The following is a 57671-nucleotide window of genomic DNA, read 5'->3' on the forward strand; positions in this document are numbered from 1 at the left end:
TGTGGATAAATAACGGTAAACAGATAAGATTGCAACAAGAATAAAGCGTGGCTTATTTTGTACGGTTAATTCGTCATCTTATGGATAAAAAATGATCATGCGTTAGCCCTGGAGGACGTGAAGGCGGACGTTCTTTTAAACTCACAAAATCTCAGGTTCGCTTGGCACAAGCTTCCATGAAGAGTAGAGATTGTAGCGTATCTGAATTATGTGAAGAGCTTGGGATTAGCAGACAGACTCTTTATAAGTATGTAGGGCCAGATGGGGAACTCAGGGAACAATAGACGACCAAATCGATATTCTCACTCTGAAAGCGACTGGCGATTTGCGATAAGTAATCCACTGAACGCGCGAGTCTGTCTAACTTTGTCACGATTAACGTATCTGATGTGGCACACAATAAAGGGGCAGAAAATGCCCCTTTATTGTGTCAGATATATTTGACGATAAGGAAATATGGCGTATACTTTAATTATCGAAGTATAAGGGGCAAAGGAATGATAACTGTATTAAGTACAGAAACATTTGATAACTGGATTGATGCCCTGAAAGACATCAGGGTAAAAACAAAGATTCAGGCACGAATTCGCAGACTGAAAAACGGTAATTCTGGCGATATAGAGCCAGTAGGGGAAGGGTTTTCAGAAATGCGGATTCATGAAGGTAAAGGCTACAGGGTTTATCTAAAAAATCACGGAAAAGTAATCGTTGTTTTGTTGTGTGGGGGAGATAAAAGTACACAGCAAAAAGATATAGCCAGAGCAAAAGCCATTTACAAAGAGATTGAGGGGGAGCTATGAAACTGAAAGAATATGATATTGCAGAACACTTAAACAGTGAAGAAGAAATGCAAATGTATCTTAATGAAATTATGGAAGATGGTGATCCGGCATTGGTACTGTCTGCGCTGGGTGATATTGCCAGAGCCAGAAACATGAGCCAGCTTTCAAGAGAGGTCGGTATGTCCAGAGAAGGGCTATATCATGCTCTTTCAGGAAAAGGTAATCCAACATTCAGCGCTATGATGAAAATAACAAAAGCGTTAGGGCTGAAACTTCACTTCACAGGGGCTTAATTGATCTGCCCCCCAAAAGTTGGACGCTATACTTCAACTTTTGGGGCTCTTTAGCCAACGGGTAAGTTCCCCGGTCTTAAACCCTTTCACAACGCTGAAACGCATGAACATAGGGTGGCCCTTTTCATTCATTGAAACCGCCGCAACGAAAGGGCATTTCCCTTTTGCCCCTCGCCCTCGGGGGCCGTGCTGAGCCCCGCCCCAGTATGGCTGTGGCTCAGCGGTGTGCCCGGTTGCATGTTCCAGATCCATGCTCAGAGCGTGATGCACTTATTGAAAATAAAATCAAAACAAAATAATATTTATTCTAATCATTGTCATCTATTTTTATCCTGTTTTTACTTCCATTATTTTATTAGGATAGAAAAATTTTCATATTTTAACTTTATTATTTTATAGGTTTTATTTTCAGAGAAATAGACAGGTAATAACTCACGAAAATTAATCCGCTTACTCCCCATTTATATAAAAATAATTAACCATGTAAGTTATAAAAACAGTCCATTATTATTTTTTTGAACTAGACTATGATTGGCGCAAATGGATAGAGTTATCTATACGATAATTTAATACATTGATTACATAAGAAAACAATTTAATTAAAGAGGGGAATATGAGCCAAAAAAATGATTTTAAAGCTTTTTCCATTAGTAATAATGCTAATGTAGTGAGTCAAGAAAAATATGAAGAAAATCAGAGTTTACAGGTGGGGTTTCCGCCAGATAATATTTCTACTCACGTATTAAATAAGGCGTTACGCCAATCATCAACAATAGCTACTGTTATCGCTAACTTTATTGCAACACAATCTGGCGATGATGTTTTGGATGATGGTGATATCGCTAAACTCACCTCAAAATTAAATCAAGCGTTAAAACAAAAAGTCACAGCAGAAATTCCTGATGCCTCATTGACACAAAAAGGCGTTGTCCAACTGACCAATGAAATTGGCAACAATGACACACTGGCAGTGACACAAAAGCTGGTGCAGGAAATCATCAATTCATTGCGTGGAAATATTGATGGTAAAGTCTCCAATAGCCGGAAAATAAATGGTAAGGCGTTGATTGAGGATATTAATCTGAATGCGAGTGATGTAGGGGCATATACTCAAACAGAAGTTTACACCCGAGCAGAAGTGGACAGATTGATTAAGACAACCAGTGAAATTCCTGTTGGTGCTCCTATTCCTTGGCCGTTAGCGCATCCACCTATCGGTTATTTCGCTTGTAATGGTTCCGCTTTTAATAAATTACAGTACCCAAAGTTAGCAGAAGCTTATCCTGATGGCAGATTGCCCGATTTAAGAGGCGAGTTCATTCGTGGTTGGGATGATGGTCGTGGAGTAGATAGCGGGCGCATAATTTTAACATCACAGAATGATGCGATTAGGAACATCACAGGCATAATCGACAGCATAGCTCATGGAGGTTCTCGTTATTCGTCAGCATCAGGGGCTTTTGTGAGAGAAAATGGGAACGATATAGGTAACGCGAAAGGGGGAGGCCATACTGGAAAATTCACGTTGGATGCATCACGTGTTGTCCCAACAGCAAACGAAAACCGCCCTCGGAATATCGCATTTAACTACATCGTAAAGGCGGAATAATAATAACACAAGAATATATTTTAGATACTGAAATATAATAGCGTTAAAATTTTACCGTTTTTAAATGTTGATAAAAATATTTTTTAAATCAGCATATTGACTTAATAAAAGCTCGTATAAAACGAGCTTATCACTATGTTATGAACAATGAATATAAATTCATGTGGAATTATGTCTAATAATTTAATGTATTAATTATAAAATTTAGGATAAGTATATGAGTCAAAAAAATGATTTTAAAGCTTTTTCTATTAGTAATAATGCTAATGTATTGAGTCAAGAAAAATATGAAGAAAATCAGAGTTTACAGGTGGGATTTCCGCCAGAAAATATCTCTACACATGTATTAAATAAGGCGTTACGCCAATCATCAACAATAGCTTCTGTTATCGCTAACTTTATTGCGACACAATCTGGCGATGATGTTTTGGATGATGGTGATATCGCTAAACTCACCTCAAAATTAAATCAAGCGTTAAAACAAATAGCCACTGATGGCAAAGTACCTAATAGCCGGAAAATAAATGGTAAAGCGTTGACTGAGGATATTAACCTGAATGCAAATGATGTGGGGGCATATACTCGAACAGAAGTAGATAAACTGATTAAGACAACCAGTGAAATTCCTGTTGGTGCTCCTATTCCTTGGCCGTTAGCGCATCCACCTATAGGCTATTTCACTTGTAATGGTTCAACTTTTAATAAATTACAGTACCCAAAGTTAGCAGAAGCTTATCCTAATGGTAGATTGCCCGATTTAAGAGGCGAGTTTATTCGTGGCTGGGATGATGGTAGAGGGGTAGATCCCGGTAGAATACTTCTAACAAACCAGAGTGATGCACTACAAGATTTAAAAGGCTCATTTAAAGGAGATGGTGAAATAGCAGTCACCACTGAAGGTGTTTTTGCTAATGGCGGCGCTGTAAGTGGTAAATATGGAGCCCAGAACGATAACGTTAGTTATAAAACCCTATTTGATGCGTCACGAGTAGCCAGAACGAGCCATGAAACCCGCCCTCGAAATATTGCATTCAACTACATCGTAAAGGCTGAATAATGATGACCTAAAAATAATCTTAGATATTGAAATTGCCATAGCCATAATTTGTTATGAAGAATATCAGCGTTTATCATGACATTTGGCTCTGGCAAAATCATTTTCACGGATAATAAAAGCTCATCAGATAAGATGAGCTTACTTGTGTTATTGATGAGCAAGTTCATCATCAGAACGAGGCGCTTCTCCACCTGTCCGGAATAGGATATCCCGGAATGCTTTCATATCAGCAGCTTTGTAAAGCGCTGTTTTTTAGTCAGCGCTTTTATCTAATAAAAATTCTTAAATTATTTCACCTCCCTTCTAAAATTAACCACAGATTAAATCAAACTCTAACTCCACCTATATTTCAATTTTTCTGACTCGTCAGATTCTGATTATTAAAAACGGCGATATAAAAAATAAGACAAGTATGAAAATGCATTTTGACCATAATGCGATTTATCGATTTTTCACCATAAATACAATTAGTTATAAAATAATATAAATTTCCTGATATTATATTTCATTCTAAGGCTATTGCATTAAGTTAATATCCATGAGAATTTATTCCCCGCCGAAATACGGTGGGTTTTGAATATCATTAAATGTGTCACAACATATTAACTTGCTATCAATAGCGTTAATTGATCTCTTCATCTATTTCTCATCTTATTCGGTTATTTACTGTCTATCTCATAATGCTTACTGAAATAGACCATTAATCAGGTTTGGTGCGGTTTAACGTAAGTTTGCACTTCCTGTCATATATAAAAGGTAAAAGGTGCCATGAATACTCAACGTAAGCTTGATAAAGTCAGACCGCCCCGAGTTCAGATTACTTATGATGTTGAATTAGGTGGCGCGGTCGAGAAAAAAGAATTGCCTTTGGTTATTGGCGTTATTGGGCAATTTGCTGAGCAATCTATTCCCATGCGTGAACGTCGTTTCATGCATGTTGATAAAGATAATTTTAATGCAGTGATGGAAGGTTTATCACCTTCATTGGAATTACAGGTTGAAAGCGCACTGCCGGGTCAGAGCGGATTTATTAATGTCGATTTGCAATTTAAATCAATGGCTGACTTTAACCCTGAGAATTTAGCGAAACAAATAGAACCGCTTCATCATTTGTTAGAGGTACGCAGCAAACTCAGTGATCTGAAAGGCCGTGCATTGAGCAATGAAAAATTGCGAGACCGTCTGACGGAAATTCTGGCTGAACATGTGGATAAATTACCGCCGGTAAATGAAGAAGCGGAAACCGCCGCCACAGAAAATACAGCAGATGACGTCACCCCGGAAAATAGCAATATCCCGGAAAATAACAATGCACAGTGAGGACAGTATGGAACAGAGCGTTGTTGAACAACAAGAATTGAAAACGACAGAAACCAGTGGTGATTTTCTTGATCAGATTATTGATAACACGCAGGCCATTCGTCGGGAAGCCGATCGTGATCGGGTAAAAAGCCAGCTCGACCAATTTCTGGCCGAAGTCACCTCCGGTTCACTGGTTATTTCTGGCGATTTGGTAAACAGCATTGAGGAACGCATCGCAGCGATTGATGCGCTGATGTCCGCTCAACTGAGTCTGGTCTTACATCACCCGGAATTTCAGCGTCTGGAATCTTCTTGGGTAGGGCTTAAAGGATTACTTGACCAAAGCGAAACGGATAATACTCAGATCCGCATGTTGAACGCGACGAAAACCGATTTGATTAAAGACTTTAAATCGGCATCGGATTTCGATCAGTCAATGCTGTTTAAAAATGTGTATGAATATGAATACGGTACCTTCGGTGGTGAACCTTATTCAGCGTTTGTCGGTGATTTTGACTTTGATAACAGCCCGGAAGATCTTTACTTACTGGAACAGATTTCTCATGTGGCAGCAGCAGCCCATGCGCCGTTTATCAGTTCAGTCAATGCGGGCATGTTAGGGTTGAATGATTTTGGTGAACTACCACGTCCACGTGATTTATCCAAACTGCTTGAAACATCTGACTATCTGCGCTGGAAACGCTTCCGGGAATCTGATGATTCTCGCTATGTCGGCCTGACGTTGCCGCGAGTGATTGGCCGTTTGCCTTACGGGGCAAAAACCATCCCGGTCGAACAATTCTGCTTCGAAGAGCAGGTAAAGGAAGGAAACAGCAACAGTTATCTGTGGATTAACGCCGCTTATGCACTGGCAGGACGTATGGTAGCTGCATTTGAACAGTATGGTTGGTGTGCGGCGATCCGCGGTGTGGAAGGTGGAGGATTGGTTGAGGCATTGCCAGCGTATCATTATACCTCTGTATCCGGGGAAAATGTGCTGCAATGCCCGACTGAGGTGGCTATTTCTGATCGCCGTGAAAAAGAGTTAGCAGAATTAGGGTTCATTCCTCTGGTTTATTATAAAGGAACTGACTATGCCGCATTTTTCTCGGTGCAGTCACCGAATAAGCCGAGAAAATATAATTCTGACCTAGCGAACGCTAACGCGAAATTATCGACCCAATTGCAATATATTATGACAACTTCTCGTTTTGCCCATTATCTGAAAATGATTGTACGTGACAAAGTGGGTAGTTTTATGTCTCGCGGAGAATGTCAATCTTATCTGCAAAACTGGATCAACCAATATATTGTTGGCTCTGATACCGTCGGCGCAGAAATTAAAGCGAGTCACCCATTACGGGAAGCAAGAGTTGATGTCGTTGAAGTCCCCGGCTCACCGGGAACATATCGGGCTGTGGCTTATTTAAGGCCGCATTTCCAATTAGAAGGATTAAGTATGTCTTTACGGTTGGTGGCTGATTTACCACCGTCATCGGCTGCCTGATTTTTCTATTTATTAATATTTATCCTATTTATTACAACTAACTGGAGTAGTTAATTATGAGTTCTTCAATTTTTTTACAAATTGATAGTATTAAAGGTGAGAGTACCGACAGCAAACATAAAGAGTGGATTGAACTGGAACATGTCAATTTTGGCGCATTCAACCATGCACGTATTGCAGACAGCGGTAAACGTAAAATTACCGTTGGCGCAGCGGATTTCCGCACCATTGATTGTGTGAAGGTGATGGATTCCAGCTCGATTAAATTACTGTCTGCCGTGGTGCAAGGTACCGCGATTAAGAAAGTGAAATTGGAAATCTGTACGATTTTCAAAGGCGAAATGCACCCTTACGCGGAAGTGGAAATGGATGAGTGTGTCATCTCCGATGTTCATGAAACGTGTTCACGTGGTGGTGAATTCCCACAAGAACAGATTTCTATCACCTATTCCAAAATTAAATGGACATTTACGCCACTCAAAGAAGATGGCACGAAAGGAGATAAGGTTGGGCCGGAAGGTTGGGATCTTATCGAGAATAAAAAACAGTAACAATTACCCTTTACTGCCGGTTGAAGGCCGGCAGTTTTTACCGGAAATATATGATGATTCAGCCTTCATTTCTCCATCGTCTGAAAGATGATTATCCACAAGATGAAAATCGGGGCGTCACACTGGTTTGGTCACGTCAGGAAGTTATACAAAGCCTAATCGCCGATTTGAGTATGTTATTTTCATCAAGACCGATTTCTGAAGTTTTCCCTTTATTTGGTGAGTTATCGAAATCCGTTTTAAATTATGGCGTTTCTGATGTCATTAATGTGGATATTTCGGATGATGAGCGTATTGATGCACTGAGCAATAATATTTATCAAGCTATTTCCCGATTCGAGCCTCGTTTGCAAGATGTCGTTATTACATTACAGAAAAATACGCCGGAGAATATTACCTTCTGGGTGAAGGGAATTTTCTTCAACGAACAAGTGGTGTTTTCTATCTCATGGAACAGTACCGCATATACCTATTCAATTTCATGGGATAAATAACAAGATGATGTTATTACCACAAAAAATACTGACTTATTATAACCGGGAATTGGGTTATTTAAGGCAATATGGCGCTGCTTTCTCTCAGCGTTTTCCTAAAATTGCTAAACGTCTTGGGTTCGCAGAAGGTGTTTCAGAAGATCCGCATGTAGAACGCCTGGTGGAATCTTTTGCATTCCTGACGGCAAAAATCCATCAGCGGATTGATGAAGATATGCCGGAACTCAGTAATGCCATGTTAGAGGTATTAGCGCCCCAGTTTCTACGTCAAGTACCGTCGGTATCGTTGGTGCAGTTTCAACAGGACCCATTAGCATCCGGTGTGACCGGAATGATGACGGTGGCGCGGCATACGCCATTGTTTTCTCAGCCGGTGGGCGATGTGACCTGTCATTTCCGCACGGTATATCCGCTGGAGATGTTGCCATTGGATTTAACGCACGCGGAACTGACGCCAGACCCTTATGATCGGGATTTTATCTTAACGCTGAATTTCACTTTGTGGCCGGGTGCCAGCTTTCAGGCGCAACATATCCGGTTGTATTTACATGGCGCACCAGTGCTGACCCATAGTTTGTATGAATTGTTGTCAGCGCAAGTTAAGCAACTGGAATGTCGGTTAGGCGAGCGTACATTCAACCTGAATAGCCGGGGTGTTCAGGTAGTGGGTTTTGATCCGCAAGATAGCTTATGTGCCGATGATTCATTAATAAACCCGATTCATCACTTATTTCGTGATTATTTCAGTTTCCCAGAAAAGTTTTTATTTCTGGATATTCCGTTACCGGATGCCGGTTTGATCACCCGTTCATCAGGCAAGCTGCAATACCGTTTCCAACTTAAGGATTGTGTTGCATTGCGCCGCATTGAACGTATGAGTGATAAAGTCAGCAACGAAACCTTCCGGCTAAATTGCGTGCCGATAATTAATCTGTTTTCTCATCAGGCGGAACCCATTATTCCACTGGAAACAGAGCATGAATATCTGGTTCAACCGGATGCTCGTCGCCCACAAAGTATGGAAGTCTATACCATCGATCAGGTCGAGATTGTCAGCCGTCAACAGGAACAATTAAGTTCCAAACCGGTGCCGTCGTTATTTGGTATTGAACATACACAGTCTGACGAACAGCTCCCATTATTTTGGCAGGCAACGTCACGTCCCTCACTCAGACATAACGATCTGGGAATGAATATGTTCATCGGTTTTTCTGATAGCAGTGGTGAACATCTGAAACCCGAAACCGATGTGGTGAGCCTGAGTTTGACCTGTACTAACCGCGATATCCCGCGACAGTTGAGTAACGGTCATCCTGATGGCGATTTCGAATCAGAAAGCGCACTGCCGGGGGTAAAAATTCTGGGATTGATCCGTCCCCGATTGCCGGTGCGTCCACAACCCAATAGTGCATTGAACTGGCGATTGGTATCGCAACTCAATTTAAACCAAATGTTACTGAGTGGTCCGCAGGGTGTTCAGCACTTAAAAGAGGCGCTAGAACTCTACAACTTGCTTGGCGATCCCGCCATATCGCGGTTGATTGCACAACTACAGCAGATTGCTATTGTGCCGGTGAGCGCACGCCTGAATCCCGCCGATCCCCATTCTCTGGCGCGTGGGCTGGAGGTGACATTGACATTTCAGGCGCAAGCAGGCGAGTTTATTGATTTTTATCTGTTTTGCAGCCTGCTAGAACGTTTTATTGCCATGTATGCGCCGATTAACAGCTTCACGCAGACCGTAACACAGTTAGAGACGCTTAATAACAGCACTCACCGTTGGCCGCGTCGCAGTGGGAGAGTGACATGGCTTTAGAAAATAAGATGCGTTTAGCTGGCGGCCGTTTTTATCAAAATGTACGTCGTTTGCTTAAACATTGTCGCCAACGTGAAGACGCGATAATCATCCCTGATGATGTGGTGCAATTCAGCTCTGCACTGACATTAGATGCGCCGACAAGGGAAATCGAGTCGCTATTACCACCGCAAGAGGGGGATGAGCAGTATCGCATGGCGGTACATCACTTTGGTCTGTTAGGAACCCTTGGCGCATTACCGTTGCGTTATACCGAGTGGCTGATTGACAGACGTTACCGCTATGGCGACGAATCGGCTCAGGCATTTATTGATATTTTTACTCACCGTCTACTTAGCCTGCGTTTTCAGGCATGGCAGAAATATCGGTTATATATCAATGCCGAATTGCAAAACCATGCAGAGTTACAAACCCATCGGGCTTTACCGGCAGTCATTCCGGCAGTTGTCGGCCAATTGATGGATAACAAAATAGAGCGCTCTCATCCCGCTTGTGTCGGATTGCTGGCAACACCGGTCCGTTCAATGGTGAATTTGCAACACCTGTTGCAGCGGGAATTTGGTATGGCGGTCAACATCCAGCCCTTTAAAGGGCGCTGGCAATATGTTGAACAGGCGCACTGTTGCTATTTAGGTCGCAGTTTGCTAAGCGATAACCCGATGTTGGGTCGCGCTTATTGGGATATTCAATCAGGATTTCATATTCAGTTAGGGCCGTTTGCCGCTCGGCAACGAGCCGCCTTTATGCCGGGAAATGAACAATATCGCAAACTGACACAATGGGTATGGCAATTTGCCGGGCCGTTGCTCTCCTTTTCACTGGAATTGTTGGTACAGCATAGTGGGCAAGACAATATATTAAATGGCAGCCGTCAATTGGGGTGGGATGGTTGTTTGGGTGATACCGGCAAGAACAATATTCAGCATATCTATCTGGCTGAATGTACAGGTCCCTACGCGGATTAAACAAAAATACAGGTAATAAAAAAATGCTGTTAGGGCAAAAGAATCGTTTTTTACAGGTTATCGGTAGCCTGTCTGACATTGTGGCACTGAGCAAAATAGAGGGTGAAGAGCACCTGTCACGGCCTTATTCATTTTCTGCTCAGCTCTATTCCAACGCGGATTGGGATAAGCTGGAGTCTCATATCGGTAAGCCTTTGGCATTTCGTCTCGGTGAAGCACCGAATCACCGCATTGTGCATGGCATATTGACTGAATTGCAGCAACAAGGTTTCAGCGACGGCCAGTTTTGTTATCAGGCACGTATTGAACCCTGGCTGAAAATGCTGACATTAACCCATAATCTGCGCGTCTATCAGCGCATCAGCGTGCCGGATATGGTATGTGATATCTTCCGTAAACGTGGGTTTAACGACGTTGAACTGGCGCTAAAAAGCCGTTATCCGAAGCTTGAATATTGTATGCAATACAAGGAATCAGATTTTGACTTTGTGACACGCCAACTGGAACAAGCAGGAATTTTCTATTTCTTTCGCCATGAAGAGGGGCGTCATGTGCTGGTATTGGCAGATCATCCTTCTACGTTTATTAACGCGCCTTTAGCGGTATTGCCATATCAATCGAACGTGGGTGATCAGCAGGGCTATGGGCTACGCGCTTGGCATATTCATCGCACACTGATTCCAGGTACGGCGGAAATGAATGGTTATAACGTTAAAAGTGCCGCGGCAATCAGTGCCAGTGCTAAAGCGAACAGCGGCTATTCTACCAATCCCAAGCTTTCTATCTATGATGATCGACGTCAGGAGGAGCGTAATCAACTGGAAGTACAGGCAACGCTGTGCATGGAACAATGGGAATCACAGTCTTATTACGCACGTGCCGTTAACAGTTATCCCGGTTTGCAAGTAGGGCATCAGTTTACCCTGAAAGGGCACGCCAGTGCCGATGGCCGTTATGCCGTGGGCCACCAGCGATTAAAAGCGGAAAACAACCTGGAGGAAGGCGAATTACTGTTTTCGTCTCAAGTGACCTTATTCCCGGCGAATAAAGCATTTCGCCCGCGTCCTTCTGTTACGCGGCCCTACATTTCCGGCGTATTGTCCGCGCTAGTAGTAGGGCCGACGTCAGAGGAGATCCATACTGATGCACAGGGACGCATCAAAATCCAGTTTCACTGGGATAAAGAACATAAAAAAAATGATGACAGCTCTTGCTGGATACGTGTCAGTCAGTTTTGGAATGGCGCAAAGTTTGGTGCGCAATTTGTGCCACGTGTGGGCAGTGAAGTGTTGGTGAGTTTTATTGATGGCGACCCGGATAGCCCGCTGGTGACCGGAACGGTTTATAACGGGGTGAAGATGCCCCCATTCGCGCTACCGGGGCAGAAAACCCAAAGCGGGATTACGACGCGCAGTAGTGCAAAAGGCACAGTGGAACAAGGACATCAGTTCTGTTTTGAAGATAAGAAAGGTGAAGAATTCATTTTGCTTCACTCACAAAAAGATATGCGCCTGAAAGTGAAAAATGATTTTTCGGCGCAGATCGATCGCAACGTGTTATGGGAAATCCAAGAAAAGCGCGATACCCAAATTAAAAAGGGCAATGACACGTTAATTTTGAGCGAGGGCAACGCCTTAACTGAGGTGAAAAAAGGTGACAAAAAACAAACGCTGGATCGTGGCAATTTTACCACCACCGTCAGTGCAGGCAGTTATGAGCTGGAGGTATCCAGAGGTAACGCCAAAATCAATGTAGGTCAACAATGCACAATTACGGCAAATCAGGGCATTGAACTGAAAGTCGGTGCCAGCACATTATCGATTACCCCGGCCGGGATCACCATCAAAGCGCCATCTGTTACCGTAGAAGGATCAGGAAAACTGGCGTTGAAGAGCGGTGGCATGGCGGAACTAGCCGCAACCACGGTAAAAGTAGAAGGCAGTGCAATGGCACAATTAAAAGGCGGCATTGTTCAGGTGGATGCGACCGGCATTGCTATGGTGAAAGGCACTCTGACCAAGATTGGTTAATAGCAGGATCAACGAATAATAAGAGTTTGCAATCATGGTTAAATTACGACACTACCCACTTTCGCCACAGGCGGAATTGGCACTACAACAACACGCAGCACATGAACAGAATCTATCGGCGCTTAATAAGGAAATGTTGTGGCAAGACGCAGTGTGCTACACCATTTTTATGTTGCCTTACACTCAGGCTCTGGAACTGGTACTGACATTTATCTCCTGCGTTTACGAACGCGATCTGATGCAAGGACAACGGTCGTTATTGCAACAAGTGCGACGCTGGCGGGTTGATGGCGGTGATCCGTTGCGTCATGAACTGTTCGAACAGGCGCAAACAGTCGGGTTCGATAACCCGATTTCATGTCTGGCGCTTTCCGTTTTTTGGAGTGAAGGCAGCATGACCACCCCGGATTTGGAAGCGGTCTATCCACAACCGTGGCAATCACTGGCGGCATTAGCCGATACGTTGTGCCTGATATTGCATATTTATGGCGAACAACCGGAACGACAAATGCAGTACGTTGAGCAATTTTTTCAACTGGCACATGGTCAACTGAGGCAATTGTCACCGTCACAAGATCAGGGACGCAAAAACTATCTGTACTATGAAGCCACATTATCAGGAGAGCAATGATGCCAATGCCAGCCGCCCGTGTGGGTGATATGCATATTTGTCCAATGGTCTCGCCTGCGGTACCGCCGGTGCCACATGTAGGCGGACCGATTATGCCGCCAGGTGTACCGACAGTGCTGATTGGTGGATTACCGGCGGCGACAATGGGTTCAATGCTGGTGTGCGTCGGGCCGCCGGATACCGTTGTCATGGGCAGCCCAACGGTATTGATTGGCGGACGGCCTGCGGCCAGACTCGGCGATTTATGTGCACATGGCGGCACAATTACTACTGGTTACCCATTAGTGATTATTGCTTGAAATGGAGGCCACTGTGAACTTAGCCCAAATGAACTTAGCCAAAATAGATATCGCGCGTTTTTTACAGCCCATTACTGCTGACAAACCCGCAGGGTGCGATATCGAATACGAACCTATTTTCGAGCAGATAAACGCAGCGCGCGAAACCGACGACGATTTTCTCCAGGACGACGCATGGGGTTATGAAACCCGTCAGGCTGATTGGCTGCGAGTTTCAACGTTGTGCCAAGAAGTGCTGGAAAAACAGAGTAAAGACTTGCAGATAGCTTGCTGGTTAACCCAAGCGCAAGGGGAACTGTATGGCCTGGCAGGGATTAACGGTGGTATCACATTACTTGCCCGTTTACTGGAAACTTTTTGGCCGGTGCTTTATCCACCACTGGATGATACAGAGATAAACAGTGCGGATGCCCGTCTTGGTCGGTTGAACTGGTTGGATAAGCAATTGGTGAAACAATTGGACAATCTGACATTGACCGATGATGGCAAATTAAGCCTGAGCGTCTGGCAACGGGTGCAATATTTTGAACAACGCGTTGCCGTTAATAATGAATTACGCAGTGCCTTGATCAGTGATGGCTATTTCGGTATCGCTGAGTGCGACAGCAGTATTCGCACTACGCCAACCGAACAATTTAACCAACTGCTGATGCAAGCTGAGCAGGTCAGTAAGGCGTTGGCAGAACTGCAACACATCATGGCGAGTCTGTTGCCGGATACTGGTAATAGCATGAGTGCCAGTACGCAGCGCTTGCAAGATCTGCTGGCCTTAATTGAACGGTTTCGTGAAACGGTGACACCGGAATTCATTCAGGAATATCGCAATGAAGAAATAACGGCAGGAGAAAATGCACCAAATGATATAAATACGGCTTTTTTAACAGAGGGTCGGACGCACCATGAAATGCGCGCTAGCGCTATTAAACAATTGATCAATATAGCCAATTACTTTCGTCAAAATGAACCTACCAGTCCAGTGCCCTATTTAATTGAACGTGCAGCGCGTTGGGCAAATATGGGCATGGCCGAATGGCTGGAAGAAATGATGTCAGAAAATACCTCCGCGCTACAGGAAATTATGCGCGTGATAAAAGGACCAGAAATAAATAGAGAATAAGATGAATAACATGAATCTTTATAGCGTCATTAAACGCCGTTTTTTAATATTGACGGTAATTCTTGTAATAAGTGGTTGCAGTCACTCTATTTCCAACGATGAAAAACGCTTGCAGGCAATTGAACAAGCCAAACCAGTTTATGCCAGCAATGCCATTCGTTTAAGAATAACTGCGGTTCCGCAACTGAATGTTTTTAATAATATGTCAAATAGTTGCACAATATTAATTGCTCAAGCGGAGAAACGTGAACAATTAGATAAATTACTGGCTAATCCGGTGTTATTACGCAATTTATTTGCCGGCACCGGTGCAACAGAGCAAATATTACAGTTGGATAATTACGTGATGATGCCGGGGCAATCGGTATCTTTACACATCGATAGAGCGGAACAGGCGCGTTATATCGCATTAATTGCCGGTTACTACCCGGCGCCAGATAATACTCATACGCGAGTATTATCACTGCCGCTGCGCCTTGAGCAACACGGTTGGTGGAATAGCGCCTGGAGCGCTGAATTTGTTCCCATGCGCATTAATCTGACGCTAGGACGTTACGCCATTACCCGCAGTGATTTCTCCGCAGGTAACACTGGCGATGAGGTGGTTTTTCCTGGACAAATAGTTTTTCCCGGACAAACGGCAGAATCCGGCAGTGACGAAAGTGTGTTAAGGAAGTAACCCATGTTTGAACATAAACCGATATATTGGTATTCAGGATTATATTTACAACCACAGCACTTTCAAACCCATGAATTGCAAAATGAATACTGGCAAGGACGTTATCAGTTACTGACACAGCCTTATGCTTTTGGTGTGGTGAAACTCGCATTCAATCTGGCCGCGTTAAGTGATGAAATACTGAGTGTTCATCACGCCGCGTTTATTTTTCCCGATGGTTGTTACGTGGATTGTGATGTCAATGGCGTACTCAGTGCCCGATCATTGCGGGATTGCTGGCCGGTACGTGATAAACCGCAGCGCATCTATGTTGGCCTGCGTATGTTCAGCCACAATCAGAGTAACGTCACCGGTATCACGGATGCCAACGGTGTCGGTAATATCACCAGCCGTTGGGTAACATGGCCGCAAGAACAGCGTATGCGGGATGCTTTTGGCGAGGGACCGGAAGCAGAAGTGCAACAACTGACCTATAATTTGCGTTTTTTCTTACACGATGAGATTGATCAGGCAACGGATTATGCATTATTACCGGTGGGTCAACTGCATTGCACCAGTGACGGTATTGCACTGGATAACCGCTATCTACCGCCATGTTTGACGCTCTATGCTGTGCCACAACTGGGCCAGCGCATTGATCAACTGTGTCAGGAGTTAACCGGGCGCGTCCATCAATTGGAAGAGTTGAAACGCCCGCAAACACTGGAAGGGGAAATTTATACCCAAGAAAAAAGCACATTATTGCTGACACTACGGACTCTGGCGCGTTATGTCGTACAGTTGCACCATTTTCAGGAAGCGCGAGATGTTCATCCCTTACAGATTTTTGGGCTATTGCGTCAACTCATCAGCGAGCTTTCCTGTTTTACCGATCGTTGCTCCTTTTTAGGCGAGTGGAATGGGCAAGAAGAGGTACTGGAGAAATATCAGCATCGGGATCTGGCGCTAACTCTTGATAGTTGTGAACGGACAATTGCCGATTTGCTTAATGCACTGGTGCTGGAACCCAACACCGTGATCCCTCTGCAACAGGAAAGCCGTGGTTATTATCATGCAACCTTCAATACAACAGGGAACAATGAACAGCAACGGCTCTATTTGGTGCTGCGTTCTGACAGCTTTACCCATCGCGAGCGTGAAATTCCTGATGATCGCTTAATTAAACTGGCGGCGGCAGAACAGATCGACAATATTATTAACCGCGCTTTGCCCGGTGTACGTCTGTACTACCAGGAAATTGCGCCACATGGTTTACCTAACCGAGCAAATACCTGCTATTTCCGGGTAGAAAACCGCGGTGCATTGTGGCGGCAAGTAGAAGAGAGCAAACGTGTGGCAGTGCACTGGGCAGATGCGCCAGACGATTTACAAACAGAAATCGTTATAGTGAGAGCATCATGATGCAGTTATTGGATTGTTATATTCCAGTATTCACTTGCGTATTGCGCATGATCCAGCAGCAGGTGAATCAAGCGGAAATAGTGCGGCAAACCGTGTTAGCTGAGTTGACACAAGCGCAGAATAGGGCGCGTTTGCAGGGTTATGGGGCACAAGATATCGAAGAGGCAAATTTCGCCGTGGTCGTTTGGGCAGACGAAGCCATTTTGTGTGCAGGCCAAAAAGAACTGAGTATTTGGCGCCAATCATCGTTGCAGGCTGAGCTTTATGATGCCGAACTGGGTGGAAATACGTTTTTTGATCGCCTTGCCGCGTTAGTACCGGATAATTATCCGGTTCGATTGGTCTATGTTTTTTGTCTGCTTGCTGGATTTTATGGCCGTTATGGCAAACATGATAATTTAGAATTACACAATATTATCCAGCAAGAATTAAATAATCTTCCTGATACTTTACGTGGTTATCTCTCTTTAGAAAATAACCAATTAATGAACGGCTGCGATAATAATCCAAAAAATAAGCACTCCAATCATAAATGGCGTAGAAAATTAATATTATTCATGTCATCTATTACATTAATTTATATTTTTATTACCGTCTATTTATTAAATATTGGTCGGTAAACTCGGAAATTAAACATGAAAAAATTATTTTATGCCATTGGCTGGCTTAGCGTGATGGTTATCCTTTTATTACTCAGTTTAACTATTGCGGTGGCATTTGCATGGCCGACAATAGGTGGCCTGTTACTATTTATTTGCCTATTGCTGTTGTTATTATTGCTGCGTGGGGCAATGGTATTCATGCCGGAAATAATGAATAAACTACGCTGGATAAATAAATTCTGGCGGAAAGGAAATAACCGGCTGGAATATTTACTCTATCAACACTGGTGGCAAGGAGGATATTTACAAAGCTGGCGTCGATTCCGTTCATTGTTACACCGTAACGGCCACGTTCCACCGTGGTTTCTGGTGGTAGGCGAACGCGGCAATGGTAAACAGAAGCTGTTAACGCACTGCAATGTGGCGCCCATGACGGGGAAAAATCTACCGTCGCTGACAGAAAACACCTTTACTTGCCGCTGGTGGTTTTTCCGCCGAGCAATGTACATGGTCGTTTCCGGTCGTTATACCGAAGGTCAATCCTTGTACCGGCAAGCCTGGTTGCGTCTAATAAGCTGGATCGCCCAGGTCCGAAAACCTGCTGGTGTACTCGTTTGCTTATCGGTGGAACAGTTGCTAAACAGCGACAATCGAGCGCTCTATATCGCCGCACGTCAGGTACGTGCTCAGTTGGAACCATTGCAGATACGTCTGGAACGCCGCTTACCCATCTGGTTGATCCTTACCCACAGCGAAACATTACCGGGGTTTGACCATTGGTGCACCCAACTGTCAATAGAACAACATACTGAATTGCTAGGCGATTTTATCGAGCACCACACGGTGGGTAATGTCACCGACGTGCTGGACAAGAGCATGAACACCATTGTCAACACGTTGAAAATGATGCGCCTTAAGTTACTCAATCAACAACGGCAGCAACCCAATGCGGAAATCTTAGCGTTACCAGAAACGGTAGCTCAACTGCAACCTGCACTGGGTTGTTACTTGAATGCACTGTTCGACCAAGACCATTATCTGGAGCATGGTCTGTTGCGTGGCCTGTTTTTTACCGCCGAGCATCAAACTGCTGGCATTTTCAGCCACCGTTTGTTGGGAGAATATCTGCCTGACCAAGTTCAACATAGCCAAGATCAACGTAGTAATAGCGTATTGCTGACCGGCTGGCGGACATTGACCAAACGCGTATTCGTTAGCCTACTGGGTTTGATGCTGGTGTACAGTGCCGGCAGTGCATTGATGACGACCTGGCGTGGCGTTATGCAGCTTGAGAATATCCATAAGGTAAACCTCCTTGAGCGGAGTTACTTGCGCTATCGACAAGTTGAGTATTGGTCACAGGAAACCTTGCCATCTCTGCTTTTCTATCCGGTCATCCATACAATGGAACAAAGGATGGCGCAGCAATACCAGCAACAAGCTCCTGTTAATGCATTCGACCCGGCATCGTTAGCAACACATTTGCTAACACGTTTCCGTAACGCGGAAGCACCACAAAAACAGCTGTTGGCTTTACACTGGGCACGTTTTATTAACATTGAACAGGCAATGGCGCATGGCGCTACGCTAGAAACTTTACAGCGTATGCCTGCTTATTCAGCTTCACTATTAAGTGGTGAAAACGATCCTTTATCAGCGGAACAACGCGTCGCACTTCGTCTGGCGCAATATCGCCAAGGCAATGCACAGCAAGAATTTGAACAATGGCGAAATGTATTGCAGACATTACTGGAAGATAGCAATAACTGGCAGTGGCTATTAGCTGACGAACAACCGGCTGGAACGCATTCCCTGACACTGGCTGATTTCTGGCCGCTAACCAGAGAAGATGCCGCCACCATTAACGCTCGTATCCGTGGTGTCTATACTCAAGCCGGTGAACAAGATATTCAGGCAACCTTGGGCGAATTGGCACAAGCCCTTAACAGACCGGAATTTTTTACTCCTTTACAGCGTTCATTTTATCAACAGTATCAAAGTCAGCGCCAATCAGAGTGGTTAGCATTCGCCCAGATCATGCCGCAAGGAGAAACGTTAGTACGAGGCAAGAAAAACTGGCAGGCGTTGATATTAGCAACGAGTCAATATGACAGCCCCTATATCACCTTTATGACACAGTTAGAACGTGATTTAGCCACGATAGAGCCGGCGGAGCAGCAGCCTTGGTTACAGACACAACATCGTTTATGGCAACTGCATGGTTATGCACAAAAAAGTAGCGTGATGCAACGGGTCTCGCTAGGGAACCTCTCTTTACGCCAGCGCATCATGTCATGGTTTGGTATTTCACCGCAGATCTCTGTACGGCTAGATGACAACGTACTGACACGCTATCGCGTCTACCGACAAGCGGTGCAGTTAAATAGCCAACGCGAATTGCTCAGTGATATAGAAACCGAAGTGTTGGTTAAGAATGCGTTAAACAACGAGAAAGGGGAACTGGACGATAGCGGTCTGCGCGCATTGTTCAACCGTTTCACCCTGTGGCGCCACGAGGCCGAAAGCAAACAGAATACCGAGGTAACCGGGTTGAATGAATCCCTATGGCGACTCTATCAGGGTGATGCGCATCTGGTACTACGTTACGCCTTCTTAAGTGCCGCCAGCCGCTTGCAAACCCAGTGGGAAAGCAAAGTGATTTGGCCGATGGAAAAATTGAGCAGACAGGAACTGTTTGATGGTCGGGAATTAAACGCACGTCTGTATGAATACAGTAACGCATTTGTACGGGATACCGCAGAATATGCGTTGGATATTCGTCCTGAAGGGATTAAACGCCAGGAAATGGAAGATGTGCTCTTTCCGTTTAGCGATGATTTTATTTTCTATATTAATAACCTCATCCAGCCAAATGACTTACTTTCAGCGACATCGGATATTCGCCGTCGCCTGCAAGAGAAACTCGCCTTACTGGAAAGCGGGCAACAACTGGCGACAGCACAACAGGAACCGGAACAAGAACAGAAACCATCGGCGGAAGTGACGATTGTCAGCCAACCGGCGACCGCTAACCAAGGGGCAAAGGTATTGCCAATTGGAAGTTCAGTGACGTTGAGTTGTGATGATGGCGTACAGCAGCTTAAAAGTATGAATTTCAATGACAGCATGACGCTGCATTGGAGCCCAGGAACATGCGGTAAAGTCCAAATTGATGTCTATTTTCCTCGCTTTACATTAAGCAAAAGTTACGTTGGTCCCGATGGTTTGCTGCAATTTATGCACGCTTTTTCCCGCGGTGAACTGACTCTGGCAGCACAAACGTTCCCACAGCGGCGCGATGAATTAAGTGCTCTGGGCATCAATAACATCACTGTGCGTTATCAAGTCAGCGGAAGCAAAGCTGTTTCAACACTGTATCAGCAATGGCAGCAACATCAGCAGCAGCAAACGGCGTTGTTGGAACAACGCAACCGACTGGATAGCCAATTATTAAATTTAAGTGAACCAACAGTGGCAAAAGGGACCCTTTCTACTTTGCCATCACAGATCACCACCCATTGGAACGAATTAAGGAAACCTAAAAGTGAGTAATTATCTTAAACAGATCGTAAGTAAATTAACGATAGAAGCGCGTCAGTGCCTTGATGAGGCCGCTAATCTGGCAGTACGGCGCACCCATCATGAAGTGGAAATTGAACACCTGCTATTGGCTTTGTTTGAAAAACAGCTTCCGACGATGGAACAGGTGTGTCGCCACGGCGGGATTGATGCCATGACGTTGCTGAATGCCTGCCAGAGATCACTGACACTATTACGCAGTGGTAATCACCGTCCGCCGGTACTGGCGACCAGCCTAACTGAATGGATGGAACAGACTTGGATGTACGCCAGTACCCATTGGGGCGCATCACAGATTACCGCTCAGGCGCTGATTGTGGCACTGATCATGAATCCGTCACTGCACCATTCGCTGACCTCAGAACTACAACAAGCGTTACAGGGTAACACTGATGGGATAGAACAGTGGTTGCGTACACAAGCACATCCGAAACCGCAACAAACTATATCACCTCCTGTCGGAGATAATACCCAATCTGCGCTGGCACAATACACGCATCACCTGACACAGGCAGCACGTGATAACAAACTCGATCCGGTTTTAGGGCGTGAACGGGAAATTCGTCAGTTGATTGACGTGCTGTTACGCCGTCGCCAAAACAACCCGTTGTTAACCGGTGAAGCGGGTGTCGGCAAAACCGCACTGATCGAGGGGCTTGCTCAGCGGATTGTTGATGGCCGTGTACCGAAAGTTTTGGCACAGGCTGAACTATTTACGCTGGATATGGGGCTGTTACAAGCGGGCGCCAGCGTGAAAGGTGAATTTGAAAGCCGTCTGCAAAAATTATTGGATGAGGTGAAAGGGTATCCTACACCAGTAATTCTGTTTATCGATGAAGCGCATACGCTGATTGGCGCAGGCGGCCAAGCTGGGCAAAATGATGCAGCCAATCTGTTGAAGCCCGCGCTGGCACGGGGTGAGTTACGGGCGATTGCGGCAACCACCTGGTCTGAATATAAGAAGTACTTTGAAAAAGATGCAGCGTTAGCACGTCGTTTCCAGTTGATCAAAGTCGAAGAACCTTCGCTAGAACTGGCAATCGCCATGTTACGCGCCATGACACCCGCGATGGAAAAACATCATGGTGTCAAAGTATTCGCAGAAGCGGTAACGGAAGCGGTTACGTTAGCCAGCCGTTATATCACCGGACGTCAGTTGCCGGATAAATCGGTTAGCCTGTTGGACAGCGCCTGTGCCCGCGTTGCCGTTTCACAGACTGACGAACCAGCGCCGATTGAAGATCTGCGTGCCATGCTGACAAACATCGCTAGCGAACAGGAAGCATTGTTACGTGAAGGCGGCCATGAAACTCAGCTACAGAAATTGGCGCAACGTCAGACTGAATTGCAAGCATCACTGGAAGCAATTTTGCCGGAATATCATGCTCAACGTCAGTTGGTCAATGACATCCTCGCCTGTGAAGAACACGATGAACGGCTACCTGTGTTACGTGCAGAACTGCATCAGCGCCATCATCAGCACGCTTATGTCTTTGATTGTGTTGATGCTACCTGTGTGGCGGATATTATTGCCGGTTGGACAGGAATACCCCTTGGCCGGATGGTAGAAAATGAGCGTGATGTGTTGCGTCAGCTAGAAACCCGCCTCGGCCAACGGGTCATGGGGCAAGATCATGCGCTCAGCCAGATAGCGCGTCAAATTCGGATTGCTAAGGCACAACTGGCCGATCCGGTCAAACCCACCGGAGTCTTTATGCTTACAGGGCCTTCGGGTGTAGGGAAAACCGAGACCGCCTTAGCGCTAGCTCATGAGTTGTATGGCGGTGAACATCATCTGATCACGATTAACATGTCGGAATATCAGGAAGCTCATTCGGTTTCTGGCCTGAAAGGTTCTCCTCCCGGCTACGTCGGTTATGGACAAGGTGGTGTATTGACCGAAGCGGTTCGGCGTCAACCTTACAGCGTGGTGCTACTTGATGAAGTGGAGAAAGCTCACCCCGATGTGCTGGAGTTGTTCTTTCAAGTGTTCGATAAAGGCATGATGGAAGATGCTGAGGGACAACAGATTAACTTTCGTAATACGTTGATTATCCTGACCACGAATGCGGCATCAGATTTGGTAATGCGTGCAGCAATGCACGGAGTAAAAGAGCAGGGGGAAAATCGCCCGGCAACTCTGGAAGATATTCAGGAGATTATCCGGCCAGAGCTGCAACGTATATTTACGCCAGCATTTTTAGGCCGTTTGCAGGTTATTCCTTATCTGCCGGTACATGGCGAAGTTCTGCATGCCATTGTCCGCCATAAATTGAACAAAGTTGTCGTGCGCTATCGTCAATCAACCCAATGTGAATTGCACTATAGCGATACGCTGGTGGATTTTATCGCTGAAGGGTGTCGAATCGCGGAAAGTGGGGCACGTGAAATTGACAACCTGTTAACACAGTTTGTCCTGCCGTTGTTATCAGATCAATTGCTATTAGGTGATGTGCCAGTCAATCAGGATGTCTGGATAGATGTTATAGACGGTCAAATACAGTTACGATCAGACCAAAAGAAATTATAACTATATAATATTATCAACTAAGGGTAGTAAGAGCTTATCTCTGCTATTATTATCTTACAATGTAACATCAGTGTTACGAAATGAGATCCCGATGAAAATGAAAAAGATAGTGATCTTCTGGTTTATCTTTACATTGGTCAATTTCGCGCTGGCACTGTTAAACCTACAGGTACGGGATGTGTGGAGTCTGTCATCACTAGTGTGGTTTCCGGCAGGCTTGTTACAAGGCATTTTTTGCTCCAGGGCACCACGGTACTGGCCTGTCTGGTTAATCACGGGTGCCTTGATTTCGCTGACTGCCAGTCAGTGGTATGGAAGGCCAGTCAATGTATCGCTGACCTTTTCCAGCATCAATATGATCATGCTAGTAGCAACAGCGCTGATCTGGCAGTTTTTTTACGGTGTCATGTGGGCGCCGAAACGGACAAGGGACATCATTAACCTGACCGTACTCTGTTCGTTAAGTGGCATCATTGAGCGATTTATCACGAAATGGATACTTCATCTATTTGGTTATCCTACCGACATATCAGTTTCATTACCGATTGTCGTAGGCTCAGTGTTGAGTTATCTACCACTGACATTGTTTGTTATCTATTACATCACCCACGAGAAAAATGGGGTTGGGAACTGGAAAATCCATGGCTTATGGCTGGTGGCCCTATTTGCCATGACAGTATTGTTCATCAGTCCACCACCGGAAGCCGGGAAAATACACTGGCAAGGAATCGCACTGCTGTTTTCCTTCAGTTTGCCGATGCTGCTGGCACTCAGCGGTAATCTGCTGGTATTAAGCAGCTTTTTATCCCTATGTACGGTGGGGATCGTGAGTGCCACCATTTTTGGTCTTGGTCCATTCTCATCCCCGTTAACCAATCTTCAACAAAATGTGCAGATAGCCGCTTGGTACAGTACAGCGTTCACTTTACCCGCGTTGTTATGCTGTAGCTATTTATCTAACATAATCAACGCATTACATCGGCGTAAAGCGCATTTTCTGTTAATGAGAGCGATGCTGGATCAAGAACAGGTTAATTGCTTTCGGTTAAGCGCCGACGGACATTTGTACTGGCATCATAATGGTGCTGCCTGGATGCGGTGCGGAAAAGCACCCGTCTCCTGGTCGCAATTGATGTCTTGGGTACATCAGGAAGATCGGCATAAAATCGAACAGCTTAAAAATTCAGTCTCGCCAATACCACAGACATTAAAAGTTCGGATTGCGGATGGTAAAGGCGAATTTAACCCCATCATTATCGCCTTAATCATCCATGTGGGAGAAGATGCCGGTTTTATTGAAGGAACGATACGTGAAATAAATAGTAAATAAAAAATAGTCAATAATCTGGAGAAATAACCTATGCCCAGACGAGTCATTATTGCCGACGATCATCCGGTATTTTTATTAGGACTACGTACGATACTGGCAACATTGCCGGAGAATTACCAGATTGTGGGGGAAGCCCATGATGTTACTTCACTTTTTTCTCTGCTGGAGGAAAAAGAAGCGGATATGCTGATCACGGATTTCATTATGCCGGGTAATAACCAGATCGACGGTCTGAGGATGATTAGCCGAATACGGGAACAGTATCCGAATTTGCCGATTGTGGTGATTACAATGATCAGCGACCGAAAAATAATAGCTTCATTGATTGACTACAAAGTGAAAGCGATTTTGAACAAAAACAGCTTATCCCATGAACTGGTAAAAGGGCTGTACAGTACAACCGGACGTTATGAACCCTATCTAAGTGAGCAATTTCTCGAATCACCGGACGAAGAAGTTGTAAAAACGCTAACCAGCAAAGAGTTGGAAGTGATTAAACTGTTGGGACAAGGATTGAGTGTGAATGATATTGCTGCGCGTTTATACCGTACTAAGCAGACGATCAGCGCCCAAAAAATTAGCGCAATGAAAAAGCTCGGGTTAGATAACGAAGCAGCGCTTTATAATTATTTGCATCAGATTGGATTGGGGCTGTAAGCAATGAAGTGCCGGTGCAAAGCATGGCGATGGTTTGCCATATTGGTATTGCTGTTACCGCTATCTGGCTGGAGCCTCAACCTGTTTGAATACCGCAATGCGCAAAAGCTACCTGCAAATGGGCTACCGGTGGAGTTTTATTCAAACATCACTCAAGAATCACAAGAATTTCTGCCTTTTCCCGTTAAAGAATACGGGAGGGTGCTTCCCCCGCGTTTTCCAGCATTAAAAGTTGGCATTCTCTGCTGTATCGGCGCGCCATTGGTGATCCATCGTTGGGACGGCAAGTTGGAAGGGATTTATGCTGATTATCTGCGCTTGATCGAAACTGTGTTGAAAAGACCGGTGGAGGTACGGCTGTTTGGCAACTGGGAATCAGCTTATAAAGCGCTGCAACGTGGAGATATCCAACTGTTATCAAATTCCGCCTCATCACAATCAGGAAATGAAGCAAATGACACTTACCCGATTCTGGTACAACCCCTCGCCCTCATTATGCGCAAAGAACAAGTGAATATGCCATTTGCCAAAATGAATATTATGGCGGCACCAAGCAGTGATCCGAATGTCATTAAGCAATTACGTAAACATTACCATAGCATTTTGGTGGCGAAGGATCAGCAGGAGGGGATACAGGCAGTCGTGGATGGCGAAATGGATGCCTATCTGGACGGGCAAAGTCAGATTGCCTATTTGCTGGCTTTTCGTCCATTTACCGGGTTGACCTACCGCCGGGATATCTCGTTGGGGGAACGGTATGACTTTCTCGGTCACAACGGTGATGGCATGGTTGAAGCAGTAAATCTGATTCTGACATCCATTCCTCATGCTATCAGAAATAAAGTTTACGAACGTTGGATTTCTGGGCTGGCATTGGGCAGTAATAATGACGCTACAATCTTTTCAGCTCAGGAAAAAGCTTGGATTAAAAAAAATCCTGTCGTCAATGTGGCACTGACTCGTACTGCGCCACCTTATTCCTTTCTGGATAAAAACGGTCAAATCACTGGGCTGGATGTGGACATTTTGCGTCTACTGGGAGAAAAAAGTGGCATCACCTTTAATTTTATGCCAACAGATGGCGCAATCGGCATTAAAAAGTTGCTAGAAAATGGCGAAGCGCAAATGACCTCTATGATCAACACCCCCGAACGTAGCCGTTGGCTCTCTTTCAGCCATCCCTATGGTACCGTGGAATGGGTGATGATCACCCGCAATGAGCGCAATGCCCCCAATGAGTTTGAACAACTTAAACACCATCGGGTGGCGATTCAGCGTGGTCATGCACTTTCGTCGCTATTGAAGCAGTATCCAGAGATTTTCGTCGTGGAAGTTGACAGCGTGACACAAGGTATCGATATGGTGCTGGCCGGGGCGGCAGATGCCACTTTTGATAGCCTGATCAGTGCGGATTATCTACAAGCAAGCCGTTATGGTGCCAATATTTCTATTCAGTCCTTTAAGGGCTCATTACAACCGGAACAATACGCCATCATACCGGCCTATCCTCAACTGGTGGACATATTAAATAAAAGCATTGATGCACTGCCACCAAATGAACTGCGGGTATTACGGTTGAAGTGGTTATCCATGGGGAATGTCGCTTCCTATGACGATAATAACATTTCGCCTTGGGTAAAGTTGTGGGGAGGGGCGTTATTTGTAATTGCGCTAAGTTCAATTTTTTGGGGCAGTTATCTTGCTCATCAGATCAGACGACGTAAGACCGCAGAAAGCAACTTACAAAATTTGCTAGCGTACTGGGAAACACTCTTTAATAACATGCCTACGCCCATGTTTGTCTGCGATCCGACCATGTGCATCACGGCGGCTAACCTCTATTTCCGGCATGAAATGGGCTCTGTTGGATCTGAGGTGATTGGCCGTAGTCTTTTTTCCCTATGCTTTTTAAAACCGGTCGATGAGCAAGAGATCAGTCTAATTTTTCTACGCTGTTTGGAAGGTGCTCCTGTACATTTTTCTGATCGCAACATTGTTATTCAAGGACAGGATAAAGACGTTTATTTGTGGCTCGAAAGTTATAGCAATACCGAAGGCGTTGTTCAGGGAATCATTGGTGGCTGGTTTGATGTGACCGAACGTAAATTGTTGGCGCAAGAACTACGCCAGGAACGTGATAAGGCGGAACTCGCCAGCCTTGAGAAATCAGATTTTCTAGCCCACATGAGCCATGAGATCCGCACTCCGCTACAAGCCATTATCGGTATTCTTGATCTGGAGGTAAAAAAGCAAACTCAGCCATCCACGCCATTACATATCGCCTGGCAGGCTGCCATATCCTTGCAAGGAATCATCGGTGATGTGCTGGATTTCTCCAAAATAGAATCAGGGCGGATGGTGCTGAATCTCAAGCCGGAATCATTGCAGACGATTCTGGAAAATTGCGTGGCAACTTTTAGCCATCGGGCAAAGGAAAAAGAATTATTTTTCACCTATCAGTTTGATTTACCGTCTGAATATTACCACCTCCTCGACGCAACACGCGTAACCCAAGTCATCAATAACCTGTTGGGCAATGCTATTAAATTTACCGAACAGGGTGGTGTACAGATCAGCGCCAGCTATCAGTCTATTCCAGAGAGCCACCAAGATGAAATTACGCTGGTGGTTGCTGATACTGGTTGCGGTATTCCAGAAACCATGTATGAGGCGGTTTTACTGCCCTATGTACAGGTGACACAAAATAATGGTGGTAAAACCGGTACGGGGTTGGGATTACCTATCTCTGTACAGTTAGTTGAATTAATGGGCGGCAGCTTGAAAATCATGGGTGCGCCCAGTGGTGGCGCACAGGTTACCGTGATATTACCGCTTACGCGTAGTGTTATTGAAAAGGAGGCGATAAGTGAAAAAACCGAAAATATTGAGATGGAACTTCATGAATCTTTGAATATTTTAGTGGTTGATGATCTACCTGCCAATTTACAGGTACTGTCATTACAGTTAGCGTCATCGGGCCATCGTATTGCGCTCGCTGAAAGCGGTGAACAGGCCATGAATCTGGTAGAAGAGGGCTATTTCGATATCGTGCTGACAGATTGCCAAATGCCGGTGATGAACGGTTACGTACTGGCTCAATTGCTGAGAAAACATGAACGATTACGGCAATTACCGCCATTTATTATTCTGGGATGCACTGCGAACGCATTTTCTACCGAACAGGCTCGTTGTTTGGAAGCGGGAATGAATGGTGTATTAATTAAGCCGTTGGTGCAAAGCAAATTGCTGGCAGCAATTACCCGTTATTACCGGCAAGTTAATGACAAATCAACGTTAACATTCGATGAGATTCAAGCGTTGGCTCAACAAGATATGGCTGTAGAACGCCAATTACTCAGCGCAATACAGCAAGGGATGTCGGAAGATATTGCAGAATTGCAACAACAAGAAAACCAGAAATGTCATGAAAAAGTTGTACGTCACGCCCATCGTATGAAAGGCGCTTTTGCGCTGATGCAATATCAGCAAGGAATACGTGTCTGTCTGCGTATTGAAAAAAGCGAGCTGTGTGATGTGAAAACAATAACCGTTTTATTAACTCGTGCGGAATATTTTCAACAACAGATTGAACAGAAATTGGGAGAGTTGCAGGGTTAGAAACTAAGTGAAACTATCCAAAAGAAACCTTGAAAAGGTGAGTGCAATTTATATCATCGCAGAATTAGCGATGTACTCTCCATCCGAGACCAGTCGAGGAATTGCATCGAATTGATTTCGCAACACTTGCGTACTTATATTTGTACAGGTACAGTAGCAGGTACAATGAAGCGAGGAGGATTAACGATGGACACAATAAGCTATTCAGCATTTAGGACTCACTTGGCCAGCACTTTAGATAAAGTGAACGACGATCACAAGCCAATTTTAATTACTCGTCAGAATGGAAAACCAGCAGTCGTCCTAAGTTTGGAAGATTTTCAAGCCTACGAAGAAACAGTCTATTTAATGGCTAGCCCGAAAAATGCTGCACGTTTAAGTCAGGCAATTGCTGAAGTGGAAGCAGGAAGAATGATTGAAAAAGGGCTATTGGAAGAATGATTTTATCTTGGGCAGAAATGGCATGGGAGGACTATCTTTATTGGCAACAAACCGATAAAAAAGTCCTAAAGCGTGTTAATACACTCATCAAAGACATTAAAAGGCAATCCTTCAATGGGTTAGGGGACCCAGAACCTTTAAAACATAATTGGTCGGGTTATTGGTCTAGACGTATTAATCGAGAGCATCGTTTAGTTTATAAGGTAACAGATGATGCAATCATTATTGTACAGTGCCGCTACCACTATTAAATGACTACCTTTCAGAGGACTTCACAAACGAAGTCCTCTAGTCGTTATTTTAAGAAATCATGATAGCGACCTCCCTAATCCAAAGGACATACCCGAATAATATGACCATCGGGATCTTCAATCAGGAAAGTACGACCAAAGACCTCAGTGTGAGGTTCCTTCACAATCTTAATATCGGGTTTCTTTCGCCATTCCTCAAATAAACGATCTACATCTTCGCCAGATGGCAACATAATACCGATCTCAGAAAACCGTGGAGTAGAGGCATCTGGCGTTGTTCCACCTGACCAAATAGCGAATAGTGCTTCACCATCGGCGGCAAATGCCACATAACGAGGACTCGAAAACACTGGCTTAATATTGAAAAGTGTTTCGTAGAAGGCTGTCGAACGCTCGATATCAGATACGTAGACAAGTTGAAGGTTAGGCTTGCAAGATACTGTCATCATGTCATTCTCATCTAAGTTAAATTCAATAAAATCGTTATATAACTCAACAAGTAACATTTATTACTGTATTACGCTTATCATTATAAGGTAATGTTAATTATATGTATATACATACATATGTAAAGTGATGTGAAAATTCTGGACGGTGAAGATGAGCCTAATTACCAAAAAGCGCTTCCATCCTACGTTTGGTATGTTCAATCAATCCTTCAATTTCTGGGGGAGGTGTTGAACCACAATGAATATCACAGAACAATATCGGATCAGAGCCTCTTGACAAATAAAAACCTTGAGGATCTCTTAATTTTGATTCCCGGGCTGCACATAAAGCTCGTAAAATTCTTTTTAACCTTTCTTTATCACTCTCTATATTAATAAAGTTCCTAAGATTCGCCTCCCCACCATGAGAAATTTGAAAGAAATGATTATTTCTCATATCGATCCGTTTCATCTTAATAAAAGTGGCTTCCTCACTACGAGTCATACCATTGGCAGTTTGAAATGAAAATGTAGCATCAAAAACATCTAAGTATACGTTTGGCAATCCATAATTAACATCAGCATTTCTAAAACAATGTTCAACAGAACTGCCTAGATTCATTGGCTTATAAACTATATTATTAAGCATATACAAATATCCGCCCTTCGCCTCACGAGAACGTACTCTCTCTGCTTCATCAAGAGAAATAATTTTACCATTTTTTAATTTTATTTCAGCCATCTTATAATACCTATTTAATTGTTGAGAAATACATATTCACATATCAACAATAAAACAGATTATTATTTATATAAAGATAAAATATTAATTTTATGACAAATCAGAAAATAATTAGGATTTATTTAATGGCCTATATCTTTTTCCTAAGTTATTCTTTTATTATAAACTACCAACCACTTTTGCTACCATAAAAAGGAAATTTTATGTCTCTCGTACCATTTAAGCAGGTTGATGTATTCACTCACCGGCCTTTTAAAGGAAATCCCGTTGCCGTTGTCATGGATGCCAAGGGACTCACACCAATACAGATGCAGGCTATTGCTAACTGGACCAATCTTTCCGAGACCACTTTTGTTCTTCCCGTAGAAAACCCTCTAGCAGATTACCGTGTACGGATTTTCACACCCGGTAGTGAACTTCCTTTTGCCGGTCATCCCACGATCGGTACCGCACATGCTCTGCTTGAAGCCGGATTAATTCAGGCGAGAGAAGGGCGTATTGTGCAAGAATGTGGAGCAGGGCTGATTACATTGAACATTACTGAAATGGAAAGTGGTCAGCAATCAATCACCTTCGAACTGCCGGAACCCGCCATCACATTGCTTAGTGCCGAACAGATAGATCGCCTCGAAAGCATTCTGAGTTGCCCATTAGATCGCGCGTTAACACCGGCACTTATTGACGTGGGAGCTCGCTGGATTGTCGCTCATACTACGGGAGCAGAAGCCGTGCTGGCAGCAGAACCTGATTATGCCAAATTGTGCGAGCATGACACGCAAATAAACGTCACCGGAGTTTGTCTCTATGGTGCCTATTGTGAGGGGGTAGAAGCTGATATTGAAGTACGCTCTTTCGCCCCATCATGCGGTGTCAATGAAGACCCTGTTTGCGGTAGTGGAAATGGTAGCGTTGCCGCATTTATGCGCCACCACAAAGTAGCAATGATTGACGATAAAATCGTTCATTCATCACAAGGAAAAAAACTTGGCCGTCAGGGAAGCGTATGGCTCAGCCATTCTGACGGTAAGATTTTTGTCGGCGGTGGTGCTGTGACTTGTATCAATGGCACCATTACGATATAAATTCCGAAAGAGCACTTGCAATGTCGGAAAACATCTGTTTTCCGACAGTATCAAATCATGAACTTATATCCTTCTAATGCCTTAACTGTCATAGGTAAACCCAGTTTCAGCAACATTGCCAAAAATTCATCACTTGTCATTGGTGGCTTCTTTAAGACTGTTCGTTGTGTTTGAACAGCAGCCAACGCTTTTGCATGATTAAGATCAAAAAGGTCAGAAATAAATTCATCAGGATGTATTGCTTCAATGTTTAAATTTGGCTTGATATAGACCGGCTATCCCCAAATGCATTAATAAGTCACGCAACCTAGCGGGATACAACACACATGCATCAAGCAAAACAGGGTACGGTGAATGGGTCATTAGTAGATCCCTAATTCTTGAGCCTGATTAGCTAATGCCTTCATAGCCTCCATACTCTCAGCATTACGCTGCTTTTTATATTCCATCAGATCAGCAAAACGAATACGCCGATGTCGGCCTGTTTTATGGAAAGGAAGACAACCATCTTCCAGAAGTTTAACCATATGAGGCCGCGATACATTCAATATGTTTGCGGCTTCTTGAGTGGTTAGCTCGGCATGAACAGGAACAATTTGCACTGCATTACCTGAAGCGAGTTCACTCAAGATTTGCACTAGCATAGTAAGCGCAGATGTAGGCACTTCAATTTGATGAGATTTATGATCATCACTCATAATTGAAATCTGCTGAGTTTCAAGTTTTGTTGAAAGGAACGCTGAAAGTTCACGCAGCCCCTTTCCAGCTATTTCACTTTCGCGTTTAGCCGGAAGATTTACATCAGAGAAAGTGGAAGTAATCATGTTGCACCTGTTAGTCATTCATTTTGACTTAGCACATTAAACGAAATAAACGAAAATCGCAATAAACGTAACACAATTGTTTCAAGCAGAATCTGATACGTTTTCGCAATAACAATTTCCAAGGTAATTTAGAAGAAACTATTAGTTATTTATCGTTGGCGAAAATAGGAGGGTTGAACTAAACTCAAATTTTACTTTTGTGAGAGGAAGTTAGCTATGTCTGAAACTCGTTTTTCTAAATCGTTAAACCTGCAATCTCACTGGATGCCATTCAGTGCCAACCGAAATTTCCAACGCGATCCCCGCTTTATTGTTGCTGCCGAAGGGCAATGGCTAAAGGACGATAAAGGGCGCCAAATTTATGACAGTCTGTCCGGTCTTTGGACCTGTGGAGCAGGCCATAGCCGGATAGAAATTCAGCAAGCTGTCACTACTCAATTGAGCACACTCGATTACTCACCAGGCTTTCAGTTCGGTCATCCCTTGTCGTTTCAACTGGCAGAAAAGATTGCCAATTTAACACCCGGTGATCTCAACCACGTCTTTTTCACCAGCTCAGGTTCTGAATCTGTAGATACCGCGGTCAAAATGGCACGAGCTTACTGGCGAGTAAAAGGCCAACCCGAGAAAACTAAACTGATTGGCCGTGCACGTGGTTATCACGGTGTCAATATTGCGGGTACCAGTTTGGGGGGGATTGGTAACAACCGCAAAATGTTCGGACAGTTAATGGATGTAGATCACTTACCCCATACATTGCAGAGCGGTATGGCGTTTACACCGGGTATGGCGGAAACCGGCGGCGTGGAATTGGCCAACGAGATGCTCAAGTTGATCGAACTGCATGATGCCTCCAATATTGCGGCAGTTATTGTCGAGCCTGTGTCCGGTTCCGCCGGTGCGATTATTCCGCCCAAAGGGTATCTACAGCGTCTGCGTGAAATTTGTGATCAACATAATATTTTGTTGATTTTTGATGAAGTTATTACTGGTTTTGGTCGCATGGGACGCTGGACTGGTGCTGAATATTTTGGTGTGACGCCAGATCTGCTTAACTTTGCCAAACAAATTACCAATGGCGCCATTCCTCTGGGAGGCGTAGTGGCAAGCAGTGAAATTTATGGGGCCTTTATGTCCCAGCCTCTACCGGAACACTCCGTGGAGTTTAGTCATGGTTATACCTATTCGGCACATCCCGTAGCCTGTGCTGCCGGGTTAGCAACTTTAGATCTGTTGGATAAAGAGCATCTTATCCAACGCTCTGCTGAACTTGCCCCTCATTTCGAAACGGCCCTTCATGCTCTCAGAAACTGTCCAAATGTGACTGACATCCGCAACTGTGGCTTGATAGGGGCAATCGAGTTGGCTGCCCGTGACGGTGATGCCGCTATACGTCCTTTTGATGCCAGCATGGCGCTTTGGAAAGCAGGTTTTTACGTACGCTTTAGCGGTGATACGCTACAATTCGGGCCTATGTTCAATGCTGAACGAGCCGATTTGGATCGTCTTTTTGACGCCGTTGGGGAAGCATTGCATCACATTGGCTGAGGTAGCTGCACTCACTCACCCCGGTCACATAGTTATCTATGCTCCCGGGGATTCGTTCCCTTGCCGTCGCGAAATAATGATTCCGAACAACGAAAACGGCGTTCCATGAACTTACTCCCTGCTAAATATCAGCGGAATATCACAATAAATTGTGAACCTGAATAATATAATTACGTAATAGTGCAAAAGGGTATATCGACTGGTCAAAAACGAATCCCTTTCGTATTGGCTCTTCGTGTTCTGAATCTTAAACCTTCGAGTTAATTTGGTATAACAAGGAGTAGTTATGAAAATATTAAATATTATAATTTTATCTCTATCGTCAGTGATAGCTTCTAATTCTTTAGCCGATGAGATTAGAGCAAGGGATTTAGGCATTCCTTTCTCTGGAGTAACCGGGAAACATAATGCGATTACAGATGTTAATGGTGTAGAAGTTGGCTATTCAACCATAATAGAAGGCGATGGAAAGCTAGAGGTTGGAAAAGGCCCAATAAGAACAGGCGTAACAGCTATATTGCCAAGAGGAAAGAAATTTAGCCCGGTATTTTCTAGTACATTCTCTTTAAATGGAAATGGAGATATGACAGGCAATCAATGGGTCAAAGAAAGTGGTTTCTTAGAAACGCCAATCTTAATAACCAACACCCATAGTGTTGGTGTTGTTAGAGACTCAACAATTAGCTGGATGTTTGATAATAATCTAACATCACCACTAAAAGATGATTTATTTTGGTTATTACCTGTGGTTGCAGAAACGTGGGATGGAATATTAAATGATATAAACGGTATGCATGTAAAGAAAGAACACGTATATCATGCGTTGAATAGTGCAAAATCAGGAGCGATAGAAGAGGGTAATGTCGGCGGCGGAACGGGAATGAACCTTTTCAAATTTAAGGGAGGCACAGGTACTTCATCAAGAATTCTAGATAAAAAAGATGGCGGATATACTGTTGGCGTTCTTGTTCAAGGCAACTTTGGTGATAGGGATGATTTGATTATTGCTGGGATTCCAGTTGGTAAAGAAATACAGGATCTCAAGCCGATATATCATGGAAACAAGAAAAAAATAAAGGATGCCGGTTCCATAATAGCGGTGGTAGCCACAGATGCACCATTAGCTCCTCACCAATTAGAAAAAATAGCTAAACGAGTATCTCTTGGGCTGGCAAAGGTAGGTGGGGTAGCCAGAAATACGAGCGGTGAGATATTTATTGCATTTTCGACCGCAAATAATGAGGCTTTCTCTAGAAAGGATGTAAAAACAATAAAAATACTGTCAAATGACAAACTAGATCCTTTGTATGAGGCCACAATAAGTGCAACAGAAGAAGCAATCATTAATGCTATGATCGCCGCCAAAAAAATGGTTGGGAGAAATGGTAATACTTCGTTTTCTATTCCTAAAGATAGAGTTAAAGAGATATTGAAAAAATATAATGTCTTAGCTCAGTCTGACACTTCAATTTAAAAGAAACGAGTTACCGACTTTGATTAAAGGTTCTAAATCTGAAATCGAAGTCGGTGGCTTTCATGCTTCAACGATATGATGTATACAATATCCTTTGTTCGTTATGAAAAACAGGGTTATAAAGACAGAATTATTTTTGTGTTGTCGTTATTTTTAGGAGCTGTAACCCATATTGTCTGGGATGCATTCACACACGATAAAGGTTTTTTTGTCGAGCTAATCCCTTTACTACAGTTCCGCATTTTTCATTCCATTACCAACGGGCAGGGGATAAGTATATATAAAATTCTACAGCATCTCAGTTCATTGTTAGGATTATTTTACCTCACCATGAAGTACTGGAGATATCAGAAAAAATTGAACCCTACTATTCAAAAAGCAAACAAAAGAAAACTTTACTATTTAATTGTTATTGGGTTTATCTCAGGTTTTTTAACATGCCCTGTAGCATTGTTTTTATCCTGGGAAATATCGGGGATAAATATAAGCAGGTTTATTTTTAAGGAACTTACTCTATCTGTATCGGCTTTTTTTATTATTCTGATATTTATTGCGTTATGGATAAGATATTACTCTGCGAAGATTAAACCTGTTTAATCAAAATATATTGGTATTTAGATAGATTAATTCAAACAGCGTAGTTAATAATAAAGGAAAAATAGGAAATATTATTTTTCATGATAAAAGCAAAAACCCCGTTATTTTTAACGAGGTTTTTTAATGTGCTAGAAACATCTAACCTTTCTCTCAGTGAAGTCATGACGATACTCATTTTATTCCACATGAGCCATTATCGTGATTTTAAAACGTTTTATATTCAGCATGTTAAGCACTATCTTCAGGCCGATTTTCCCCGGTTGGTCAGCTATACCCGGATGTTAACCTTGAAGCAAAGGGCGCTCATTCCTCTCTGTGCTTTTCTTTCGTCACGCAAGGCTGAAACCCAGGGGATCGCTTTTATTGATTCAACCAAAATATAAAACATACATCATTCAACTCACCGTAACACTGGAAAAGGGAGGGATGTCAAAAATCACCGAGTCTATGTGAAGTTGTTTATCATCTAAGGTTATTTAACATAATATACATTATGCGCACCATGATAACCAAATAAGAAATAAACGCCTGCGTCGCCGTGATGCAGCAAACTAATGGAGATGTCGCTAGTAGCTCGAAAGTTCTTTTCAGTAGTTCATCGTGATAACGCCTCGCCTGGTTTTGACCAAATTAAATTGCTGTATCGTATAACGTGCAATATGTCGTCATCAGCCAACTCGGAAAACTTATACATTTAAATCCTTCGCTGCCATTACAAAAATATCATCCATGCTGTTTTTACTGACTGGGGAATTCAGGCCAGCCAGCACCATTTCACGAACATTCTGAATTCGCCTCTTCATGTATTACTGAATAATACAATACTTCCCTACCCCACTTATATGACCGGCTGTCTGAAATTTAGCTTCCATTGGCAGAGTAATAACCTATAGCTCGCTGCTCTTGTGCATAAGTGCATACAGACGATTTACTTGACCAGTACAAAGGATACGAGTATATAGTTTTTCATAAGTTTTTTTTATATATCTGTATTTTCAGCCTCATATTCATTTATCTAGATGGATGTCCTAGCTTTATCAAGAAGTTGATTTTTTATCTATATCTTTGTTTTATATCATAATTTATTAAACCGGAAAATATGAAGGGAGGAAGGATGAGCTGTGTTATCAAAGAAATAAGTGACGCTAATATTGCATATGCAGCAACTTTTGGTGATAAAAAAAACCTTGGTTTACCTGCTGTCAGACGATTTGCCATATTGACGTGTATGGATGCTAGGTTAGATCCAGCAAAATTTGCAGGTTTATCTGAAGGTGACGCTCATATTATTCGTAATGCAGGCGGAAGGGCCAGCGATGATGCTATTCGCTCACTTATCATTTCCTATAAACTTTTTGGAACAAAAGAGTGGTTTGTAATTCACCATACTAATTGTGGGATGGAGCTTTTTACAGACAATATCATGGGTGATCTACTAGAAAGCAGCCTGGAAAGCGCGATAATGACGGATGAGGGATTTAAAGATGTCGGCAACGGTACAGGATCATCTGAGGGAAAATATATCAAATGGCTTACCATTAACAATCAAGTTGATAGCGTAGTTGAAGATATTCATCGTATTCGTACCCACCCTCTTGTCCCCGCAAATATCTCCATATATGGGTACATATATGATGTGAGGTCAGGAAAATTAATTGAGGTTCCTGAAGCAACAAGCATTGCAGAAGGTGCTTGATTTTTCAGAAAATGAGGACGTTCTGGCTAGAATGAATCTATGCTCATCTCCGTTTTTGTAACTATTGATCTGAATTTATGATGAGCTTATTTAAATCTATCGGCATCAATGTGGACAAGGATGTCCATGCCTCAATGAGTTTCCATCAGCACTAATCCTCATCCTCCGTTGGTAAAATAGCATTGGGTAAAGCACTAAAAGTTCCCCAATAGAAGGCGATTAGAGCGATCACTGCTACTGCAACAATATCCCAAGGTGCAGGAATAATGCCTTTACCGCCAAACGTTCCTAAATAGGATAGAATGATCATGGCACTGTAAAAACTAATCAACCACAGGGCCGAGGTTATCTGTTGGCGCAAACTCACTTTGCCTATAGGAACTTTATTTTTGAATAACAAGTAGATAAAGAACAAGACAATTTGTAATCCGAGCAACCAGGAAACGGTTTTCCAACCAGACCAATAAACAATGAAAGCGGAAATAATAAAAGAAAGCGGGCCAACGAGCGCAAACCATTTAACATAAAAAGGACGTTTTATCTCCCTGGCATTACGGCGTAAGGCAGAAGCGGTTACTGGCGCTAATGCGTAGCTCAAAATTAACGCCGCAGAAACAACACTGATGAGTTTTTCCCATGAAGGAAAAGGCAATGTCCAGAAAACAGAAAGAATAAACGTCAACCAAAGTGCAGGACGTGGTATCCCCGATTTTTCATCAACATGGGTAAACACATTAAATAACGTCCCACTTTTTGCCCAACCATAAACTACACGGGGAGTGGCATTCATATAAATATTCCCAGTACCGCTTGGAGAGATCACCGCATCACATACCACCAAAAAAGCGAGCCACCCCACCCCGAGGATTAAGGCTATATCACGAAACGGCAATGAAAAATATTGCCCAATGTTATTCCAGCCCCCGAAGAGTAAATCAGAGGGTATCCCGCCAAGGAAAGCTAACTGTAATAAAACATAAATAACCGTAGACAGTGAAATAGACAGAATGAGGGCAATAGGAATTGTCTTTTGGGGTTTTTCCACTTCACCAGCGACAGAAATAATGGGCGTTAGACCAAGATAAGCAAAGATAATGCCCCCCGTTGAAACCGCAGCTTCAACACCCGATACCCCAAAAGGAGAAAATCCGTGAACTTGCAAATTACTCGGATTGAAATAATTAAACAGGACAATAATGACGAGCAGCGGAACGATGAACTTGAAAATACTAATAATATTGTTGGATTTCGCAAAGGTTTTCACGCTGTTGTAATTAAGATAAAAGAAAAATGCTAATAAAATAAATTGAACCAGCCAGCCTGTCAGTGTCGGATCACCAGAACCAGGTTGACTCAGAAATGGAAACCACGCCGCCGCATATTGTCGAGCGGCGACGACTTCAATGGCTATTAAGCTGGAAAACGCAATTAAGGTGATAGAACCCATTAAATATCCCATGAGTTCACCGTGAGAAAACACCGGATAGCGGATAATACCACCTGATTTCGGCAGTGCCGCGCCCAGCTCGCAATAAACAATACCGAGTAAGAGCACAGCAATACCGCCAATCACCCAAGAAAAAATCCCTGCCGGTCCTGCAATAACAGACACATGACTGGCCGCAAATAACCAGCCAGAACCAAAAATAGCCCCTAATCCGATGAAGGTTAAATCCGTGAGTGTTAACTGTTTCTTAAATTTACCCTGCCCTGAACCGGATTTTGGCCGTGAAGAGGCTTTGTATAGCGCCATAATTATTCGCCCTTTTCTGTTTCTTATTTGATATACGTCAAAGTCGGGTAACTGCGCGTTTTACAACACTTCCCGGCTCATCACCCCATTGATTAATCGAGAAATATTTAACGGATTATGGTCTTGCAGCGCGGGTGGAAGTAAGGATTTGGGATAGTTTTGGAAACAGACCGGGCGCAGAAAACGCCAGATGGCCAGTGTGCCAACTGAAGTCCCCCTTGCATCCGAAGTCGCAGGGTAAGGCCCGCCATGAACCACGGCATCACAGACTTCAACGCCTGTTGGGTAGCCATTGACAACCACCCTGCCCGCAATGTTTTGTAATCGTTGACTGAGCTCGTGTGCATTCGCTAATTCATCGTGCTCACCAATCAAGGTAGCGGTAAGCTGCCCCTGCAAACAGTCAATTGCGTGTAAAAGCTGATATTGGCTTTCGACTTCGACCACAATAGCAACAGGACCGAAAACCTCCTCTTGTAACAGGGCATTTTTATTCAACAACAAGGCAATATCTGCGCGATACAACATCGCACTTGCCTGATTTTCATGATGTTCGCCAATGGCTAACCGTGTCATTAAGGGTTCATCATCCAGTTGATGAATACCTTTTTGGTAATTGAGTAATGTGCCACGGTTTAGCATTGACTGTGCCGGACGAAACGTGATCTCCTGCGTCAAGTGAGCAATAAATTGATCAAATTCTGGTGAACGAATACCCAAGATGATGCCTGGCTTGGTACAAAACTGCCCGCTACCTAATGTGAATGAATTTGCCAATTCTTGGGCGATCTGTTTTCCTCGCTGTACTAAGGCGTTTGGCAGCACAATGACCGGGTTGATACTCGACATTTCAGCAAAAACCGGAATAGGTTGTGGTCGCTGCATAGCCATATCAAACAGTGCACGCCCACCAGCGAGTGAGCCGGTAAAACCAACGGCTTGAATAATTGGGTGTTTGACGAGATCTGCTCCCACGCTATTGCCATAAATCATATTGAATACACCTGCGGGCATTTGTGTGGCGATAATAGCGCGTTCTATCGCTTCTGCTATGGCTTCAGCGGTAGCCATATGACCGCTATGTGCTTTAAAAACAACGGTACAGCCCGCCGCTAATGCTGACGCCGTGTCACCACCAGCAGTTGAAAAAGCCAAAGGGAAATTACTGGCGCCAAAAACCGCAATAGGACCTAGAGGAATATGGCACTGGCGAATATCAACTCTGGGAAGCGGTTTTCTCTCAGGTTGCGCAGTATCAATACGGGCAGCATGAATATCACCACGGCGTAACAGCGTGGCAAACAGCCTCATTTGCCCGCTCGTTCTCGACCGTTCACCTTGAAGTCGAGCTGGAGGCAGAGCCGTTTCTTCTGATACAAGGGTAATAAAGTCATCACTGAGAGCATCAATTTCATCGGCAATTTTATCTAAAAAAACAGCACGTTCTTCTAACGATGTCTGGCTATAACGGGTAAATGCATCGGCTGCCGCTTGGGCGGCGAGATCGACCTCATGTCGTGTAGCCTGATAAAACGCATAACCTATTGGTGAGTTATCCACCGCTCGCTGGCTGTGCAAACAGCGTTCTCCCTCTGCTTGCCTGCGCCCCCCAATAAACTGCATACCTGAATGTTCCAACATAACGATTCCTCCGAGGGTATCAGAAACAAGTTACAGCCCAATTCAGAGACCTACATCAGGCAATGAAGGACGATTAGCGAGAGCTTTTTCTACAATGGCGCGTACTTCAACCAATGTTTCCCCTTCAAGTGGTAAACGCGGTGGACGGGTAATGGCACTACCACGGCCAACCATTTCTTCACACAGTTTGATGCATTGCACCAAATCAGGGCGGAAATCCAAATGCAACAGAGGCATAAACCAGCGATACAATTCCCGAGCTTCTTCATAACGTTTCTGTTTAGCCAGACGGAATAAAGTCTCTCCTTCCCGAGGAAAGGCATTCGACATACCTGAAATCCAACCTTCTGCGCCCACTGCGACTGACTCTAAAACGACGTCATCCAAACCGGCAAAAAGAATGAAGCGATCGCCTGCCTCGTTGGGAATATCACTAAAAGGCCGGGTATTGCCTGATGAATCTTTAAATGCAACGATATTTTCGCAATCGGCCAGAGACGTCAGAATTTTCGGCGTAATATCATTTTTATACAGCAGAGGGTTGTTATATAGCATGACGGGTAAATCGGTAGAGGTCGAAATTGTACGGAAATACTCCCTGTTTTCTTTCGGTGTTGGAGTATAAACCAGAGGTGGCATGATCATCACCCCATCAGCCCCTGCCTGTCGGCATTCAGCAACCATTTTGCACGCATTATCGGTTGTCAATTCTGCGATACCCGAAAGAACGGGAATTTGCCCACCAGCAACATCTACTGCGAGTTCAACGATAGTACGCTTCTCCTTCATAGACAGAGATGTGTTTTCCCCCACAGAGCCATTGACGACTAAACCGGAAACCCCATCTTTAATCAGGTTCGTCATTACCTTCTGTGTGGCGTCCAAATTAATGGAAAAATCGGGGTTAAATTGCGTCGTCACTGCCGGGAAAACCCCCTGCCAGCTAACCTTTCTCTTGCTCATAGCTCTATCCTTTCGATCGTCATTTAAAATGCAAATTGTTTTTATTTTGTTAATAAAATGTGATTCATTGGTTTTAGTGGAATGATGGCGATTTCACTACTGAGAAGCTTGTGACTTTTCACAGTGAACAATGACGAAATCAGCATAATAGGAATGGCAAACTTAAAGCTGAGAGGCTTTGATGGAGTCGATAATTCCTAATGACAGGTAAAAAGACTGGCTTCTCAAATATATGATTAATTAACCCAATCTCGTACAACAAATTGGATCACGAAAGAGCGGAAGTATTAGTAAAACGGCAAATTACTCCAATCCTATTGACTGACGAAAATCACTGGGAGTGAGTCCAGTTGACGCCTTAAATTGCCGAGTAAATGCACTGTGATCAGTATAACCACATTGCAAGGCAACATCTGTAATAGGTAATTTCGTAGCCAGCAATTCCGACGCTTTTTCAATTCTGATTTTGTGGATCATCTGCCGGGGTGTCAGGTGAAAGATGCGTTTACAGTAACGTTCCAATTGAGCAACCGAGAGACGTGTTAAATGAGTTAGCTCTTCGAGACGAATGGTTCGATCAAAATTTTCACGAATATAATCATCAACGATAGCCAACTTTTGGTACACAGGATGATTTTCCTTAACTTCCATCAAATCATGAGAAATTCCTGCCATACCAATAACTTGATTATGTTGATTATACAATGGCAATTTATATGTCATGCACCAACCTGCTTTACGTCCATGATAAAAATGGAGCTCCAGTTGGTTTTGGATAATTACCCCTTGATGCAACACACGTAAATCCTGTTCGGTGTAACAACTGCCCATCTGAGCAGGAAAGATTTCGGAAGAGGTTTTACCGAGTAGCGAAGAGATCGACTTAAATCCGCAGCGTGTGGCTAGCGTAAGGTTCACAATTAGATAACGTGCTTTGATATCTTTGATAAAGAAAACCACACTGGGAATCGCATTTAACAATGGTGTAATTAAGGCAACCGCATTGAGAATATCTTGCAGGTTATTGGGTTTGTGATTAACTAATCCACTACAAAGCGCCGATAAAAACTCAACATTACAAACATCATAACCATTTGTGCTAATGCCGTTTTTTTCATTGTTCCGGTATATATTCATCATCTGTATCTCCAATCTATTAACATTAAAATAGGATTTTTGACTCGTGTTTAGCTATTTATATTCCGCCTTCCTTATTTAACTATTTGATTTTATAGATCAATTTATAAATTTTCTGGTAAAAACAGAAATAATCCTTATCAGGTTTATTTATAATTTTTCATTTCATTATCTTATTGGAATGTCTCACTGATAATTCAGTGATTCTTTCATTGTGCTGATTTCAGCATATTGCAGTATGAAATTCATCAAGCGACAAACGAAATACTACGCCACCATTTATTAAAAATACGTTAATTGGGTGGCTTTATGGCAGATAAGCATGATTATCAGATGGTTCGCGTCATTGATTCACACACAGGTGGAGAACCTACCCGCACGATAATCGAGGGATTTCCATCTCTTGGCAAAGGAACCGTTGCCAAACAGCGTCAACGCTTTGAAGCCGAATTTGATCACTGGCGTAAGGCTCTCATTCTTGAACCAAAAGGGAATGATATGTTGGTAGGCGCACTTTTATGTCCGTCTACTGTACCTGACGCCGATATGGGGGTGATTTTCTTTAATAACGCGGGATATTTAGGCATGTGCGGACACGGCACTATGGGTCTTATTGCTTCGCTCTATCATCTAGGCTGGTTGAACCCTAGCAAGTATAAAATTGAGACCCCTGTTGGGATTGTAGAGGCAGTGCTCCATAAGGATGAAACCGTGTCTGTTTATAATGTTCCCTCTTATCGTTATCAGCAAAATGTCACCGTGAACGTGCCAGGTGTGGGTGATGTTAATGGAGATATTGCCTGGGGAGGAAATTGGTTTTTTCTGATCGGTCAACATAACCTGTTTCTAACCCTTAACCATATCGATGAACTTACGCAATACAGTTGGGCAGTTAGGCAGGCACTGGAACAAGCGGGGATAACCGGTGAAAACGGTGAGTGTATCGACCATATTGAATTGTTCGCTCCTGATAACGATACAGATAGTCGTAATTTTGTATTATGTCCGGGGAAAGCCTATGACCGTTCACCGTGTGGCACTGGAACAAGTGCTAAGTTAGCCTGTCTGGCGGCGGATGGAAAATTGCAGCCGGGTGAAATTTGGCGCCAATCCAGCATTATTGGAAGTGTTTTTGAAGCCCAATATCAGTGGGTTGGTCAAAAAATTGCCCCAGTGATCCGGGGAACAGCGCATGTTTACGGTGATAACAAATTAATCATTGCCAATAACGATCCTTTTGTCTGGGGAATCAATGTATGACCCCTCCCCAAATATCGGATGTCATTATCGTTGGTGCTGGCATCATTGGAGCCGCATGTGCTTATCAGTTGGTACAAGATGGTTTGAGAGTTGCTGTAATTGATGATGGTGGTAAAGGGGCAACACAGGCAGGGATGGGGCATCTCGTGTGTATGGACGATAATCCTGCGGAACTGGCACTGAGTAGTTACTCATTAGATATATGGCGAACATTCACCCCCCATATGCCAAAAAATTGTGCATGGCGTAGATGCGGCACACTTTGGCTGGCAGATGCAGAGGACGAAATGGAACTGGCTGAGGAAAAAAGCGCACGTCTTGCCTCCTATGAAATCGAAAATATTCCGATGACAGCGACACAAATTCATCAGATGGAACCGATGGTGAGGAGTGGGATTGCCGGCGGCTTGTCTGTTCCTGCGGATGGGATTGTCTATGCACCCAATGTCGTACACTGGTTTTTTACTAGCTGTAATCAAAAGATTCAGTTTATTACAGGACAAGTGCACGCCTTAGAGCCTCAGACCGTTGTGCTGCGTGATGGAAAGAAATATTGTGCGCCGAGAATATTGCTAGCAAATGGGCTATGGAGCACACATCTGTTACCTGAATTACCGATTGTCCCTAAAAAAGGGCAACTGGCGATTACAGATCGTTACCCTACCTGTATCACACATCAACTGGTGGAATTAGGGTATAGCGCCAGTACACATACTTTGGATGGTACGTCAATCGCTTTCAATGTTCAGGCCCGCCCTACCGGTCAGCTTTTAATTGGCTCTTCACGCCAGTTCCATAACGAACAACACACTATTGATCTCTCCCTACTCCGTTCTATGCTCCAGCGCGCACTTTATTTTTTACCTCAACTTGGTCAGATGAATATTTTACGTTGTTGGTCTGGCTTTCGTGCTGCGACTCCAGATGGCTTGCCGCTATTGGGGCAACATCCTGATTACGAATGGCTATGGCTGGCTGTGGGCCATGAAGGATTAGGTGTAACGACCGCACCGGGCAGCGCCAAAATCATCTCTGCATTGATGCTGAACAGAAAAACGGAGATTGATCCACTGCCTTACCAACCCGCACGTTTCACTGCTATGGCCCGTCAGAGGTTACCATGACACTCAAAAAACCACCATTTACTGCTTTGTTTATTGATGGCGAACTGATCACAGTTCCTGCGGGGATTACTGTAGCGGCGGCGCTAGCTTATATCGGTAGTGAGCATTGCCGTATATCTGTATCACATCAATTGAGAGTGCCTTTTTGTGGTATGGGGATCTGCCAGGAATGCCGTTTAATGATTAATGGTCGCCGTCGTGTAGCGTGCCAGACAGTTTGTGAAATGGGTATGAAAGTCGAGAGGATCTGAACATGGCAACACCATCTTTTTCTACGATATTACACTGTGATGTGCTGGTTGTTGGCGCAGGACCGGCAGGATTGGCTACCGCACAGGCTGCGATACAAGGGCAACAATCCGTTATCCTGATTGATGACAATCCCAAAGCAGGCGGACAAATTTGGCGTCAAGGGCCATTTCATACATTGCCGCCGATGGCGAAAAATTATCTATCGGTACTATCAGAAGATGCATTGATCTATTTACCCAGTTGTAAAGTAATTGCAGTAGACAGCCAATGCGTAATGGTTGAAACGGCAAGTCGGCACCGAATAGTTCACTACCAACGTATCATTCTCTGCACCGGCGCTAAAGAAAAATTACTTCCCTTTCCTGGATGGACATTACCGGGTGTCACGGGCGCAGGCGGATTACAGGCGTTGATAAAAAGCGGTCTCCCCATGATTGGTGAGCGTGTTGTTATTGCAGGTAGCGGTCCCCTTTTGCTCGCGGTTGCCGAAACAGTAAAAAAAGCAGGAGGGAACGTGGTCGGTATCATTGAACAGGCGCCTTTACACCGCTTATTTTCGTTTGGCTTACGACTGCTCCGCTGGCCTAACAAGTTGCATCAAGCCATCGCTCTCATGCCACTTAAAAATTACTACAAAAACAGTATGGTGTTGGGAGTGGAAACCTCGGTAGAAGGCAGGTTAACTGGTGTGTATATCAGTAATAAAGGGCAAAAACGAAAATTACCCTGTACCCGTTTAGCTTTCGGTTTTGGTTTAAGGCCAAATACGGAATTGGCACAATTGCTTGGTTGCTTGCTGGACGAACAAGGAAATATCCAAGTAGATGCGTGGCAACAGACTACTATACCTGGTGTATATGCAGCGGGAGAATGCACAGGTATTGGCGGCAGTGAGCTTGCATTGTGTGAAGGATTTATTGCCGGGTTTGCAGCGAGTGGTAAATACGTACTAGCTGAAAAATGGCAACAGAAACGAAGAAAATGGCGGTGTTTTGCCACAGCAATAGCACAAACGTTTAAATTAAATAGAGAGATCACACAGGCACTTCCCCCCGATACCTTGATCTGTCGTTGTGAAGACATAAGTTTAAACGAACTTGAACCATTTCAAGATTGGAATAGCGCAAAAATGGCAACACGGTGTGGCATGGGAGCTTGTCAGGGAAAAATCTGTTCTGCCATTCTCCACGATATCAAACATTGGGCAATACCATCCCCTCGCATTCCACTATCACCTACCCGTCTTGAAACGCTGGCAGCAGGAGACACGGAAGAGTTTGTTTAGTCACCTTTTGCTATGATTCATCTCGATAAACATTAAAACTTGTAATGTATTACTTTAAAAATCAAGGTGTGGACATATTTATGTATAAGACAAATGGAACAATTTTGGATGTACCGGGTGTTAAGGTTGGGCATGCTGAAGATAAATTGGAGCAAACCGGTTGTAGCATCATTATTTTCGACGACGGAGCTGTTTGTGGCGTTGATGTCAGAGGTTCTGCACCGGGGACAAGGGAAACCGAGCTTTTAGATCCCATTAACACTGTTCAGAAAGTCAATGCAGTGGTGCTAAGTGGAGGGAGCGCTTTTGGATTAGATTCCGCCTCTGGCGTAATGCGCTATCTTGAAGAAAGAAAAAAAGGATTTGATACCGGTGTCGCTATCGTACCTATCGTTCCTGCCGCAATAATTTTTGATCTAAACTTTGGTGATCCTGCTGTTCGTCCTGACGCTGAAATGGGCTATCTTGCGGCACTAAACGCTTCTGTAACCCCTTTTCCATCGGGAAATATTGGCGCCGGCGCCGGGGCCACTATAGGTAAGATGGCCGGTTTTGACAAAGCCATGAAAGGTGGACTTGGAACAGCATCGGTTAAATTACCTGGCGGGCTGACAATTGGCGCAATGGTTGTTGTAAATGCTGTTGGTGAAATCAGAGACCCTAAAAATGGTAAAACCATTGCAGGTGCATGTGATAAAAATGGTCATCTTATTCCCTACATTATAAAAAATAATAAAGATAATAATTTCATTCAAGGGGCAAATACGACTATTGGCATAATTTGTTGTAACGCCAATATGAATAAAAGCCAGATGAAAAAAGTTGCCCAGATGGCTCATGATGGTCTTGCGAGAACGATATACCCTGTTCATACCATGAGTGACGGGGATACTATTTTTGCAGCGGCAACAGGTGGTGTGGATTCATCGGTGAATACTGTTGGTATTCTTGCTGCCGAAGTCATGGCTGCTGCGGTTTTAGATGCGGTAAAATCAGCTAAATCAAAATTTGGTGTTAGAGGTTATGCCGATTTAGCGGATTAAAAAGTTCGGTGCAAAAACTGCGACATCTAGCCAAACGCACGAATGCAATTGTAGTAACAGGGCACGATCCGGATGCCTGGCCAACATTCCGTAAGGCACCGGAATATTACGATTAACTCGAATTCATCAATGCAAAATATAGCCAGAAACTAGAAAGTGGATGTTTCTGGCTTGGTACTCATTTTACTAAAGCTTAACTTACTCTCCGAGAATAACCGCTATTCCTCCCCTCCCCCTCTTAACCAATCATTGACAAAAGACTGGGCATTTTCAGATTTAAATCCAATCGAAGATATGCCGGTTGGCTTCCATAAAAGCTCAATAACACGAATCTTTTGGTTATAATCAAGAGCATTAAATATTTCACGTAATTGTTCATTTAAAAGTAAATCTTGAAATTGAAGAAAATATTCATCATTGAATTGATCGCAACATCCTGCAAAAAGCTTATTACCGTTCTCACGATTGAACCCACAACATCTCACACGCTTAAAGCCAGCTTTATAATAAAAATCGCATATTTCATCATATCTGTATGCGTTGACGATAGGATTCAAAAATGCATCCACATTAACAGCAACCTGATCAACACTATCATCTAAATGATTAGCTGTACTATCGCCATATTGATTTCGACTTAAGTTTTCGCACAGCTTATTCATTAAATCAGTATTTAAAAAATATTCTTCTGCATGATTTTGTTTTACAAAAATCTGCAAAAGTTCCCGCTGCCTCAATCGTTCATATTCTCCTATAGCGTTGTATAACCAAATTAGCGCGATACCCTCTTCATTTAATGAACGTGAAGCTGCTAAAAAACCCTCTTGTGGACATTCCATATGATGGATAACACCGGTAGAAACAACAACATCAAATTGATTATCTCGTGTTAGCTTCTCAATCGTATTATTTTCTAGCGTGACGTTATCCAACTGATGATAAGATATCAACTTATCTGCCACCTCTAACGCTTTATCCGTCATATCAATACCTACAAATTGGGTATCGGGATACATACTTGCCAGCCCTAACAAACGATGTCCCGTTCCACACCCTAAATCAAGCACATATTTTCCCGTTAAATAATCCGGCTTAAATATAATCCCCATCACCGTGGCCATATCATAAATAAGATTGTCTCCAATGGCGGAACTAGGATATGGATATCGGTTATACATCGCTTTGACGTCCTGATTACTCATATTTATTTCTCCGAACAAAATGAAAAATCAATAGTAATAGCCCATGATCACGAATAATAGATTACAAATAATAGTATAGAAGTCACCCTCATAAAATTCATGACAACGAGTAATAAAATATTTCATAATTGGGAGAAAAATATATTAAATTCAATTATTATGGAAATAATTTCATATTAATGATAATAATATATCCACTAAAATAATATTCAACCATCAGATCGATTATTTTATTTTCTTCTAATAAAGCAGATGAAAATTAATGTAGTTGCATTGTGAAACTAATCATGTCATGTTTATTAAATAGTTGAAGATCGAAACAAGATGAATATTAATTTATTCACACAAACATCATTTACTGTCATGTTATCTTGAATACGTAAAACAAACACGAAGTTAGATTAACACATATCACTATAAAGTATTAATTTTATGAAAAATTATAAAATATAAACATTAAAAATTCACTTTAACAATTTAAGCGATCAATTTTTTAATTAAATATTATTTAATAAACAGACACATAACTTTTTTACCAAATATTTTTAGAGATAAAACCCCAAGCTTTCTTGCTCTATTTCGATGTACAGTATATTTTTATTTTAAATACTATAAAAAAGTCATGGCTGTGATTAGATATAATCACCACGATTTAGCCAGAATCGTTCATATCTATACCCTATGGATTTCAAGATGGATCGCGACGGCAAGGGAGCGAATCCCCGGAAGCATAGCGAACAATGTGACCGAGGTGAGTGAGTGCAGCCAACAAAGAGGCAACTTGAAAGATAACGGGTATATAACAGGAGAAATATTATGCACGTCGGTATTATTGGGGCGGGGATTGGTGGTACATGTTTAGCACATGGATTACGTAAAAATGGAATCAAAGTGACGATATATGAACGAAACTCTGCTGCATCATCCATACTTCCCGGTTATGGAATTCATATTAATACATTCGGCAAGCAGGCACTGCAAGAATGCCTCCCGGATGAAAACTGGCTAACCTTTGAGGAGGCATCAAGATATATTGGCGGACAATCACGGTTTTATAATGAACGTCTACGTCTTCTTGCTGTTCAAGGCGGTCTTATGAACGGGCAGATCATTTCCGAGCAGCGCCTGTCAATAAGTAGAACTGAACTTAGAGATATATTAAGCCAAGGGCTTTCAAATACAATTCAATGGAACAAAACATTCGTTCGTTATGAACATATTGAAAACGGTGGTATTAAAATTTTCTTTGCCGATGGCAGTCACGAAAATGTTGATGTCCTTGTCGGTGCAGACGGAAGCAATTCAAAAGTACGTAAGCAGTACCTTCCTTCTATCGAAAGATTCGATGTTGGTGTTAGTATAATCATTGGTCGTGCGCGTCTTACCCCGGCTCTCATAGCTTTGCTACCCCAAAATTTCCGGGATGGTACACCCAATAGTATCGTACCTAAAAGCCCCGACTGGTTGTTCATCTCTATGTGGCGCGCTCCAGTTAATATCCATGTAGAATCCGCCTTAGCAGAAATAGATAATTTTATCGTATGGGTTTACGTAGCAGCAACAGATAGTCTGCCTGACAACATCACCAATTTTTCCGCTGAAGTCCTCTGCGATCTAGTCCGAGCCCGTATGACTTCATGGGACCCAAACCTACATATTCTGATTAAACAAAGTGATATGGAAAACATATCTCCGCTACATTTACGCAGCATGCCCCATCTTCTACCCTGGAAATCCAGCACCGTCATATTACTTGGGGATGCTATTCACAACATGACGCCAATGACAGGCTCAGGAGCGAATACAGCGCTGCGAGACGCACTTTTGCTCACGCAAAAGCTTACTCAAGTGGCGTCAGGCCAAGAAGAATTAATCAAGGCAATTTCAGATTATGAGCAACAAATGCGCGTATATGCTAATGAGATTGTTGGAATTTCATTGCGTAGCGCCCAGAATGCTGTAGAACATTTTTCAATACCACCATTAAAACAACGGCATTTGAGTATAAGAAAAAATACATCTCAAAGTTATCAATACCGACGTTAATATTCCGAGTAAATTGTCATACCTGAACTAACTCCATACCATTACTCTAGATATACTGGTTACAACGATAAGAATGAGGTGAAGATAAAAAAGATCCGCCACCAGTATATATCATACTGGTGGCTTGGTTTAATTAATTATGCAATTTTTACCCAAGGATAAGCATCAGATGTTTCTGCGCCGTCTGGCACGGTGCCTCTACTCCACCATTTAGCTTCCCAATTTTGATTGTTCCAACTCACTCTATCGCCGGCATTATATGCCCTATTTGCATCCCAGACAGGGTAATCACTCCCTGTATCTGGATTAACTGGATCAACCGGCTCAACATTAACACCCTTGAAGTAGAATGGTGCCATATCTATTTTTTCCGTGATTAACTCACAACCAAGCCCTTCCCTAGCTGCATTGACCAATAAACCACGATCTTGATCTGCGGTCCATGTAAATATTCCTCCCAGATTCTTTTCTAGTACATATTGTGCTTTAGATTTAACGGAACGAGGGGTATCAAGAGAAATAAACAACTGACTATCCTTATTATAGAGATAATCAGCGTCTGCTATTTCATCGGTATATAAGTCAAAATTATTTCTTCCCCTCTTTTCTTCCAAATCCAGATAATTATATATCGTGTCGTACCATTCTGTGGTCCCTGATTCAAACGAACCGGTTGTTGTAATCTTCGGTTCTTTTTTCGGGACATAACCAGGATCATAACTGCCGGATAATGGAGAATAACTATCAATAATCGTATTTCTGGCATTGCGTGAATAACCGGTGTAACCAATATTGATGGCAGATGCAGGTACGCCAAGGCTCAATAAATATTCAACCGCCTTTTCTACACTATTCTCACCACCAAGATAATTACGGAGATTCGTGTGATGTAACACCTTTTCAGCCCACGGAGTACCAAAGAAATCATAGGTCATAACATTAATACCATATAGTCCAACTTGCAGTAATTCAGGTATTTTTGATTTTTCCATTTTCTCTGGTACCGCCGAACAAGCAATACTTATTTTTATATCTGAACGCCCTGCTTCTTTAAAAGCAGCAGTTAAATCTTTAATTAAACTAACATAATAATCACCATCGTCTGGCGCATACATGTTACCTTCATTTCCAGCAACGCCCGGATACTCCCAATCAATATCAATTTCGGTAAACATAGGGAAACGTTGGAATATATCAACTAAACTCGAACAGAAATAGGATTTTAGTGTTTCGTCTCTGACCATATTATAAAAGCCATTACTCATGGTCCAACCGCCAACACTAAATGACATAATAAGATCATGGCCTTGAGCTTTTGCAGCTTGTTGAACCTTAGCCAATCCACCTAATACGCCCATACTTTTAGATTGATCAAAATCCCTTGGCATTTGGATATCTTGCCAACCAGAATAAGTACAATTCTGATAAGATTGGCAATCTCCCCAAGCATCTGTGAATGTCACTTCTCCATTATTGGTGCGGGCAAATAATGGCGCTTGCTCTTTAATTTGCTGCTTTTTTTCGCCCTCATCACCTAATATTCCACAGAAACCAATAACTAATTTATCATAAGCAAAAGGATTATCTAAAAGGTGCTGTAAATCTATTCCTCTACCTCGACGAATGGGATCTTGATTTCCTTGTAATCTACCGTCATATTGCGACCAATCTGTATAATAACCAAAAACTTTAGGTTTATTACGTGTGTCATATTTATTATAGACTGGTAATGCGGTTCTTCCCGATGTGTAACTAAAATTTATTGTTTCAGTTGATGGATTGAAATTATCTATCTGATAAGACTGTTCACTAAGCGAATCTGTCTGGATTATTTTTGACATAAATCACCTCGACTAGATATCAGTTTATTTTTCGATGAACACTCCAATTGCTTTACTTACGTGGTAACATAATTACATTCTAGTTTGTATTCTTAGGAAAACAAATAATTGTTATTTGTTTGATTGTTAATGGTCAACTCAAATTTATGTCAATGGATTTTATATTACCGACCATTTATTATCATATAACAAAAACAAATAATTGCAAATTGCAAATATATTAATTGCCATTATTACAATTGCCTCCTCAATTAAATTTGTAAATTAATTTTTACGAACCATTTGTTTTAATTTTATTTCAAATTGACTGTATTTTATATTTTATATCTATACTAATTTGTATCCTTAGGGGTGTTCGTTTCTTCAAAATATTATTACCATTCTTATATATGGAGATTAAAATGAAAGCTAAAGATGTTCAGCCAACCATTATTATTAATAAAAATGGCCTTATCTCTTTGGAAGATATCTATGACATTGCGATAAAACAAAAAAAAGTAGAAATATCAACGGAGATCACTGAGCTTTTGACGCATGGTCGTGAAAAATTAGAGGAAAAATTAAATTCAGGAGAGGTTATATATGGAATCAATACAGGATTTGGAGGGAATGCCAATTTAGTTGTGCCATTTGAGAAGATCTCAGAGCATCAGCAAAATCTGTTAACTTTTCTTTCTGCTGGCACTGGGGACTATATGTCCAAACCTTGTATTAAAGCGTCACAATTTACTATGTTACTTTCTGTGTGCAAAGGTTGGTCTGCAACCAGACCAGTTGTCGCTCAAACAATTGTTGATCATATTAACCATGACATTGTTCCTCTGGTTCCTCGCTATGGTTCAGTGGGTGCAAGCGGTGATTTAATCCCTTTATCTTATATTGCACGCGCATTATGTGGTATCGGCAAAGTTTATTATATGGGCGCAGAAATTGACGCTGCTGAAGCAATTAAACGCGCAGGGTTGACACCATTATCGTTAAAAGCAAAAGAAGGTCTTGCTCTGATTAACGGCACACGGGTAATGTCCGGTATCAGTGCAATTACCGTCATTAAACTGGAAAAACTATTTAAAGCCTCAATCTCTGCGATAGCCCTTGCTGTTGAAGCATTACTTGCATCTCATGAACATTATGATGCCCGAATTCAACAAGTAAAAAATCATCCTGGTCAAAAAGCGGTGGCAAGTGCATTGCGTGATTTATTGGCAGGTTCAACTCAAGTTAATTTATTATCCGGGGTTAAAGAACAAGCCAATAAAGCTTGTCGTCATCAAGAAGTTACCCGACTAAATGATACCTTACAGGAAGTGTATTCAATTCGTTGTGCACCACAAATATTAGGTATAGTGCCAGAATCTTTAGCTACCGCTCGGAAAATATTGGAACGGGAAGTTATTTCAGCTAATGATAATCCATTGATCGATCCAGAAAATGGCGATGTTCTACACGGTGGGAATTTTATGGGGCAATATGTCGCCCGAACAATGGATGCATTAAAACTGGATATTGCTTTAATTGCCAATCATCTTCACGCCATTGTGGCCCTTATGATGGATAACCGTTTCTCTCGTGGATTACCCAATTCACTTAGTCCGACACCCGGCATGTATCAAGGTTTTAAAGGCGTCCAACTTTCTCAAACCGCTTTAGTTGCTGCAATTCGCCATGATTGTTCTGCATCAGGTATTCATACCCTCGCCACAGAACAATACAATCAAGATATTGTCAGTTTAGGACTGCATGCTGCTCAAGATGTTTTAGAGATGGAGCAGAAATTACGCAATATTGTTTCAATGACAATTCTGGTAGTTTGTCAGGCCATTCATCTTCGCGGCAATATTAGTGAAATTGCGCCTGAAACCGCTAAATTTTACCATGCAGTACGCGAAATCAGTCCTCCTTTGATCACTGATCGTGCATTGGACGAAGATATAATCCGCATCGCGGATGCAATTATTAATGATCAACTTCCTCTGCCAGAAATCATTTTTGAAGAATAAAAAGAGAATCACTGAGAGTTTTTCAATCATCTCTTGACTAAAAATACAGAACCCCATTTATACCCAATGGATTTCAAGATGGATCGCGACGGCAAGGGAGCGAATCCCCGGGAGCATAGGTAACTATGTGACCGGGGTGAGTGAGTGCAGCCAAAAAAGAGGCAACTTGAAAGATAACGGGTATACTGATGACAGAAATAGTACGAGTAAAAAAGGGGTTTTGTATGATCGTTTTTGTGACAGGAGCAACTTCAGGTTTTGGTGAATCAATTGCCAGAAAATTCATTCAAAACGGTTCTAAAGTTATTGCAACTGGACGCCGTAAAGAACGGTTAGAAAAATTAAAAGCTGAACTGGGTGATAACTTTTACTTTGTTCAACTTGATGTCACTGATCGGGCCGCTATCAATCAGGTTGTAGAACAATTACCAGAATCACTCCGTCAAATCGATATTTTAGTCAATAATGCCGGTTTAGCGCTTGGATTAGAACCCGCTCATCGGGCTAATCTGGATGACTGGGAAATAATGATTGATACCAATGTCAAAGGGCTTGTCAATATGACCCATGCTCTACTGCCTCAAATGGTAGAAAGAAATCATGGGCATATTATTAATATCGGTTCTACCGCTGCAAGTTGGCCATATTCCGGTGGAAATGTTTATGGCGCAACTAAAGCCTTCGTCAAACAGTTTAGTTTGGGCTTACGAGCAGATTTGCAAGGAAAAAATATCCGAGTCACTGATATAGAACCCGGTTTAGTTAGTGGAACTGAGTTTTCTTTAGTACGTTTTAAAGGCGACAATGATAAAGTGAATAAAACCTACGATGGCACGCAGGCATTAACCGCCGAAGATGTCACTGAAGCTGTTTTTTGGGTCGCTAATTTACCTGCTCATGTCAACATTAATACATTAGAAATGATGCCAGTTTGCCAGTCATTTGCCGGGCTTAGTGTACACAGAAATGAATAATTACACTCTTCTTGATAATTTGTTGAACATATTAATGCTATCTTATAATTTATCTATCTGATAGTTTCTTATTGTGCCATCTAAATTGGCTCCACTTACTCTACACTCAAGAGGATTCAAGAGGATAAAAGATGAATATTTGTAATTCTTTGATATTAAAAGCAATGCCAGCTATCGCTCTGGCAATACCATTGTTATGGCAAACGCCAGCATTGGCGACAACCTGTACTTCCGGAAGTACCTGCGTCACAGTGAGTGGTAGCGGAGATTCTGTGCTCGATAAAGAAGCCGCCCGCCAAAGTAAAGAACAATGGGATGAAACAAAGAATCTTCGCACTAAAGTTAATAAACGTGCTGAGAAAGAGTTCGACAAGTTCGATAAAGCGATTGATGCTCGTGATGCATGTATGAAAAGTACCAATATCAATGCTTATTGGGAACCCAATACCGAACGTTGTTTAGACAGCAATACAGGTATGCCCATCAGACCGTAATATAAGGTGATGACAATGAAGATGAAGAAAGCGCTTTTATTTAGCGCATTGATCTTTACCCTATCCCCATTCGCACTTGCTGCACAAGCTTCATGCGAAAGCGTGAAAGAGCAAATTGCGCAGAAAATTATCAATAATGGTGTGCCGGAATCTGGCTTTACATTGGAAATTGTTGCTAATGACCACATTGAACAAGCCGGTGGTAAAATCGTTGGGCATTGTGAAAATAATGCCAAAAAGATTGTGTATACCCGGCAAGGAAGCCAATCTCAAGCTCATCCGACCGCCAAATAAACCCACATTATCTTTCTGAAGGAAGATACCCAAAGTTCAGAGAAAATATTACGCCAATATTTTACCGTTGATGAATGATGAGATGAATAGAGGTCGAGGCTATACGCCTTCGGCCCCTTTTCACGTTATACCCGTTATCTTTCAAGTTGCCTCTTTGTTGGCTGCCCTTAGCAAGCTGACCTGAATGATAGCTTTAATATAGTTTCCTATGTGAACCATTAGCTTTTTTAAAACTGACAATCTAAATAATCAACTCTAATATCATAACGTTTTGAAACAAAAATATTTACCGAATAATTATACTGAGTTAAATATCTTATTTGCTCAAATAATAATCATGTTGAAAATTTAAAATAGGAAACGTTATGGGTGATCTTATCACTAAGAAAATTCGCTTTGTCGTGGTGTTTTTTATAGCATTAGCTATATC

General features: G+C 42.9%; 53 protein-coding genes and 2 pseudogenes (1 of these 55 running past the window's edge). 44 read left to right on the forward strand and 11 right to left on the reverse strand.

The window, feature by feature from the left end; translation table 11 throughout:
* Positions 1-113: 113 nt before the first annotated feature.
* Positions 114-284: pseudogene (locus ACGF49_RS15535) on the forward strand (helix-turn-helix domain-containing protein); the annotation flags it as partial.
* Here ACGF49_RS15535 and ACGF49_RS15540 read toward each other — a convergent pair.
* The gene (locus tag ACGF49_RS15540; protein ID WP_334223443.1) at positions 242-373 is read right to left on the reverse strand and encodes a hypothetical protein; all 132 of its coding nucleotides are present in this window, start codon (positions 371-373) and stop codon (positions 242-244) included. The pseudogene ACGF49_RS15535 and the gene ACGF49_RS15540 overlap by 43 nt on opposite strands.
* A gap of 124 nt (positions 374-497) precedes the next feature.
* On the opposite strand from ACGF49_RS15540, the gene ACGF49_RS15545 reads away from it, so the two are divergent.
* Positions 498-800 carry a type II toxin-antitoxin system RelE/ParE family toxin gene (locus ACGF49_RS15545; RefSeq protein WP_011146555.1) on the forward strand — a complete coding sequence of 101 codons (303 nt, stop codon included), beginning with the start codon at positions 498-500 and terminating at the stop codon, positions 798-800.
* Positions 797-1075, forward strand: coding sequence for an addiction module antidote protein (locus tag ACGF49_RS15550; protein ID WP_011146554.1), 279 nt, complete (start codon positions 797-799; stop codon positions 1073-1075). The genes ACGF49_RS15545 and ACGF49_RS15550 overlap by 4 nt, the downstream gene beginning before the upstream one ends.
* Before the next feature lie 45 nt (positions 1076-1120).
* On the opposite strand, the pseudogene ACGF49_RS15555 reads toward ACGF49_RS15550, so the two are convergent.
* Positions 1121-1282, reverse strand: a pseudogene (locus ACGF49_RS15555) (IS1595 family transposase); the annotation flags it as partial.
* Between the two features lie 406 nt (positions 1283-1688).
* Here ACGF49_RS15555 and ACGF49_RS15560 point away from each other — a divergent pair.
* From ACGF49_RS15560 to ACGF49_RS15665, 22 genes are all read left to right on the forward strand, one after another.
* Positions 1689-2684, forward strand: coding sequence for a tail fiber protein (locus ACGF49_RS15560; protein WP_387491748.1), 996 nt, complete (start codon positions 1689-1691; stop codon positions 2682-2684).
* A gap of 217 nt (positions 2685-2901) precedes the next feature.
* Complete coding sequence (locus ACGF49_RS15565) at positions 2902-3741, forward strand: phage tail protein (protein ID WP_387491751.1); 840 nt, start codon at positions 2902-2904, stop codon at positions 3739-3741.
* Between the two features lie 768 nt (positions 3742-4509).
* Positions 4510-5061 (forward strand): type VI secretion system contractile sheath small subunit, encoded by a 552-nt coding sequence (gene tssB / locus ACGF49_RS15570; RefSeq protein WP_113040532.1) that lies wholly within the window; start codon positions 4510-4512, stop codon positions 5059-5061.
* A 7-nt stretch (positions 5062-5068) separates the two neighbouring features.
* A complete protein-coding gene (gene tssC, locus ACGF49_RS15575; RefSeq protein ID WP_113040776.1) occupies positions 5069-6550 on the forward strand; it encodes a type VI secretion system contractile sheath large subunit in 1482 nt (493 codons plus the stop codon).
* A 56-nt stretch (positions 6551-6606) separates the two neighbouring features.
* Positions 6607-7101, forward strand: a complete 495-nt coding sequence (locus ACGF49_RS15580) for a type VI secretion system tube protein Hcp (RefSeq protein WP_113040533.1) — start codon at positions 6607-6609, stop codon at positions 7099-7101.
* Positions 7102-7151: 50 nt separating this feature from the next.
* Complete coding sequence (tssE, locus tag ACGF49_RS15585) at positions 7152-7595, forward strand: type VI secretion system baseplate subunit TssE (protein WP_113040534.1); 444 nt, start codon at positions 7152-7154, stop codon at positions 7593-7595.
* A 4-nt stretch (positions 7596-7599) separates the two neighbouring features.
* Positions 7600-9411: a type VI secretion system baseplate subunit TssF gene (tssF, locus tag ACGF49_RS15590; RefSeq protein ID WP_262977818.1), complete on the forward strand. Its 1812-nt coding sequence runs from the start codon at positions 7600-7602 to the stop codon at positions 9409-9411.
* Positions 9402-10376, forward strand: a complete 975-nt coding sequence (gene tssG, locus ACGF49_RS15595; RefSeq protein ID WP_113040536.1) for a type VI secretion system baseplate subunit TssG — start codon at positions 9402-9404, stop codon at positions 10374-10376. Before tssF ends, tssG begins: the two co-directional genes overlap by 10 nt.
* A 23-nt stretch (positions 10377-10399) precedes the next feature.
* Positions 10400-12406, forward strand: coding sequence for a type VI secretion system Vgr family protein (locus ACGF49_RS15600; RefSeq protein ID WP_113040537.1), 2007 nt, complete (start codon positions 10400-10402; stop codon positions 12404-12406).
* Between the two features lie 34 nt (positions 12407-12440).
* Positions 12441-13037: a DUF6931 family protein gene (locus ACGF49_RS15605; protein WP_113040538.1), complete on the forward strand. Its 597-nt coding sequence runs from the start codon at positions 12441-12443 to the stop codon at positions 13035-13037.
* The gene (locus ACGF49_RS15610; protein ID WP_173362525.1) at positions 13037-13336 is read left to right on the forward strand and encodes a PAAR domain-containing protein; all 300 of its coding nucleotides are present in this window, start codon (positions 13037-13039) and stop codon (positions 13334-13336) included. The genes ACGF49_RS15605 and ACGF49_RS15610 overlap by 1 nt, the downstream gene beginning before the upstream one ends.
* Before the next feature lie 13 nt (positions 13337-13349).
* The gene (tssA, locus tag ACGF49_RS15615) at positions 13350-14453 is read left to right on the forward strand and encodes a type VI secretion system protein TssA (RefSeq protein WP_262977817.1); all 1104 of its coding nucleotides are present in this window, start codon (positions 13350-13352) and stop codon (positions 14451-14453) included.
* Between the two features lies 1 nt (position 14454).
* Entirely contained in the window at positions 14455-15132 is a 678-nt protein-coding gene (locus tag ACGF49_RS15620; protein ID WP_387491760.1) for a type VI secretion lipoprotein TssJ, read from the forward strand.
* A gap of 3 nt (positions 15133-15135) precedes the next feature.
* Entirely contained in the window at positions 15136-16533 is a 1398-nt protein-coding gene (gene tssK, locus ACGF49_RS15625; protein WP_262977816.1) for a type VI secretion system baseplate subunit TssK, read from the forward strand.
* The gene (locus ACGF49_RS15630) at positions 16530-17153 is read left to right on the forward strand and encodes a DotU family type IV/VI secretion system protein (protein ID WP_262977815.1); all 624 of its coding nucleotides are present in this window, start codon (positions 16530-16532) and stop codon (positions 17151-17153) included. Before tssK ends, ACGF49_RS15630 begins: the two co-directional genes overlap by 4 nt.
* A gap of 15 nt (positions 17154-17168) precedes the next feature.
* Complete coding sequence (locus ACGF49_RS15635) at positions 17169-20687, forward strand: type VI secretion protein IcmF/TssM N-terminal domain-containing protein (RefSeq protein ID WP_262977814.1); 3519 nt, start codon at positions 17169-17171, stop codon at positions 20685-20687.
* Positions 20680-23244, forward strand: a complete 2565-nt coding sequence (tssH, locus tag ACGF49_RS15640; RefSeq protein WP_262977813.1) for a type VI secretion system ATPase TssH — start codon at positions 20680-20682, stop codon at positions 23242-23244. The genes ACGF49_RS15635 and tssH overlap by 8 nt, the downstream gene beginning before the upstream one ends.
* A gap of 91 nt (positions 23245-23335) precedes the next feature.
* Entirely contained in the window at positions 23336-24574 is a 1239-nt protein-coding gene (locus tag ACGF49_RS15645) for a hypothetical protein (protein WP_223121347.1), read from the forward strand.
* Between the two features lie 30 nt (positions 24575-24604).
* Positions 24605-25231: a response regulator transcription factor gene (locus ACGF49_RS15650; RefSeq protein ID WP_113040545.1), complete on the forward strand. Its 627-nt coding sequence runs from the start codon at positions 24605-24607 to the stop codon at positions 25229-25231.
* A 3-nt stretch (positions 25232-25234) separates the two neighbouring features.
* On the forward strand, positions 25235-28849 hold the full coding sequence (locus ACGF49_RS15655) for a transporter substrate-binding domain-containing protein (RefSeq protein ID WP_387491767.1): 3615 nt from the start codon (positions 25235-25237) through the stop codon (positions 28847-28849).
* A 186-nt stretch (positions 28850-29035) separates the two neighbouring features.
* Positions 29036-29290: a type II toxin-antitoxin system Phd/YefM family antitoxin gene (locus ACGF49_RS15660; RefSeq protein ID WP_113040547.1), complete on the forward strand. Its 255-nt coding sequence runs from the start codon at positions 29036-29038 to the stop codon at positions 29288-29290.
* Positions 29287-29541, forward strand: coding sequence for a Txe/YoeB family addiction module toxin (locus ACGF49_RS15665; RefSeq protein ID WP_113040548.1), 255 nt, complete (start codon positions 29287-29289; stop codon positions 29539-29541). Before ACGF49_RS15660 ends, ACGF49_RS15665 begins: the two co-directional genes overlap by 4 nt.
* 74 nt (positions 29542-29615) lie before the next feature.
* On the opposite strand, the gene ACGF49_RS15670 is transcribed toward ACGF49_RS15665, so the two are convergent.
* Positions 29616-29990 (reverse strand): VOC family protein, encoded by a 375-nt coding sequence (locus tag ACGF49_RS15670; RefSeq protein ID WP_271865797.1) that lies wholly within the window; start codon positions 29988-29990, stop codon positions 29616-29618.
* A 157-nt stretch (positions 29991-30147) separates the two neighbouring features.
* The gene (locus ACGF49_RS15675; protein WP_271859419.1) at positions 30148-30711 is read right to left on the reverse strand and encodes a hypothetical protein; all 564 of its coding nucleotides are present in this window, start codon (positions 30709-30711) and stop codon (positions 30148-30150) included.
* 203 nt (positions 30712-30914) lie between these two features.
* Here ACGF49_RS15675 and ACGF49_RS15680 point away from each other — a divergent pair, with 203 nt between their 5' ends.
* Positions 30915-31793 (forward strand): PhzF family phenazine biosynthesis protein, encoded by an 879-nt coding sequence (locus ACGF49_RS15680; protein ID WP_387491772.1) that lies wholly within the window; start codon positions 30915-30917, stop codon positions 31791-31793.
* 362 nt (positions 31794-32155) lie between these two features.
* On the opposite strand, the gene ACGF49_RS15685 is transcribed toward ACGF49_RS15680, so the two are convergent.
* Positions 32156-32617 (reverse strand): helix-turn-helix domain-containing protein, encoded by a 462-nt coding sequence (locus ACGF49_RS15685; protein ID WP_113040551.1) that lies wholly within the window; start codon positions 32615-32617, stop codon positions 32156-32158.
* Positions 32618-32833: 216 nt separating this feature from the next.
* On the opposite strand from ACGF49_RS15685, the gene ACGF49_RS15690 reads away from it, so the two are divergent.
* The 5 genes from ACGF49_RS15690 to ACGF49_RS15710 all read left to right on the forward strand — a co-directional run bounded on the left by ACGF49_RS15690 (position 32834) and on the right by ACGF49_RS15710 (position 37932).
* Positions 32834-34165 (forward strand): aspartate aminotransferase family protein, encoded by a 1332-nt coding sequence (locus tag ACGF49_RS15690; protein WP_387491774.1) that lies wholly within the window; start codon positions 32834-32836, stop codon positions 34163-34165.
* 286 nt (positions 34166-34451) lie between these two features.
* On the forward strand, positions 34452-35639 hold the full coding sequence (locus ACGF49_RS15695) for a P1 family peptidase (RefSeq protein WP_387491776.1): 1188 nt from the start codon (positions 34452-34454) through the stop codon (positions 35637-35639).
* Between the two features lie 78 nt (positions 35640-35717).
* Entirely contained in the window at positions 35718-36236 is a 519-nt protein-coding gene (locus tag ACGF49_RS15700; protein WP_229015697.1) for a DUF4184 family protein, read from the forward strand.
* Between the two features lie 125 nt (positions 36237-36361).
* Complete coding sequence (locus tag ACGF49_RS15705; RefSeq protein ID WP_229015695.1) at positions 36362-36619, forward strand: hypothetical protein; 258 nt, start codon at positions 36362-36364, stop codon at positions 36617-36619.
* A gap of 731 nt (positions 36620-37350) precedes the next feature.
* The gene (locus ACGF49_RS15710; protein ID WP_228902569.1) at positions 37351-37932 is read left to right on the forward strand and encodes a carbonic anhydrase; all 582 of its coding nucleotides are present in this window, start codon (positions 37351-37353) and stop codon (positions 37930-37932) included.
* Positions 37933-38083: 151 nt separating this feature from the next.
* Here the strand turns inward: ACGF49_RS15710 and ACGF49_RS15715 are convergent, their stop codons facing one another.
* The 4 genes from ACGF49_RS15715 to ACGF49_RS15730 form a co-directional block, all read right to left on the reverse strand.
* On the reverse strand, positions 38084-39685 hold the full coding sequence (locus ACGF49_RS15715; RefSeq protein WP_387491781.1) for an APC family permease: 1602 nt from the start codon (positions 39683-39685) through the stop codon (positions 38084-38086).
* Between the two features lie 60 nt (positions 39686-39745).
* Positions 39746-41326, reverse strand: a complete 1581-nt coding sequence (locus ACGF49_RS15720) for an aldehyde dehydrogenase (NADP(+)) (protein WP_387491783.1) — start codon at positions 41324-41326, stop codon at positions 39746-39748.
* Between the two features lie 42 nt (positions 41327-41368).
* Positions 41369-42289 (reverse strand): dihydrodipicolinate synthase family protein, encoded by a 921-nt coding sequence (locus ACGF49_RS15725; protein ID WP_262978082.1) that lies wholly within the window; start codon positions 42287-42289, stop codon positions 41369-41371.
* A 303-nt stretch (positions 42290-42592) separates the two neighbouring features.
* Positions 42593-43429, reverse strand: coding sequence for an AraC family transcriptional regulator (locus tag ACGF49_RS15730; RefSeq protein WP_113040559.1), 837 nt, complete (start codon positions 43427-43429; stop codon positions 42593-42595).
* A gap of 306 nt (positions 43430-43735) precedes the next feature.
* On the opposite strand from ACGF49_RS15730, the gene ACGF49_RS15735 reads away from it, so the two are divergent.
* From ACGF49_RS15735 to ACGF49_RS15755, 5 genes are all read left to right on the forward strand, one after another.
* A complete protein-coding gene (locus tag ACGF49_RS15735; RefSeq protein WP_113040560.1) occupies positions 43736-44686 on the forward strand; it encodes a 4-hydroxyproline epimerase in 951 nt (316 codons plus the stop codon).
* Positions 44683-45810, forward strand: coding sequence for an FAD-binding oxidoreductase (locus tag ACGF49_RS15740; RefSeq protein WP_262978083.1), 1128 nt, complete (start codon positions 44683-44685; stop codon positions 45808-45810). The genes ACGF49_RS15735 and ACGF49_RS15740 overlap by 4 nt, the downstream gene beginning before the upstream one ends.
* The gene (locus ACGF49_RS15745; protein ID WP_113040562.1) at positions 45807-46061 is read left to right on the forward strand and encodes a (2Fe-2S)-binding protein; all 255 of its coding nucleotides are present in this window, start codon (positions 45807-45809) and stop codon (positions 46059-46061) included. The genes ACGF49_RS15740 and ACGF49_RS15745 overlap by 4 nt, the downstream gene beginning before the upstream one ends.
* 2 nt (positions 46062-46063) lie before the next feature.
* Positions 46064-47347, forward strand: a complete 1284-nt coding sequence (locus ACGF49_RS15750) for an FAD-dependent oxidoreductase (protein ID WP_262978084.1) — start codon at positions 46064-46066, stop codon at positions 47345-47347.
* An 80-nt stretch (positions 47348-47427) separates the two neighbouring features.
* Positions 47428-48390 (forward strand): P1 family peptidase, encoded by a 963-nt coding sequence (locus tag ACGF49_RS15755; RefSeq protein WP_262978085.1) that lies wholly within the window; start codon positions 47428-47430, stop codon positions 48388-48390.
* 218 nt (positions 48391-48608) lie between these two features.
* Here the strand turns inward: ACGF49_RS15755 and ACGF49_RS15760 are convergent, their stop codons facing one another.
* Positions 48609-49592 (reverse strand): class I SAM-dependent methyltransferase, encoded by a 984-nt coding sequence (locus tag ACGF49_RS15760; protein ID WP_387491788.1) that lies wholly within the window; start codon positions 49590-49592, stop codon positions 48609-48611.
* Positions 49593-50220: 628 nt separating this feature from the next.
* Between ACGF49_RS15760 and ACGF49_RS15765 the strand changes: the two genes are divergently transcribed.
* Both ACGF49_RS15765 and ACGF49_RS15770 read left to right on the forward strand, forming a co-directional pair.
* A complete protein-coding gene (locus tag ACGF49_RS15765) occupies positions 50221-50454 on the forward strand; it encodes a hypothetical protein (protein ID WP_146748028.1) in 234 nt (77 codons plus the stop codon).
* A complete protein-coding gene (locus ACGF49_RS15770; RefSeq protein WP_113040565.1) occupies positions 50409-51638 on the forward strand; it encodes a stiblene epoxidase in 1230 nt (409 codons plus the stop codon). Before ACGF49_RS15765 ends, ACGF49_RS15770 begins: the two co-directional genes overlap by 46 nt.
* A 137-nt stretch (positions 51639-51775) precedes the next feature.
* Here ACGF49_RS15770 and ACGF49_RS15775 read toward each other — a convergent pair whose 3' ends face one another.
* A complete protein-coding gene (locus ACGF49_RS15775) occupies positions 51776-53479 on the reverse strand; it encodes a glycosyl hydrolase family 18 protein (RefSeq protein ID WP_113040566.1) in 1704 nt (567 codons plus the stop codon).
* A 401-nt stretch (positions 53480-53880) separates the two neighbouring features.
* Between ACGF49_RS15775 and stlA the strand changes: the two genes are divergently transcribed.
* The 6 genes from stlA to ACGF49_RS15805 all read left to right on the forward strand — a co-directional run.
* Positions 53881-55479: a phenylalanine ammonia-lyase StlA gene (gene stlA / locus ACGF49_RS15780; protein ID WP_113040567.1), complete on the forward strand. Its 1599-nt coding sequence runs from the start codon at positions 53881-53883 to the stop codon at positions 55477-55479.
* 127 nt (positions 55480-55606) lie between these two features.
* Positions 55607-55744, forward strand: coding sequence for a hypothetical protein (locus ACGF49_RS15785; RefSeq protein ID WP_158536447.1), 138 nt, complete (start codon positions 55607-55609; stop codon positions 55742-55744).
* The gene (gene ydfG / locus ACGF49_RS15790) at positions 55704-56453 is read left to right on the forward strand and encodes a bifunctional NADP-dependent 3-hydroxy acid dehydrogenase/3-hydroxypropionate dehydrogenase YdfG (RefSeq protein WP_113040568.1); all 750 of its coding nucleotides are present in this window, start codon (positions 55704-55706) and stop codon (positions 56451-56453) included. The genes ACGF49_RS15785 and ydfG overlap by 41 nt, the downstream gene beginning before the upstream one ends.
* 131 nt (positions 56454-56584) lie before the next feature.
* The gene (locus tag ACGF49_RS15795; RefSeq protein WP_387491795.1) at positions 56585-56947 is read left to right on the forward strand and encodes a DUF1283 family protein; all 363 of its coding nucleotides are present in this window, start codon (positions 56585-56587) and stop codon (positions 56945-56947) included.
* A gap of 21 nt (positions 56948-56968) precedes the next feature.
* Complete coding sequence (locus ACGF49_RS15800; RefSeq protein WP_191214686.1) at positions 56969-57241, forward strand: DUF1161 domain-containing protein; 273 nt, start codon at positions 56969-56971, stop codon at positions 57239-57241.
* Positions 57242-57606: 365 nt separating this feature from the next.
* Positions 57607-57671, forward strand: the start of a protein-coding gene (locus ACGF49_RS15805) for a metallophosphoesterase (protein WP_228902211.1). Its footprint extends 967 nt past the window's final position; only the first 65 of its 1032 coding nucleotides appear in the window; its start codon is at positions 57607-57609; the stop codon falls past the right edge of the window.

Source organism: Photorhabdus sp. RM96S, assembly GCF_042879335.1.
Taxonomy (GTDB): Bacteria; Pseudomonadota; Gammaproteobacteria; order Enterobacterales; family Enterobacteriaceae; genus Photorhabdus; species Photorhabdus kayaii.

What these genes read in the sequence shown, in the direction of transcription:
- ACGF49_RS15740 (WP_262978083.1), top strand. Translation starts at nt 44,683, where the DNA reads ATGACCCCTCCCCAAATATCGGATGTCATTATCGTTGGTGCTGGCATC.
- tssG (WP_113040536.1), top strand. Translation starts at nt 9,402, where the DNA reads ATGGCTTTAGAAAATAAGATGCGTTTAGCTGGCGGCCGTTTTTATCAA.
- ACGF49_RS15735 (WP_113040560.1), top strand. Translation starts at nt 43,736, where the DNA reads ATGGCAGATAAGCATGATTATCAGATGGTTCGCGTCATTGATTCACAC.
- ACGF49_RS15600 (WP_113040537.1), top strand. Translation starts at nt 10,400, where the DNA reads ATGCTGTTAGGGCAAAAGAATCGTTTTTTACAGGTTATCGGTAGCCTG.
- ACGF49_RS15605 (WP_113040538.1), top strand. Translation starts at nt 12,441, where the DNA reads ATGGTTAAATTACGACACTACCCACTTTCGCCACAGGCGGAATTGGCA.
- ACGF49_RS15565 (WP_387491751.1), top strand. Translation starts at nt 2,902, where the DNA reads ATGAGTCAAAAAAATGATTTTAAAGCTTTTTCTATTAGTAATAATGCT.
- ACGF49_RS15550 (WP_011146554.1), top strand. Translation starts at nt 797, where the DNA reads ATGAAACTGAAAGAATATGATATTGCAGAACACTTAAACAGTGAAGAA.
- ACGF49_RS15775 (WP_113040566.1), bottom strand. Translation starts at nt 53,479, where the DNA reads ATGTCAAAAATAATCCAGACAGATTCGCTTAGTGAACAGTCTTATCAG.
- ACGF49_RS15795 (WP_387491795.1), top strand. Translation starts at nt 56,585, where the DNA reads ATGAATATTTGTAATTCTTTGATATTAAAAGCAATGCCAGCTATCGCT.
- ACGF49_RS15760 (WP_387491788.1), bottom strand. Translation starts at nt 49,592, where the DNA reads ATGAGTAATCAGGACGTCAAAGCGATGTATAACCGATATCCATATCCT.
- tssB (WP_113040532.1), top strand. Translation starts at nt 4,510, where the DNA reads ATGAATACTCAACGTAAGCTTGATAAAGTCAGACCGCCCCGAGTTCAG.
- ACGF49_RS15720 (WP_387491783.1), bottom strand. Translation starts at nt 41,326, where the DNA reads ATGTTGGAACATTCAGGTATGCAGTTTATTGGGGGGCGCAGGCAAGCA.
- ACGF49_RS15545 (WP_011146555.1), top strand. Translation starts at nt 498, where the DNA reads ATGATAACTGTATTAAGTACAGAAACATTTGATAACTGGATTGATGCC.
- ACGF49_RS15700 (WP_229015697.1), top strand. Translation starts at nt 35,718, where the DNA reads ATGTATACAATATCCTTTGTTCGTTATGAAAAACAGGGTTATAAAGAC.
- ACGF49_RS15610 (WP_173362525.1), top strand. Translation starts at nt 13,037, where the DNA reads ATGCCAATGCCAGCCGCCCGTGTGGGTGATATGCATATTTGTCCAATG.
- ACGF49_RS15800 (WP_191214686.1), top strand. Translation starts at nt 56,969, where the DNA reads ATGAAGAAAGCGCTTTTATTTAGCGCATTGATCTTTACCCTATCCCCA.
- ACGF49_RS15745 (WP_113040562.1), top strand. Translation starts at nt 45,807, where the DNA reads ATGACACTCAAAAAACCACCATTTACTGCTTTGTTTATTGATGGCGAA.
- ACGF49_RS15650 (WP_113040545.1), top strand. Translation starts at nt 24,605, where the DNA reads ATGCCCAGACGAGTCATTATTGCCGACGATCATCCGGTATTTTTATTA.
- ACGF49_RS15670 (WP_271865797.1), bottom strand. Translation starts at nt 29,990, where the DNA reads ATGATGACAGTATCTTGCAAGCCTAACCTTCAACTTGTCTACGTATCT.
- tssE (WP_113040534.1), top strand. Translation starts at nt 7,152, where the DNA reads ATGATGATTCAGCCTTCATTTCTCCATCGTCTGAAAGATGATTATCCA.
- ACGF49_RS15630 (WP_262977815.1), top strand. Translation starts at nt 16,530, where the DNA reads ATGATGCAGTTATTGGATTGTTATATTCCAGTATTCACTTGCGTATTG.
- ACGF49_RS15580 (WP_113040533.1), top strand. Translation starts at nt 6,607, where the DNA reads ATGAGTTCTTCAATTTTTTTACAAATTGATAGTATTAAAGGTGAGAGT.
- ACGF49_RS15690 (WP_387491774.1), top strand. Translation starts at nt 32,834, where the DNA reads ATGTCTGAAACTCGTTTTTCTAAATCGTTAAACCTGCAATCTCACTGG.
- ACGF49_RS15685 (WP_113040551.1), bottom strand. Translation starts at nt 32,617, where the DNA reads ATGATTACTTCCACTTTCTCTGATGTAAATCTTCCGGCTAAACGCGAA.
- ACGF49_RS15770 (WP_113040565.1), top strand. Translation starts at nt 50,409, where the DNA reads ATGCACGTCGGTATTATTGGGGCGGGGATTGGTGGTACATGTTTAGCA.
- ACGF49_RS15675 (WP_271859419.1), bottom strand. Translation starts at nt 30,711, where the DNA reads ATGGCTGAAATAAAATTAAAAAATGGTAAAATTATTTCTCTTGATGAA.
- tssK (WP_262977816.1), top strand. Translation starts at nt 15,136, where the DNA reads ATGTTTGAACATAAACCGATATATTGGTATTCAGGATTATATTTACAA.
- ACGF49_RS15620 (WP_387491760.1), top strand. Translation starts at nt 14,455, where the DNA reads ATGAATAACATGAATCTTTATAGCGTCATTAAACGCCGTTTTTTAATA.
- ACGF49_RS15695 (WP_387491776.1), top strand. Translation starts at nt 34,452, where the DNA reads ATGAAAATATTAAATATTATAATTTTATCTCTATCGTCAGTGATAGCT.
- ACGF49_RS15635 (WP_262977814.1), top strand. Translation starts at nt 17,169, where the DNA reads ATGAAAAAATTATTTTATGCCATTGGCTGGCTTAGCGTGATGGTTATC.
- ACGF49_RS15680 (WP_387491772.1), top strand. Translation starts at nt 30,915, where the DNA reads ATGTCTCTCGTACCATTTAAGCAGGTTGATGTATTCACTCACCGGCCT.
- ydfG (WP_113040568.1), top strand. Translation starts at nt 55,704, where the DNA reads ATGATCGTTTTTGTGACAGGAGCAACTTCAGGTTTTGGTGAATCAATT.
- ACGF49_RS15645 (WP_223121347.1), top strand. Translation starts at nt 23,336, where the DNA reads ATGAAAATGAAAAAGATAGTGATCTTCTGGTTTATCTTTACATTGGTC.
- ACGF49_RS15755 (WP_262978085.1), top strand. Translation starts at nt 47,428, where the DNA reads ATGTATAAGACAAATGGAACAATTTTGGATGTACCGGGTGTTAAGGTT.
- stlA (WP_113040567.1), top strand. Translation starts at nt 53,881, where the DNA reads ATGAAAGCTAAAGATGTTCAGCCAACCATTATTATTAATAAAAATGGC.
- ACGF49_RS15715 (WP_387491781.1), bottom strand. Translation starts at nt 39,685, where the DNA reads ATGGCGCTATACAAAGCCTCTTCACGGCCAAAATCCGGTTCAGGGCAG.
- ACGF49_RS15725 (WP_262978082.1), bottom strand. Translation starts at nt 42,289, where the DNA reads ATGAGCAAGAGAAAGGTTAGCTGGCAGGGGGTTTTCCCGGCAGTGACG.
- ACGF49_RS15560 (WP_387491748.1), top strand. Translation starts at nt 1,689, where the DNA reads ATGAGCCAAAAAAATGATTTTAAAGCTTTTTCCATTAGTAATAATGCT.
- ACGF49_RS15660 (WP_113040547.1), top strand. Translation starts at nt 29,036, where the DNA reads ATGGACACAATAAGCTATTCAGCATTTAGGACTCACTTGGCCAGCACT.
- ACGF49_RS15730 (WP_113040559.1), bottom strand. Translation starts at nt 43,429, where the DNA reads ATGATGAATATATACCGGAACAATGAAAAAAACGGCATTAGCACAAAT.
- ACGF49_RS15750 (WP_262978084.1), top strand. Translation starts at nt 46,064, where the DNA reads ATGGCAACACCATCTTTTTCTACGATATTACACTGTGATGTGCTGGTT.
- tssF (WP_262977818.1), top strand. Translation starts at nt 7,600, where the DNA reads ATGATGTTATTACCACAAAAAATACTGACTTATTATAACCGGGAATTG.
- ACGF49_RS15655 (WP_387491767.1), top strand. Translation starts at nt 25,235, where the DNA reads ATGAAGTGCCGGTGCAAAGCATGGCGATGGTTTGCCATATTGGTATTG.
- tssC (WP_113040776.1), top strand. Translation starts at nt 5,069, where the DNA reads ATGGAACAGAGCGTTGTTGAACAACAAGAATTGAAAACGACAGAAACC.
- ACGF49_RS15665 (WP_113040548.1), top strand. Translation starts at nt 29,287, where the DNA reads ATGATTTTATCTTGGGCAGAAATGGCATGGGAGGACTATCTTTATTGG.
- ACGF49_RS15710 (WP_228902569.1), top strand. Translation starts at nt 37,351, where the DNA reads ATGAGCTGTGTTATCAAAGAAATAAGTGACGCTAATATTGCATATGCA.